Origin of the sequence: Paenibacillus sp. FSL E2-0190, assembly GCF_037992965.1 — a bacterium.
GTDB lineage: Bacteria > Bacillota > Bacilli > Paenibacillales > Paenibacillaceae > Paenibacillus_AQ > Paenibacillus_AQ odorifer.
In genome coordinates this window covers 749234-806904 of the sequence record NZ_CP150306.1, presented here as the reverse complement: position 1 = coordinate 806904, position 57671 = coordinate 749234, and the positions used below count along the sequence as shown (strand labels likewise).

The 57671-nt window shown below is 45.2% G+C and carries 47 protein-coding genes, 2 pseudogenes and 1 riboswitch (1 of these 50 cut by a window edge); of the genes and pseudogenes, 5 read left to right on the top strand and 44 right to left on the bottom strand.

From position 1 onward, the window contains the following. Positions 1 to 34 precede the first annotated feature (34 nt). The 11 genes and pseudogenes from NST25_RS03495 to NST25_RS03445 all read right to left on the bottom strand — a co-directional run bounded on the left by NST25_RS03495 (position 35) and on the right by NST25_RS03445 (position 14695). Positions 35 to 2011 carry an ATP-binding protein gene (locus tag NST25_RS03495; RefSeq protein ID WP_340393319.1) on the bottom strand — a complete coding sequence of 659 codons (1977 nt, stop codon included), beginning with the start codon at positions 2009 to 2011 and terminating at the stop codon, positions 35 to 37. A 17-nt stretch (positions 2012 to 2028) separates the two neighbouring features. Further along, on the bottom strand, positions 2029 to 3279 hold the full coding sequence (locus tag NST25_RS03490) for a DNA methyltransferase (protein ID WP_340393318.1): 1251 nt from the start codon (positions 3277 to 3279) through the stop codon (positions 2029 to 2031). Positions 3280 to 4401: 1122 nt separating this feature from the next. Further along, complete coding sequence (locus NST25_RS03485) at positions 4402 to 4590, bottom strand: hypothetical protein (RefSeq protein ID WP_340393317.1); 189 nt, start codon at positions 4588 to 4590, stop codon at positions 4402 to 4404. 559 nt (positions 4591 to 5149) lie between these two features. Further along, a complete protein-coding gene (locus NST25_RS03480; protein ID WP_340393316.1) occupies positions 5150 to 7042 on the bottom strand; it encodes a DUF2075 domain-containing protein in 1893 nt (630 codons plus the stop codon). Between the two features lie 19 nt (positions 7043 to 7061). Further along, entirely contained in the window at positions 7062 to 7391 is a 330-nt protein-coding gene (locus NST25_RS03475) for a MazG-like family protein (protein WP_340393315.1), read from the bottom strand. Between the two features lie 361 nt (positions 7392 to 7752). Further along, positions 7753 to 9318, bottom strand: coding sequence for a limonene hydroxylase (locus NST25_RS03470; protein ID WP_340393314.1), 1566 nt, complete (start codon positions 9316 to 9318; stop codon positions 7753 to 7755). Positions 9319 to 9865: 547 nt separating this feature from the next. Further along, on the bottom strand, positions 9866 to 11260 hold the full coding sequence (gene scfB, locus NST25_RS03465; RefSeq protein WP_340393313.1) for a thioether cross-link-forming SCIFF peptide maturase: 1395 nt from the start codon (positions 11258 to 11260) through the stop codon (positions 9866 to 9868). 122 nt (positions 11261 to 11382) lie between these two features. Beyond that, positions 11383 to 11532 (bottom strand): six-cysteine ranthipeptide SCIFF, encoded by a 150-nt coding sequence (gene scfA, locus NST25_RS03460; RefSeq protein ID WP_076098734.1) that lies wholly within the window; start codon positions 11530 to 11532, stop codon positions 11383 to 11385. A 390-nt stretch (positions 11533 to 11922) separates the two neighbouring features. Then, positions 11923 to 12299, bottom strand: a pseudogene (locus tag NST25_RS03455) (hypothetical protein); the annotation flags it as partial. 52 nt (positions 12300 to 12351) lie between these two features. Further along, positions 12352 to 13134, bottom strand: a complete 783-nt coding sequence (locus NST25_RS03450) for a response regulator (protein ID WP_339189511.1) — start codon at positions 13132 to 13134, stop codon at positions 12352 to 12354. Next, complete coding sequence (locus tag NST25_RS03445) at positions 13109 to 14695, bottom strand: histidine kinase (RefSeq protein ID WP_076190080.1); 1587 nt, start codon at positions 14693 to 14695, stop codon at positions 13109 to 13111. The genes NST25_RS03450 and NST25_RS03445 overlap by 26 nt, the downstream gene beginning before the upstream one ends. Before the next feature lie 272 nt (positions 14696 to 14967). Here NST25_RS03445 and NST25_RS03440 point away from each other — a divergent pair, with 272 nt between their 5' ends. Further along, positions 14968 to 16758 carry a flavocytochrome c gene (locus NST25_RS03440; protein ID WP_340393312.1) on the top strand — a complete coding sequence of 597 codons (1791 nt, stop codon included), beginning with the start codon at positions 14968 to 14970 and terminating at the stop codon, positions 16756 to 16758. Between the two features lie 172 nt (positions 16759 to 16930). Here NST25_RS03440 and NST25_RS03435 read toward each other — a convergent pair. Together NST25_RS03435 and NST25_RS03430 are read right to left on the bottom strand one after the other, a co-directional pair. Then, positions 16931 to 18287, bottom strand: a pseudogene (locus NST25_RS03435) (IS3 family transposase). Positions 18288 to 18430: 143 nt separating this feature from the next. Continuing rightward, a complete protein-coding gene (locus NST25_RS03430; RefSeq protein ID WP_339189507.1) occupies positions 18431 to 18991 on the bottom strand; it encodes a hypothetical protein in 561 nt (186 codons plus the stop codon). Between the two features lie 167 nt (positions 18992 to 19158). On the opposite strand from NST25_RS03430, the gene NST25_RS03425 reads away from it, so the two are divergent. After that, the gene (locus tag NST25_RS03425) at positions 19159 to 20277 is read left to right on the top strand and encodes a recombinase family protein (protein ID WP_339189505.1); all 1119 of its coding nucleotides are present in this window, start codon (positions 19159 to 19161) and stop codon (positions 20275 to 20277) included. Between the two features lie 8 nt (positions 20278 to 20285). Here NST25_RS03425 and rlmD read toward each other — a convergent pair whose 3' ends face one another. From rlmD to NST25_RS03405, 4 genes are all read right to left on the bottom strand, one after another. Further along, on the bottom strand, positions 20286 to 21845 hold the full coding sequence (gene rlmD / locus NST25_RS03420) for a 23S rRNA (uracil(1939)-C(5))-methyltransferase RlmD (protein ID WP_340393311.1): 1560 nt from the start codon (positions 21843 to 21845) through the stop codon (positions 20286 to 20288). A 64-nt stretch (positions 21846 to 21909) separates the two neighbouring features. After that, positions 21910 to 22800 carry a diacylglycerol kinase gene (locus NST25_RS03415; protein WP_036680719.1) on the bottom strand — a complete coding sequence of 297 codons (891 nt, stop codon included), beginning with the start codon at positions 22798 to 22800 and terminating at the stop codon, positions 21910 to 21912. A gap of 230 nt (positions 22801 to 23030) precedes the next feature. Then, positions 23031 to 23801: a CbiX/SirB N-terminal domain-containing protein gene (locus NST25_RS03410; protein WP_339189474.1), complete on the bottom strand. Its 771-nt coding sequence runs from the start codon at positions 23799 to 23801 to the stop codon at positions 23031 to 23033. Positions 23802 to 23804: 3 nt separating this feature from the next. Then, positions 23805 to 24095 carry a YerC/YecD family TrpR-related protein gene (locus tag NST25_RS03405; protein ID WP_019913624.1) on the bottom strand — a complete coding sequence of 97 codons (291 nt, stop codon included), beginning with the start codon at positions 24093 to 24095 and terminating at the stop codon, positions 23805 to 23807. A gap of 429 nt (positions 24096 to 24524) precedes the next feature. Between NST25_RS03405 and NST25_RS03400 the strand changes: the two genes are divergently transcribed. Then, positions 24525 to 25085, top strand: coding sequence for a hypothetical protein (locus NST25_RS03400; protein WP_038568686.1), 561 nt, complete (start codon positions 24525 to 24527; stop codon positions 25083 to 25085). Between the two features lie 82 nt (positions 25086 to 25167). Here NST25_RS03400 and corA read toward each other — a convergent pair whose 3' ends face one another. The 9 genes from corA to NST25_RS03355 all read right to left on the bottom strand — a co-directional run bounded on the left by corA (position 25168) and on the right by NST25_RS03355 (position 34295). After that, positions 25168 to 26127: a magnesium/cobalt transporter CorA gene (corA, locus tag NST25_RS03395; RefSeq protein ID WP_076136897.1), complete on the bottom strand. Its 960-nt coding sequence runs from the start codon at positions 26125 to 26127 to the stop codon at positions 25168 to 25170. 1078 nt (positions 26128 to 27205) lie between these two features. After that, complete coding sequence (locus tag NST25_RS03390) at positions 27206 to 27523, bottom strand: hypothetical protein (protein WP_340393309.1); 318 nt, start codon at positions 27521 to 27523, stop codon at positions 27206 to 27208. A gap of 81 nt (positions 27524 to 27604) precedes the next feature. Next, positions 27605 to 28597, bottom strand: a complete 993-nt coding sequence (locus tag NST25_RS03385) for an inorganic phosphate transporter (protein ID WP_036686873.1) — start codon at positions 28595 to 28597, stop codon at positions 27605 to 27607. A 13-nt stretch (positions 28598 to 28610) separates the two neighbouring features. Then, positions 28611 to 29228: a DUF47 family protein gene (locus NST25_RS03380; protein ID WP_036686871.1), complete on the bottom strand. Its 618-nt coding sequence runs from the start codon at positions 29226 to 29228 to the stop codon at positions 28611 to 28613. A 202-nt stretch (positions 29229 to 29430) separates the two neighbouring features. Continuing rightward, a complete protein-coding gene (locus NST25_RS03375) occupies positions 29431 to 30528 on the bottom strand; it encodes a DUF3048 domain-containing protein (protein ID WP_076104156.1) in 1098 nt (365 codons plus the stop codon). Between the two features lie 204 nt (positions 30529 to 30732). Further along, positions 30733 to 31509 (bottom strand): class III extradiol ring-cleavage dioxygenase, encoded by a 777-nt coding sequence (locus NST25_RS03370; protein ID WP_038568677.1) that lies wholly within the window; start codon positions 31507 to 31509, stop codon positions 30733 to 30735. An 85-nt stretch (positions 31510 to 31594) separates the two neighbouring features. Continuing rightward, entirely contained in the window at positions 31595 to 32425 is an 831-nt protein-coding gene (locus NST25_RS03365; protein ID WP_076195105.1) for an alpha/beta fold hydrolase, read from the bottom strand. A 114-nt stretch (positions 32426 to 32539) separates the two neighbouring features. Then, a complete protein-coding gene (locus tag NST25_RS03360) occupies positions 32540 to 33022 on the bottom strand; it encodes a hypothetical protein (protein WP_340393307.1) in 483 nt (160 codons plus the stop codon). A 1072-nt stretch (positions 33023 to 34094) separates the two neighbouring features. After that, positions 34095 to 34295, bottom strand: a complete 201-nt coding sequence (locus NST25_RS03355; RefSeq protein ID WP_036680885.1) for a hypothetical protein — start codon at positions 34293 to 34295, stop codon at positions 34095 to 34097. A 183-nt stretch (positions 34296 to 34478) separates the two neighbouring features. On the opposite strand from NST25_RS03355, the gene NST25_RS03350 reads away from it, so the two are divergent. Further along, positions 34479 to 35141: a DUF1129 family protein gene (locus tag NST25_RS03350; RefSeq protein WP_076128474.1), complete on the top strand. Its 663-nt coding sequence runs from the start codon at positions 34479 to 34481 to the stop codon at positions 35139 to 35141. Between the two features lie 50 nt (positions 35142 to 35191). After that, the gene (locus tag NST25_RS03345; RefSeq protein WP_340011895.1) at positions 35192 to 36130 is read left to right on the top strand and encodes a hypothetical protein; all 939 of its coding nucleotides are present in this window, start codon (positions 35192 to 35194) and stop codon (positions 36128 to 36130) included. Positions 36131 to 36217: 87 nt separating this feature from the next. Here NST25_RS03345 and ilvA read toward each other — a convergent pair whose 3' ends face one another. The 18 genes from ilvA to NST25_RS03255 form a co-directional block, all read right to left on the bottom strand. Further along, a complete protein-coding gene (ilvA, locus tag NST25_RS03340; protein ID WP_340393306.1) occupies positions 36218 to 37480 on the bottom strand; it encodes a threonine ammonia-lyase IlvA in 1263 nt (420 codons plus the stop codon). Between the two features lie 158 nt (positions 37481 to 37638). Continuing rightward, positions 37639 to 38934 (bottom strand): SEC-C metal-binding domain-containing protein, encoded by a 1296-nt coding sequence (locus NST25_RS03335; RefSeq protein WP_076128473.1) that lies wholly within the window; start codon positions 38932 to 38934, stop codon positions 37639 to 37641. Between the two features lie 287 nt (positions 38935 to 39221). Continuing rightward, complete coding sequence (purD, locus tag NST25_RS03330; protein ID WP_076142419.1) at positions 39222 to 40487, bottom strand: phosphoribosylamine--glycine ligase; 1266 nt, start codon at positions 40485 to 40487, stop codon at positions 39222 to 39224. Positions 40488 to 40510: 23 nt separating this feature from the next. Further along, complete coding sequence (gene purH, locus NST25_RS03325; RefSeq protein ID WP_076279485.1) at positions 40511 to 42058, bottom strand: bifunctional phosphoribosylaminoimidazolecarboxamide formyltransferase/IMP cyclohydrolase; 1548 nt, start codon at positions 42056 to 42058, stop codon at positions 40511 to 40513. A gap of 206 nt (positions 42059 to 42264) precedes the next feature. Continuing rightward, positions 42265 to 42882 (bottom strand): phosphoribosylglycinamide formyltransferase, encoded by a 618-nt coding sequence (purN, locus tag NST25_RS03320; protein ID WP_076128467.1) that lies wholly within the window; start codon positions 42880 to 42882, stop codon positions 42265 to 42267. Next, a complete protein-coding gene (purM, locus tag NST25_RS03315; RefSeq protein WP_076136912.1) occupies positions 42882 to 43922 on the bottom strand; it encodes a phosphoribosylformylglycinamidine cyclo-ligase in 1041 nt (346 codons plus the stop codon). The genes purN and purM overlap by 1 nt, the downstream gene beginning before the upstream one ends. Positions 43923 to 44484: 562 nt before the next feature. Continuing rightward, the gene (purF, locus tag NST25_RS03310; protein ID WP_036680905.1) at positions 44485 to 45981 is read right to left on the bottom strand and encodes an amidophosphoribosyltransferase; all 1497 of its coding nucleotides are present in this window, start codon (positions 45979 to 45981) and stop codon (positions 44485 to 44487) included. Next, the gene (purL, locus tag NST25_RS03305) at positions 45966 to 48212 is read right to left on the bottom strand and encodes a phosphoribosylformylglycinamidine synthase subunit PurL (protein ID WP_340393305.1); all 2247 of its coding nucleotides are present in this window, start codon (positions 48210 to 48212) and stop codon (positions 45966 to 45968) included. The genes purF and purL overlap by 16 nt, the downstream gene beginning before the upstream one ends. After that, positions 48190 to 48879: a phosphoribosylformylglycinamidine synthase subunit PurQ gene (purQ, locus tag NST25_RS03300; protein WP_036680909.1), complete on the bottom strand. Its 690-nt coding sequence runs from the start codon at positions 48877 to 48879 to the stop codon at positions 48190 to 48192. The genes purL and purQ overlap by 23 nt, the downstream gene beginning before the upstream one ends. 5 nt (positions 48880 to 48884) lie before the next feature. After that, positions 48885 to 49130: a phosphoribosylformylglycinamidine synthase subunit PurS gene (gene purS, locus NST25_RS03295; RefSeq protein WP_036680912.1), complete on the bottom strand. Its 246-nt coding sequence runs from the start codon at positions 49128 to 49130 to the stop codon at positions 48885 to 48887. 124 nt (positions 49131 to 49254) lie between these two features. After that, positions 49255 to 50145 (bottom strand): phosphoribosylaminoimidazolesuccinocarboxamide synthase, encoded by an 891-nt coding sequence (locus tag NST25_RS03290; RefSeq protein WP_076279486.1) that lies wholly within the window; start codon positions 50143 to 50145, stop codon positions 49255 to 49257. A gap of 690 nt (positions 50146 to 50835) precedes the next feature. Then, positions 50836 to 52131 (bottom strand): adenylosuccinate lyase, encoded by a 1296-nt coding sequence (purB, locus tag NST25_RS03285; RefSeq protein WP_036680917.1) that lies wholly within the window; start codon positions 52129 to 52131, stop codon positions 50836 to 50838. A gap of 5 nt (positions 52132 to 52136) precedes the next feature. Next, entirely contained in the window at positions 52137 to 53369 is a 1233-nt protein-coding gene (gene purK, locus NST25_RS03280) for a 5-(carboxyamino)imidazole ribonucleotide synthase (protein WP_340393303.1), read from the bottom strand. Continuing rightward, on the bottom strand, positions 53366 to 53851 hold the full coding sequence (gene purE / locus NST25_RS03275) for a 5-(carboxyamino)imidazole ribonucleotide mutase (RefSeq protein ID WP_036680920.1): 486 nt from the start codon (positions 53849 to 53851) through the stop codon (positions 53366 to 53368). The genes purK and purE overlap by 4 nt, the downstream gene beginning before the upstream one ends. A 305-nt stretch (positions 53852 to 54156) precedes the next feature. After that, a riboswitch (purine riboswitch) is annotated at positions 54157 to 54258 on the bottom strand. 233 nt (positions 54259 to 54491) lie between these two features. Beyond that, complete coding sequence (locus NST25_RS03270) at positions 54492 to 54926, bottom strand: universal stress protein (RefSeq protein WP_036680923.1); 435 nt, start codon at positions 54924 to 54926, stop codon at positions 54492 to 54494. Between the two features lie 40 nt (positions 54927 to 54966). Beyond that, complete coding sequence (locus tag NST25_RS03265) at positions 54967 to 55230, bottom strand: DUF1294 domain-containing protein (RefSeq protein WP_036680925.1); 264 nt, start codon at positions 55228 to 55230, stop codon at positions 54967 to 54969. A gap of 91 nt (positions 55231 to 55321) precedes the next feature. After that, positions 55322 to 56545: an MFS transporter gene (locus NST25_RS03260; RefSeq protein WP_052096757.1), complete on the bottom strand. Its 1224-nt coding sequence runs from the start codon at positions 56543 to 56545 to the stop codon at positions 55322 to 55324. A gap of 161 nt (positions 56546 to 56706) precedes the next feature. Beyond that, a protein-coding gene (locus tag NST25_RS03255; protein ID WP_340393301.1) for a DNA topoisomerase 3 crosses the window boundary here: on the bottom strand, positions 56707 to 57671 show its final stretch. 1171 nt of this gene lie beyond the right edge of the window; 965 of the gene's 2136 nt are visible here — the last part of the coding sequence; its start codon lies beyond the right edge, outside the window; its stop codon occupies positions 56707 to 56709.

Genomic DNA, 57671 nt, shown 5'->3' with positions numbered 1-57671 from the left:
ACTCCCTTTATCAGTTATTGCTCTAATATAGATTTTAACTCTTCACACATTCTCTAATATATCCTTTCATTGACTGCCAAGTATCAAGAATTAAATCGACATCTACCGGTGTCACATTATGAATATACAAGTTTAATTTATCAAGTAGATCCCTCTTATTAACTAAATCTCTCCATAAACCAATATTTGATTTAAACTCTTTTGAAGTTTTTGTTGAATTACTCCATGTGTTTAGAACATTTTTAATTGAAGCAGGCAATGCAGTCTCCTGATATTCGGCCCCACTTTTTTTGGATGCATATTGAGTTGCGGATTCAATTAGCGTTCTATAGAGACACACTGTTGCATATGGATACATTAGTACATTTAATTTGCTTAACTCAAAGACCGTTTGATAAATCTTATTCCCCAGATCATTTGAACTTTTTAAAGTTTCAAATAATTCTCCTTCAACTGAGGTAAATACTAAATTATTTCTCTTTTTATGTTGTGGTTTAAACATAGTCTCCGGCTCATAATCCGCTTCATTTTCATCTCCAGTCTTTTTGGTATCCTCTATATCTTTATTTTCGGAGCTAAAATTTCCTGATTTATCATCACCTTCACCTTTTATATCATCTACAATTTCATCTAAATCTTTATTTACATTTTCTTCTTTAATTTCTTCTTTCTTAGGACTTTCACTTCCATTCGAAGCAGTTTCCAGCGCTCCCCCCTCTTTATCTTCGTTATCAACAGTGCTCGATTCATTATTGTTGTTGAGGTTATTATCATGAAATTTGGTTTTTGAATTAATTCTTTTGTTTTTAGAGTATGTAACATCAATATTTATAATCATAAATGAAATGACACCTTTAAGAAGGTACATTAGTTTCACGAATATACTATCTTGAATGAAATCAGCTCTTTCATTAGATATTTTCAACTCTTCTATCGTTTCATCAAAATATGGCATATTGACAAATCCAAAAACATTGTGGGGTTTAAGACGTGTTGCTTTTTTCCTTTGTGAAAAATCAGCAAAACCCAACCAATCAAGTTCTTCAGATAAATAATTATATATAGCCAAGTCATTAGTATATATATTTACACCTGCTCCAAAATCTTTGAGCATACTACCAGCTGTTTGTTTTTCATAAACCACAAACCTTCCTTCAAAAGCCGGAACTCCTTGAACACCCTCAAGTTCCTTGAATTTAATATTGTCATTGGTACGTGTTTTTATAATTTGACTTATTCCATAATATTTTCCCAGTAAATGCTCAATTTCAGATGTTTCAAATGAATCAATTAAAATCTTCGAGCTGTTTATCTCAGGATTATCTGAAAAACATTGAAACATTAAGGTTTCTGTTTTGTTATCGTAACTAAAGTTCACATCAAAGAGCATCCCTTTAAGATCCATTTCGAATAGTAAAGAGTTAGATTGATTATGGTCAATCGAGAGAGTGACTTCAGGGAACGATAAGCTAGCATGTTTATATAGATATGTAGAAAGATGACGTAACTTCTTTATTTCAGAATCAGACGTCAGCAAAGTCATTTTTGCAGAAGAAATATTGTTTAAAGTAATTACTGAACCCTTTTGAATTGTAGACTCCTGAACTTGTTCATAATAATAACTACCTGTATCTTTAGACCAGTTAATTAAATATTCACCGTTACCACCTTTTGTTTGAATAGTCAAATGATTACACAAAGAAAAAACTGATAAAAGTCCCAATCCTTTACTTCCTGTATAAAAGGCTCCTTTGGCATTTGTTAAATTCCCTCGACTCTTTTTCCCTGAGAACCCCGGTTGCGAAAGCTGTCGAATATCGTCTAAAGAGAATCCAAGTCCATCATCAATAACAGTGATTGTTTGGTTTCCCCTATCATACAGAATATCTATTTTATCTGCTGATGCATCAATAGCATTTTTAATTAATTCTGAAACAACAATTAAAGGGCTCCCCACTGTCCCCAAAATATTTGCAATCGATGAAGAATCAAGATGTAAATTTTCCTGCATTGTAGTAATCCCCTTATTTAATATTTCCTATATATTTTTATATACTCTTTACTCATTGACTTAACTGAACCTAAATTGGCGATCTTAGATACTTTTGCAGGCATTCTCTTTCCTTGTATATTTCTAGTTAGAACAGCCTCTTCTTTTAAACCAAATTTTGCGGCAAGCCTATCATTAAAAACATCAAAAGGAAACTCTTGATTATCTACTCTACGGTTTCCCAATGTCAGAACTAATCTTTTTTCTTTTTTTAATATTCTTGTTAATTCAAAAAAGACTTTGTAATAATCATTAATAAAGTATCTAACCTTTTTTGCTTTTTCACTGCTAATATTTTGAATTAAGTCTTCGTACTCTATTTTCACTTCAAACTCTTCCATATTGTTGTGTCCACCTAAGCTCACTCTATCGATAGCAGTTAGATTATTCAGTAGACTTACTTCAAACTGATCTAAGTCATTTAAGTCAATCCAAAGTAAAGGGAGTATTGAATATTGTCCGTATGTAATAGTAGTATGATTATCACCGTAAGGTGGCGATGTACATATTAAATCAATACTTTCATCAGGAAATTTTTCTAATATATTAATTGAATTACCTGTAAACAGATTGGCTTTAGAAGAATTACTATCTTTCACATAATTCATATACAAAGACGATATTTTTGTAATGAAATACTGTATGCAATGGTTGTCCATCGACTTAATTTTCTCTTCTTCCTTTATATGGAGCTTAAACGTAGTTGAACGTGTATTACTAAACTTTCTAATAGTATCTGCAAAGCACACCCAAAAAAACCGACGTATTCTTATATTTCCTTCCCGTTCTATTGCTTTTCTTATAGTACTCAAATCAATTATTACATCTTCTCTAAACCATTTATTTATGTTTATGAACTCGAATGGCTCTGTGTTTCCCAGCAAAAGTGTAATATTAGTTCTTATCTCGGCAATACTCTCACGAATTTTAACTAATGGCACTCCTTCTAGTTTTACTCGAGAAATCAATACTGCAAGTGGATTAATATCAATACCATAGGTATTTAAATTTAGGGCAGCTCCTGCTGTTAATACTGTCCCCGACCCAACAAAAGGATCAAGGATACTTGTAATCCCTTGATCGTATTCTATGATATCCTTTAGAAGCTGTTCTTGCATGGGCGCTACCATCATACCAGGATACTTAATAAGCGCTTTCTTATCTCTATATTCAGTAAAATCCCAATAGTCATTTTCATAACTGTTAAGTTTCTCGACTAAGTTGTCCATTTTGTTTTAATCACCTCAGTAGTAAGCTTCCAAATTATTCGATTTTCCCCTTAGGAATCCAAGCTAAAAAACGACAAATTTTTAATTGTTATTTGCTTACTCATTCTCTAGCACTAATGGATATTCCTTCCTTGAAGTGAAAGCATTTAAAATAAAGTATATAATAACCGATCTAATTATATCAGCAGCAGGTATTTAGAACTATGAATAAGTTACTTTTGTATTCATTAATATAATATCTTATGTACGTGCGCCCCTTTATAGACATGCCTCTAAGATTTTTCTTTCATATTGTCTATTAGACCTTTTAAGGACTACATTTAATGCAAAAAGCTCAAGTCACAAAAACCTTGAGCTTCATATATAGACAATAAGGATTACTACAATATTTATTTGCAATATAATAAAACATTCCTAATACAGCATTTCGCTCCAATGTATCATCTATTTGAAAATTACTTCATCGTGTCTTTATGTTGATGCTCCTCAGTGACCGATTAAACGATTAAACTTCAAAGTTTATTAAAAAGTGAAATAAGTACTAAAAGCTAGATCATCTGTAATCTAGATTATCCATAGACAGGAATTAAACTTTCGCTTCCCATAGTCCCATAAGTGAATAACTTTGATCCTTCTATTCTATAATCAATAAATTTTGAATTGATCATATTTAATTCGACATACTCTCTTAAATTTCCAACCAGAACTCCATCACCATATATGCCATTTATTATTACGTAAACTCCCCCTACAGATAATATTGTATTATCAATTCCATCATTATTATGTTTAATTTTGTTGTATATGCTCCACCATCTTGGAAGAAATTTCGAATCTAACGGCGAAGATTTATCCCATTTATTTAACTCTTAAAGGGTATGATTTTATGCTTATGATTATTCATTGCTGGTATGTATGGAGATGATAAACATACAATACTAAAATTCATTATTTTATCTAATGATAAGTAGTTGAAAATATTTAATTGCTCCTCATCAGGTACCTCAAATAAGTTAAATACACTTCCTTAGATACAACTTCGAGTAAATTGCATGATTCTCTTATTATCGAGGCAAATCTTATTGAATTAGTTTAAGATTATCACTATTAGGTTCAACATACTCAAAAGTTTTTATCATCTCTTGTTCTATCAGTAAAAAATGATTTCGGATCCTCATTACATTCTGGCTTGTTTTTCTCTGAAAAAATTTTTTTCTTCCTCAATTGATCTACCACTCTATTTTGTGGGATGACTTCATGCATATTTATACCTTGTTTCATTTGCTGAAATACGAAATTTTTTCCTATCATATTATCGCCTCTTTTAGTATTTTATTTATATTTCCAGAAGTTCCTTTAACACTTTATAGTATTAATAAGAGATTACAACCGGATTCCACAATTAATTTAGGTATAAAGAATTTTTCTAAGCAGTTATAGTTATTCATAAATACCTGTAATTTGTTTTCCATAAAGCCCCTCTATTGTTTACTCTACATAAAAATCCCACTTAAAAATGAAAAAGTCTTCCAGTCATAGGAAGGGTCTAAACATCGATACATCTTATTATTAATCTTTTCTTATCAGCACCGTCACACTCTCCACCTATGTGGAGCATTCATTGGGTACAGCCTCGAACAATTTCCTACGAGTTGTACAGTTTGCATCAAGCCCTAGTCTTTGGGCGGTAACTTTTCGCATTAGGGATGATACGCTTTGCTTACCTTCTGCATTAGATAGACACATGTAATCCCCCTCCATAACAAAACAGAGGAAAGGCTGATTGGCTCCGGGTTTACCCCCTTTCCATTCATCCGATCCTCTGTCTTTTCAAATCAATGATATAACTCTTCATCGCCCTCAATTGGCCTTATCCCGAAATCACGACCGAACTTTGGATAGCCAATCGCCTTTGCAAGTACGCCTTCAGATGAGGATCCACACAGTAGATATAGCATCCTTTCGTTCCCCGGGTCATTAATGTCCTGTAGGTGTTTCGTATAATTTGATCGGCTATTCGGAGCGCTTCGTCCTTATCTTTCTTATACAAGGTCTTGAAGCCTGAAAGAGACTTATCGGTTTTCGCACGTTTGAACGGGTCGGTAATGATACGGTTATTTTCAAAACGCATATCTTCGCCAATGATAATTCCGACATATTCAAATTCAAGTCCCTGTGAGGTATGTATGCAGCCCACTTGTTCGATGGATTCAGGGTCGATCGCCCAGGTCGTCGTATTGTTAAGGTTCCAGCTCATGAAAAATTGATAGCGATCTAATTGAATGTCATGAACGCCAGGATTGTTCTTTCCATCCGTCTTCCAATCCCAGCAGTATCCGGCAAGCATTCTTGCCTTATTATTTATCTGATTTTTGCTGAAGATTTCATCGCGTAATTCATTCGGATCATCATAAAGTCGAATTTCATAATCGAAATCGAAACCATCTGCGTTTGCCGTTTCACGGATATCGAGTACATCGTCGAGCCATGCCAGATATCCATCGGATCCATTGCACCTGAATTGAGAAGCCAATGTCAACTCCGTGATATCAGCATCCATTTGTTCAGCATACCGTCTAATCTGCTCTTTGCTGCCAACGTCGTGCATCGCGATCTTCTGATATTCATCGATAAAAAATATAGAAAACCGGGCAGCGCGGATAATCTCCATGGTTTGATTAATTCCTTTGTTTTTGAACAAACCCGACTTTTCATTTAAGCGATGCGCCTCGTCAACAATCAAGCAACCGAATTCATCGGGCAATGCTTCATAGTAAACGCCTGATCCCTTAAACAAGTTATCAATGACTGATCTCTTCACGTTTTGCTGCAGCTTTTTCATGTATACGGCACGAGGCGCGCTATTCTTGGTTACATATTGGCAGACTAGTTCTCGTGCCGTAAGATCTACCAAAAGATTAATTCCGAGAACCGACTTACCTGTCCCTGGTCCGCCTTCGACAATCAAGACCTGCTTCTTTCCCGACTGGGCTTGCTGCGCCAATCTTAACGCTTCCTCATATACTACCTTCTGATCGTCAATCATGATGAATTCTTGATTCCCCTGCAGCATGCTGACGAGTGAATCCTGCAGCGATTTAGAGGGTTTAATTTTGCCATGTTCAATGAGGTAAAGCGATTTGCTTCTATCGGTTTTTTTAATGAAGGTCGAAATAAACCCTCTTAACTTTAGAGCATCTCCCTTCGAGAAGATAGGAGCTTCCTCAATGTATTGATTGTAGACAGGATGCAATAGAGGGTCGTTATCGGTCTGTACATAGTTATGTAAATAAGCACAAGGATAGAGTTGGACCGCTTCGTTCTGCACAGTCTCGTTATATTCACTAATCAGTTGAGCATAAGACCATGCCTGAAAAGAAGGATGCGGCGTTCTCGTCTTCGTTCGGTTAAAGTAGGTTTTAACAAGGCCATCCGCATCCTCAACCGTTTCAACTTCTGTCCATTGCTTAAGCTCAATGATAACGACGGAATATTGATCCTTTTCGTTCAAGCCTGTAATCATGAAGTCGACTCTTCTGGAAGACGCTGGAATTTTATACTCAATCGCGATTCCTGCGTCATCTGGAATAGTAGATGTGTTTAATACTTTATATAGGTAGTTCATCGAATTATTCCATGCATTGATTTCGCCCATGGAAACCCTACCGGCTTTTTGCACGAACTGGTTATGAATCTTTACCGCAATGCTGTCTTCGGTCACATCATTCATAAATTGTTGCTTGGTCGATTCATAAATAATCATGGAGCTCTCCCCTATTCGTTCACTGCCGCATACTTTTTTGCGAACTTCCCTTGAAACTGGATATCGGATATTTCTCCGCATTTTTGTTTATTTTTTGAAGGATGGCATCCTTTACGTCGATATTTAAATCATGAACGAGCGTTAGCGTGTAGATGAGAATATCAGCGATTTCGTCCTGCATGTCGGAATAATTTTGCTCTATGGCTTGCTGGCTGTTCTTCCATTGGAAGAGTTCCAGCAGTTCGCTCGACTCCAACGAGATAGAAAGAGCCAGATCTTTGGGATCGTGGAATTTCTTCCAGTCCCTTTCGTCGCGGAATTGGATAATTTTCTCGATTAGTTCGTCCATTTGTACCCCCGTCATGTTGTTCAAATTCAATCTTTAACACTTGCTCTGCACAAAACAATGATAGCCCAATCCCCAATGTAAATCTATGAAATTTCTACAAATCAAACAAAAAAAGACTCCTGTTAATCAGAAGTCCTTATTAAATCATCCAGCTAATTATGGATTTGAACCCTACAACGCCCCCCGCCGCAGTTTATAAAAATACCGCACATCGGATGCTTCAACACTATCTTCTCAGCCATGCTCAAAATCCGCCTCTCACCAACTCTTCTGTCCACCAAAGCCAGAATATTCAATACAATAGCACGTTCTTTTTATATAATACAACCATCAGCTCCTCCATCATGAATATTCCTCATACTTACAACCCCTTTGCCTCACGGAGTTGGTCTAGCCGTTCTTTTACCGAGTCGTTAGGCTCGACTACTGATAAATTAGAGACTGCGTCAACCAGCTTCTCCCCCCATGATGAAACGTCCCAGCTCTCCAATGTCTTAATCGCTATGTTCCGGTTGGAGGTCACTGGACTATTCAGGCCAGTGAGGATCAACTCTGCCCCTATCCCCTCGAACCGGTCCAGGCTCTGCAAGATAGCTCCCAATTTCCTATGTGCTGCATATTCTTCGCCGAATCCCATCTCATTCCCTGGTCCAGTTGCGATTTGTTGCAAAGGAAGGTGTTCGATGGCGAATTGAACGAACCTATGAATTCGGTTTGGATCATTCGATTTCATGAGCTGATAGTAATAGAAATCCTGTAGCGGGTTGGCTGCAAGCTGATTGTAGAGAGTGTCCCAAATATCAATGCCAAGCTTTTCAGCACAAGCTACGCCATAGTAACGGTCCGGCGAATCACCGCTGTTAACAGCATCCATAACGATACTCATCCACTTGATGTTAGCCATAATCGATTGGCAAGCATCGCTGATATCGCTTCTTAACTGCTCGCTCCAGCCCGCAGACATCCGTTCGGTCCATTTCTCCTCATCCTCAGCCAGGAAATCGTAAATGCTAAATATAGCTGACAGATGCTTTGCAGTTCCTCCTATCTTCCCAGTGAGCCTCACGTAATCAAATAACACCTGTGGAGCATGCTCATAATCATCCATGTCCTCAGCAGGCCCGCCATTCAATAGCGCTTCAATGATATCGACTGCCCCATCCAATAATGCACTATCTACCTGGTCAGCAGAAAGTGCCTCCCTCAAGCCACCATTTCTAGCACAAATACAGGCTAAATATTCGTTCATGACGTTGTTGTGGCATCCTTGCCGCAGCAGCCAATCTTTTATCTCCTGACTAGCAGGGTCAAGTCTCTCGACGATATGTATTTTCCCCCATCCATGAACCTGTTGAGCCAATTCAAATAGAACTTGATTGCTGTCTTCCATTCCATTATGAATCGCAACCACAGCATAAAGCGTAAATTCCTCATGTCTCCCCAACGTTAGAAGCAAATCCTTAACTTGCTCGTTTTGAAAAAGGCCCAGTAAGGCAATCCCGAATTTGACGACATTTCGGTGCGCCGCATTCTCCGCTAACCATTTCGCTTCATGGAATACGGAGTCCGGCTGTATCCCGGGCTGCTTGCGTACCTCATCCAGAACAACATCCATCATTCCCCCTATATCTGTCTTCACAAGCTTAGCATATAGGGCCTTTCTTGTTGAATTCTTAGGCTTTCTGGATTGCTTCGCCAGCAGGCGAACCAACTCTCTTGCCTCATCCGTCATCTTAGCAGGTCCGGCATGATGTCCAAAAGCTCCATCCAAACCGCCCGCTACCCATCTGATTTTATCACCGGACCAGAATTCTTCGTCATCCGGCAGCGATCCGTCCACGGATTCTCCTTGTACCTGAATATGGGAGTAAATGGAGGGCCTGCCCTCCCAAAGCGGCCGTTTAGCTCTATCGAAGAAAATAACCATCGTTCACAACACCTCTTCCTATAATTCCTTCAATAACAATCAGAACAGCTCGATGATTTTTTAAACGGCTGCATTATCGTATCAGCTTCTCTATCTATATTTGCTTATTTTGGGAGTAATGAACATGGCGAAAGTATTACAAATGGGTATATATTTTCACATTTTATCCAATTCCTCTAGCGTTGGACTGAGAAAGCCCTCCAGTTGTTGCTGCAATTTGCTCTAGAACATGTAATTCCGCCTTCAATAACAAAACAGAGGACAGGCTTGTTGGCTCCGTGTTTGCCCCTTCTCCATACATCCGATCCTCAATCTCTTCACTTCTTTAGCCCCGCCCTGCTCCTTGCTTCCAAATTTATCGAGCAACGCACAGAATTTATTCCATAGATTCAGATTAAAAGACGATCATTGATCTGCACTTTGCAGAAACTGATCGTCTTTCTTGTCTTACAGTCCTTCTTCTCCGAATTCATACAAAAAACCGAGAAAGAGCACTTCATTTAAAAGTGTCGATTTCTCGGTTACCGTTACCCACCCGTTATTTTAATTAGTTAGATTGCCCTTCCATCGCTCTAATGGATTCATCCACCTTCACCATCATAGAACATTCGACTCTTTTGCGGAAGACGTCACAGCTGAAGTCATAGGTTCCGACGAGGGAACCCGTCGCGTGCAGTGCATTGGCAGGACAACCACCGCTGCAGTAGAGTTTAGCCCAGCAGTCCTTGCATTCCGGCTTCGAGTAGCAGTTGCTCTCTTGGAATTGACATTGCAGCTCAGGTTTTGTGATGCCATCCCAGAGGTTTCCCATGCTGTATTCTTCATCCCCGACGAACTGGTGACAAGGAAAAAGCTCTCCCCAGGGGGTGACAGCAAGATATTCGGTTCCTGAACCACAGCCAGTAATTCTCTTCTGGATGCAAGGTCCTTCCGAGAGGTCAAGCATGTAGTGATAAAAGGTAAACCCCTTGCCCTGCTCATCACGTCCAATCATTTCCTTGGCGAGAATTTCGTACTGGTTGTAGATCTCCGGCAGGTCCTCCTCGGTAAGTGCATAAGGTTCCTTTGGATCACAGATGACTGGTTCCATCGAGATCTTGTCAAAACCAAGGTCTGCGATATGAAATATATCGTTGGTGAAATCGACATTGTTACGAGTGTAAGTTCCTCGAACATAGTACTCTTGGTCCCCGCGCTTACGAACGAATTCCTTGAACTTCGGAACAATATGATCGTAGCTGCCTTTTCCGTTAACCGTTTGGCGAAGTCGGTCATGAACCTCTTTTCTTCCATCTAGGCTTAATACGACATTGTACATTTCCTGATTTAAAAACTCGGTGACCTCATCGTTCAGCAGCATCCCGTTCGTCGTGAAGGTGAAGCGGAACTTCTTTTTGTATTCTTGTTCTTTGCTTCTTGCATAAGCTACGATCTGTTTAACCACTTTCCAAGCCAAGAGCGGTTCCCCGCCAAAAAAGTCGATGTCCAGGTTTCGATGATGACCCGAATTTTCAAGCAGGTAATCGATAGCTTTTTGTCCAACCTCATAGCTCATGATTGCTCGATCTCCGTTGTATTTCCCTTGGCTGGCGAAGCAATAGTCGCATGATAGATTACAGGTATGCGCAACATTGAGGCAGAGTGCCTTAACATAAGTTTTCCGTTTTTTTAAATCAAGCGAGAGGTTCTCATACTCATCTTTTGTAAAAAGCTGACCATCATTTATAAGCTCCTCGATATCCACGATGGTTTCTCGAATGTCACTCTCAGAAATGCTGGAATCATGCTTATATTTCTCTAACATCATTGTCACGATTTGGTCGACAGAAGTTTTCTCATAAAGCGCTATAATTTCATATGCTAGGTCATCAACAACATGTACTGAGCCACTGTAAGTGTCGAGCACGATATTGTATCCATTTAGTTTATATTGATGAATCATACTTACTAATCAAGCTCCTTTTGCACACAAGTAGAAACGGCTTTGCCATCCTGTAGCGGAAGCGTCCATTTCTTAAAAATAGCCGCCCATCAGCAGAGCAATGGGCGGTAAAATTCCGAATCTTATCTGTTCATTGCATTTTCACACTTCTGGTTTGCAACGCCGCAGGAAGTTTTACAAGCGGACTGGCAAGAGGTCTGGCATGCGCCGCATCCGCCGTGTTTTGCGGTATCCATCAGTTTGCGGGTGCTTAGGGTTACGATTCTTTTCACGATAAATAACTCCTTCTGTAATTTCTTGTGATCACTTTCGCTTAATTTCCATGGAACATCGTAGCAACATCACGCAGGTACGTCTATGATGCCTGTCACCTAGCAGAGCAGAGAGGGGTTAAACATAAGCATCAACACTAATTTTCGTGCAGTCTTTCATGCTTGTGATCGTAAGATGCGGTAGCGGGAACCAGAGTCAGCGCAATACTAAAAAAGTGAAACAAAAAAGAGACGGCAATGATGCCATCTCTTTAACAACATTTTTTCTCATACTTGTCCGTAAAGTCCAATAAATATAAGGATTTCATAGCACTGTATCCTTCCTTACCAGTAGAGCGACACTCTCCACATGCGTGGGTGGACAATGTGAACAAACTTATATGAGGAGCCCTAAGACACTTCCAGACAGTTTATCTGCTCTTGACGCCTTAGTTCATAAAAATATTGCACAATTGGATGCTTTAACTCATCTTCTCGCTCATGTTTAAAATCCGCTTTTTCCCAACTCGTCGGTCCAATAAGGCTAGAATATTCAATAAGATATCGTCGCTTTCTAAGCTCTCCTCTATGGAAATAGATAAATACTTAGTAGCTATAACAATAAAGTTCGATTTACTTAATAATGCCTGAGCTGACAAAAGTTCCTTTGCAAGTTCTGATATTTTTCTGCTTCTTGCAATGACTATTAGCCGATCCTCCGGGATGATCCCCTTACTATCTTTTCTAACCGCTTCAATTTCTTCATGGTTGATAGGAATTTGAAGATCTGAACCGAGCATAACATCTATGGCGTGCTGCAGAGGGACGAGAATGGCCCTCCTATCCATAACCGAACGGATGCTTTTTGTACTCTAAGGGGCTTAAGCCGACTCTATTTTTGAACACACGACTAAAATAGTACTGGCTCTTATACCCTACCTTCACGGCCAGATCCCCGATTTTGATATTCGGCATTACGTCATCCAGAATCTCCTTCGCCTTCGATATCCGAAGCTCGGTGACATAGTCAAGGAATGAAGCACCGATTTCTTGCTTCATACGCTTACTAAGATAGGTTTGATTGATATGAAATAGTGCTGCTACTCGAGTAATAGACAGCTCCGGATCCTGATAATGACTGTCAATATACTCGGTTACTTTTTGAATAAGCACTGTCCCATCCCCTGTATACCCGGGAAGCTCCCGCTCCTTATCCACCCTGCCTTCATGTGAATTCAAAGGATATTTTACCTGAAGATGCTCATCGATCCGATGAAGCAGCTTGTTCAGATCACTCTTCGGCACAGGTTTCAATACATAATCGAATGCTTGCAGTTGCACGGCTTGACGCGCATATTCAAAGTTATCGTACCCGCTGATGATGACAACCAGAACCGACGGGCAGCGTTCGCGCAATATGTTCATCAGATCGAGCCCATTCATATTCGGCATGTTGATGTCCACAAGACATACATGTGGTGGGGCTTCCTCCACCATATTCAATGCTTCGTTTGCACTTTTCGCTTCTCCTGCAACCTCAAAAAGATACGGACTCTCCTCAATGTATTGTCGCAAGCCTTTGCGAATGATCGTTTCATCATCGACGATGACAATCTTCCACATCTTCATTCCACTCCCCGTCCAAAGGTATTCGAATGACCATAACGGTAATGCCATCTTCGCTCTTCACTGCAAGGCCATATGGCACTCCGTAAGCTAGTCGAATGCGATGGTTTACACTGTATAGCCCAAAGCCTGTGGCAGAACGATCATATGTATCATCAAGAAGGGCTTGATTTATCTGCTCAAGCTTCTCTTCCGGAATCATAACCCCATTATTTTCAACCTTAATGACCAAATAATCGGCCTGTTTATATGCTGTAATCGAAATTTTGCACTTTTGATCCCCAAGTGGCTTAATCCCGTGATAAATCGCATTTTCCACCAAAGGCTGCAGCATGAAGCGAACGACTTGGCACTGATCAAGCTTTTCATCATATCGAAGCTCGTAGTCCAGAATCTCCTCATATCGCACACCTTGAATATGAAGATAACTCTCGACATGGTACAACTCCTGATCAAGCAGAATGTATGGACTGCCTGTGCCAAGCCCTAATCGGAAATACGCGCTAAGCGCTTCCACCATCTCCACCACATTGTCTGCTCCATGTTCCGTTGCCATCCACTGGATCGTATCCAATGTGTTGTATAAAAAGTGCGGCTTGATCTGCTCATGAATCAGTCTGAGTTCCATCTCCTTTCGGTCCTGCTCCACAGCGTATAATTGAACAAGCATGTCATTGAAGCTTCGTCCAAGATCGCCGATCTCATCCGAGCGCGTAACATCTGCTCGTATGGTTTGGTTGCCGTTCTGCACATTTTCCATTACCTGGCGAAGCGACTGAATTGGACGAATAATGGAAGAAGCAAGCAGCACCAGAAAGACGATAAACGCACTACCGATAAGAACGCCTACCAGCAATGCAGTCCGCTGGGTTTTGATCACCGCTAACGATAGACTTGAATTCGGTACTTTGAGTACTAACTTCCAGCCTTCCACATTTTGAATTGGAGCCTCAAATACACTCATGTTCTTCTTATCTGCTGTATCCTCCGCTCCATCTTCTTCACCCAGCTCTCTGCAATCGACGATAAGCTGGCCTGACTGGTCATATAGCATTACATCTTGAGCAATCTCCCTCATCTTCTTGACGGAGACGGCTGCGGCAATATAAGCTACCTCATCATTCACCGATGGATTCACGCGATAAAGAATGACGACGATTTCGGCTGCATTCGCTTTGGATACGATCGGATTGCTTACCACATAATTGGAATCTGAATTCAGCAGTTTTCGATAGTAGGGTCGGTTTAGTATCGAAAAAGGCTTGTCCCTTGCTGACCAGGAATTTCCGTGAATATCCACCACGCGTATGGATTCGTACTCTACTTTCTTCTTCGCCTCGAACTTATCGAACTCTTGCAGCAATTCATCTCGTGTCCACTGATGGTCCGAAGCTAGAGAAGCAAGCATGTCTATCTCTCCAATGCGCTGATTAAACCAATAATCAATCTGGTCGCTGCGTGCAGTAACCACTTGCTGCGTTAAGTTCTTATTCAAAGGGACAACCGTATGGTTCATCTCCAAATATATTGTTACAAGCAATGCAACGAACAGCAGCAAGAAGCAGCCTCCTGCGATTAACGTAATTTTTAAGTGAATTGATTTCATTGTAATCATAGCCCTTCACAATATCCGTTTCTTACATGCCCGAAAAAGACAAAAAAACACTAATCTGTGCAAATACATAATGCTGTACTAAATCTATAATAGGTCTTGTGCATATTTTCACATGAAATAACATTCATGTCTAGGCTAGAGATAAAGGATTTGCCTAGCAAATCTTCCTCTCCCTAGTGTATGTAACCAATTCACAACAGAATGAAGGAGATATTATGCGAACTCACACGAAAAAGCTGTTATCTATTCTACTAGTCCTCAGTCTTATGTTCACGCTTGCTGCTTGCGGCAGTAAAGATGCAGAACCCGCTGCAGATGCAAACGGAGTTCAAGTCTTTGAAGGAGTTGGGCAAGGTAAACATGGCGATATTAAAGTACAAGTCTCCTTATTAGATAACAAGATCACTGACATTAAAGTGACAGAGCATAAGGAAAATGAAGTACTTGCAGAACCTGTTTATACGCAGCTCAAGCAAGAGGCCATGGCAACTAACAGCGCAAAAGTTGATGCCATTAGCGGATCTACAGTTACAAGCAAAGGATATCTCGAAGCCATTCAAGATGCAATTACGAAGTCTGGACTTACCCTTGTCGCTGGCGCTGCAGTCAGTGGAAGCAAAGACAAAGAAGAAGTCGAGCAAACCTATGATGTTGTCGTCATCGGTGCCGGGGGTGCTGGCTTTAGTGCGGCTATCGAAGCGAAGAGCGCTGGAGCTAATGTAGTTCTGCTCGAGAAAATGCCAGCTGTTGGCGGCAACACATTGATTTCCGGTGGTGAGATGAATGCGCCTGACAACTGGGTTGAACGTGCTCTTGGCATCACAGATGACACGGCTGACTTGTTCTATAATGATACGATGAAAGGCGGAGACAACCTCGGGGATCCAAAGATGGTTCGTATTCTTGCCGACAATGCTCTAGCATCTGCCGAATGGCTGCGCGATGATATCAAGGTAGAGTTCTTACCTGATCATCTGTTCCAATTTGGTGGCCATTCCAGAAAACGTGCGTTGATTCCTGTAGGTCATACAGGTGTTGAATTGATTACTAAGTTAAAAGCCAAAACAGACGCTGATCAAATCACGATCAAAACGAATATGAAAGCCGAAACCTTGCTGAAGGACGAAAGCGGCAAAGTAACAGGTGTAACTGCGACTTCGGGTACTGGCGACAAGATCACATTCCATGCGAACAAAGGCGTCATCATCGCTACCGGTGGTTTTGGATCCAATGTAGAGATGCGTAAGAAGTATAACCCTACAATGGATGAAAAATATATGACTACCGATACACCAGGATCTACAGGTGACGGTATCGTTATGGCAGAAACGATTGGCGCCAAACTGACAAACATGGAGAGTATTCAAACGTATCCAATCTGTAATCCTGAGACAGGTGTTATTTCCCTGGTTGCAGACTCCCGCTTCGATGGTGCGATCCTGATTAACCAAGAAGGCAAGCGCTTCGTTGAGGAATTAGAACGTCGTGACGTTATTTCTAAAGCAATTCTTGCCCAAACGGGTGGATATACGTATCAATTATGGAATCAAGGCATTGAGGATATTGGTAAAACGATCGAAGTTCATCAAGACGAATACGATCAACTCGTTAAACAAGGCTTGCTCTTTAAAGCCGATACGATTGAAGAGGCGGCTGATTTCTTTAAAATTGACGTGAACACTTTGAAAGAAACGATTAATAAAGTAAATGATTATGCGAAAACAGGTAAAGACCTTGATTTCAAACATCGCGGTGGATTGAAATCTCTTGAAAAAGGCCCTTACTACATCGAAAAAGCTGTACCCTCCGTTCACCATACAATGGGCGGCTTGGTGATCGACGAGAAGACTCGCGTTTTGAATGAAAAAGGCGAAGTCATCCCTGGGTTGTTCGCTGCAGGTGAAGTAACAGGGGTCATTCATGGTACAAACCGTCTTGGCGGTAATGCCATCGCTGATATCTTCACATTCGGCCGGATTGCAGGCAAACAAGTTGTAGCAGAGTAATCTTATTTTTTGTGTAACTGCTCTATTAATAAGTTAGCCTTAAAAACGTGCAAGATAACTTGTAGAGTGCCGGTTGACTGCTAACTTTCAAGCTGCCCTCTATGACATAGCAAACCGCCCTGTTCGCAACATTGCGAATGAAGTGACCCCTTAAAGTTAGACAGGTATATAATTAAGCGACTTGTTGGGCCTGAGTTCGGTACTGTACCGGACTCAGGCCTTTTAGTTTTGCCTTAATTCGCTTGTTGTTGTAATAATCGATGTATTTTGATAGCTCTTGTTTGAAATGTGTGATACTTTCGAATTCCTTTAAATATAGAAATTCAGATTTCATGATACCAAAGAAGTTCTCAATGACGGCGTTGTCGTAGCAATTACCTTTACGGGACATACTTTGCTTGATATCTCGTTCTTCAAGGGCATGACGATACTGCTTCATCTGATAGTGCCAGCCTTGGTCAGAATGAATAAGGAGGTTATCTTCATCGGTTAATCGACGGAATGCTTGATCTAACATCGTTGAAACAAGCGAGTAGACAGGCCTTGAACCGATTGTATACGTAATAATCTCACCATTATATAGATCTAGAATTGGAGATAAGTACAGCTTTTCTCCAAATAATTTAAACTCTGTAATATCCGTAACCCACTTCTCATTTGGATTCTCAGCGTGGAAGTTACGTTCTAATATGTTCGGTGCGAGTTTGCCAATCGTCCCTTTATAGGAACGATATTTCTTCATACGTACCACACACTTTAAACCCAATACCTTCATCAAGCGTTGTACCTTTTTATGATTCACATGGTGTCCTCGATTCACTAACTCGTCACGAATACGACGATAACCATAACGACCCTCATGCTCCTCGTAAATCGCTTGAATAACGTCTTTTAGCTCCTTATCTCTATCGGGCATACCAAACGTTTTTACCACGAAATAATACGTACTACGAGGGATATCTGCTAGCTGCAGGAGGGCTTTCACCGAAAATTCGTTCCTTAGTTCATAGACTACTCGTGCTTTGTCTTGTTTGGTGATTTTTCCTTGTTTTGAATTAAGGCATTCAACTTTTTTAAATATGCATTTTCCATTCTCAAACGCTCTACCTCTGCTTGTAATGCCTCAACAGACCCTTCTTTTTACGTTTGAATCTTTCGTTTATTAGGTTCTTTTTTCATGGATGGACGCCCCTTCTTCTTTGGTTGTAGGGCGTCCATCCATGTAACTCTAAGCTTCTATGCCAGCTTAAAATGGTACTATGACTCGCAATATTAAATATCGCAGCCGTTTCTCTAACAGACGTCCCGAATTCGTTCATATAATTAAGTACGTCTAGTTTAATCTGTGCAGGATATGATGTATAGCCCTTTTTAAAAGCTTCTTCACCATGATGCTCATATTGACTAATCCAGTTTGAAAAGACAGAATTGTGAATCCCGATTGATTTTGCAATGGTTTTTAAGCTCTCGGATCCCTTTTTATAACGCATAATAGCTTGGATTTTTTCGTCTGTACTGTACCTGGTCATAAAAAAACTGCACCTCCAAATGTTAGTTATGTCTAACAATTGGGGTGCAGTTCATAATTAGGCGGTCAATTTTGAACTATCGTGTCCCATTAGCGTAATAGTTCTTTTTAATTTGTGATTGAGCTATAAATTCTTTTGCCTAATTACTTTAAACTTAACTTATTTAATATCTCTATAAATTGACTTTTAGTTTCAGGCTTCTTATCATTTTTTGTGAAGTTTAACATATAAATAGCCTTTCCTTTTATAGGTAGTGATGCATAATAAATATCATGTGTTCCTGTAATACCCGAGGCAGCAGAACCATTATCGGAATCTAATGTAATTAATCTAGATTTACCCAAAGGTAGATCAATATATTCATCATTAGTTACACTACTATGATTAGGCATTTGTGTTAGAAAATTAAAGTTATCCATGTAGTTAATTGCACTAACTGTTCCTCTATTCTCGTCGTTTTCATCTAAAAAATTATATACAACAGTTTCACTTTTATCGAGCTTCCAATCTTTAGGTAACACAATATTTAACAATGTTAAACTATCTTGATTGTTTACAATCTCGTTAGAAGACTCTCCATTATTTTGTTTTGCTTGGTTGGTTGAGGTTGATATTCCTTCCCGCTGCAGAGCTTCGATATTAGAACAAGCCGAACAGATCAGCATAAAAATTAAAAGGCATGAGCTAATAGCTTTGTTTCTCATAAATACCTCCTGTATTTGTTATTATTGCTTTAGACTATATATACGCTTATAAAGTTGTAAGTTTGTGGAAGTAATATGAAGAAGCTACCAACTTTATTCAACAATCCTGCCAGTTAGCTTAACGTGAACATCTATAGGAGAACGCTAAGTTATCCGAACGTATAAAGTTGGGACTACAATCTAGTGCAAGACAGGGTACACGTCGAGTTTCAATTCCGCCATACGGATACACGTTCAACGAGACGACAAACGCCCTTGAAATTGACGAGAATACCGCCCCAATCGTGCGAGAAATATTCGAGTTATACTTACACAAAGGTCGGAGAATGTTCACGATAAGCAATGTCCTAATGCGTAGGAGTATTCCGACACCAAGGGCTAGCGCGGGTGTTTCAAATGCAGGCACCAAATGGCAACAGAGCACGATTAAGGGCATTTTATCCAATCCCGTATATCTAGGTAATCTTGTTTATCGGCGTGAAGAAACGACAGGAACGCTTGCAGAATCGGAACTATATAAAATTCGCAGAAAAGTCGAAGCGGATAAGCAAATTATTACCGTAAACACTCATCCTGCATTAGTGTCTGACGAAGATTTCGAAGCGATTCAAGTACTCATGCGTAAGAAGGGTACGCATAAAAGCAACGGTAAAGAAAGCCTGTTTTCCTATATCGTTGTTTGTCCTGCTTGTGGTAGCGGAATGCACTTCAAGCCCGATAGACGTAAAGGGGCGTATGTTTGCGGCGGATACGTTAAATATACATCTAGTTACTGCTCGTCGCATATTATCGCAGAAAAAGAATTACTACAAGCAGTTAAGGACGACCTAGCGGCGTTGGTTAGGGATAACGTAAGTATGGATAGGCTATACGGTATTGCCGAGGAAAAAGCTAATTCGGTACACACTAATACCAAAAAGGAATTGGCGCGTATTGACAAAGAATTAGCCGAAATGGATAAACGCTTTGACAAGCTGTTAAGTCTACACGTTGATGATAAGATTACGTCAGAGCAATTCAAGCAACAAAACGAACGAATAGTAAAGCAACAACAAGAATTATCGAATAGAAAAGCTGAACTAATTGTATTGTTTGAAGCAAGGCAAGACCTCACCGAACAATTACAAGTTTTCAAAAAAGAAATAGAACGGTTCTCGACCCTCGACATTAGCGATGTACAGGTCGTGAAACACGTTCTAAAAAGGTTAATACAGAAAATTGAAGTATTCGAGGGCGAAAAGATTAAAATTCACTATAATCTCTCTAACCCTCTTCCACAGAACTAAGATACAGTTTAATCGGCTGTGTCTTTTCTTTCAAGTCTTACTGTACACTCCACATGCACCGTATGCGGGAACATGTCCACCGGAGTTACCTCCACTGTCTTGTATCCGCCATCTTCGAGCACCCGCAAGTCTCTTGCCAGTGTCGATGGATTACACGACACATACACCACACGCTCCGGCTTCATAGCCAGAATCGTCTCTAACAACCGCGGATCGCAACCCTTACGCGGTGGATCGACAACGATAACATCCGCCGTAATCCCTTGCTCTTTCCAATTCGGAATGACATCCTCAGAGGCACCAACCTCGAACACTACATTCTTCATCTCATTTAACTTCGCATTCGCCCGGGCATCCTCAATAGCTTCCGGTACAATTTCGACACCGTATACCTTAGCCGCATGCTGCGCCAGGAAAAGGGAGATCGTACCGATGCCGCAATAGGCATCGATAACCGTTTCATTGCCAGTCAGTCCGGCATATTCAACGGTTTTACCGTACAACACCTCAGTCTGTGCCGGGTTCACTTGATAGAACGAACGCGCTGAGATAGCGAACTGTACATCGCCGATGTAGTCATAGATGACGTCTCTGCCCCACAGGACGCGGGTTTCGCCACCGAAGATGACATTCGTACGCTGAGTGTTGACGTTCTGGCAGATGCTGACTACATCCCGCAGCTGTTCGCGGATGCTGCCGAGCCAGGCGTCCAGGTGTGGGATGTCGCGGCCGTTGGTTACGAGGACGACCATCATTTCACCGGTGCGGAAAGCTTTCTTCACGACGACATGGCGCAGCAGGCCACGACCGGTTTCTTCACTATAAGCAGAGATGCCAAGTTCTCTGCCGATGTCTTTCACCTTGCGCACAACGTCATCATTATCCTCATGCTGGATTAAGCACGTCTCCATATCGATGATACGGTGACTTCCCCGTGCGTAAAAACCGCCTACAAGGCCACCTTCGGTTACGCCAATTGGTACCTGAGCCTTGTTGCGGTAACGCCAAGGCTCGTCCATGCCGAGTGTAGGGCGAACAAGAATGCCATCTGTATGAGCTACTCCAGCGCCATCAGTCGCACCATCCACGATGCCACCATCGTTGGCACTGTCCGTCTGACTTCCACCAGCATTACTCTCTTTGCCCTTTCCGCTGTTCCCGCCACCATCCACCCGGAGCTTCCCAATCCGCTCCAGGTTGTCCACCACCAGCTGCCGTTTCCACGCCAGTTGTGCGGTGTAGTCCATATGCTGCAGCTGGCAGCCGCCGCATTGGTCATAGATCTCGCAAGGCGCTGCGATGCGGGCGCTGCTCGCTTCTACTATATTAAGCAGCTTGGCGTAGCCATACTGCTTTTTGGTCTTGAGCACCCTTGCCCGGACTTTCTCTCCGGGAAGGGCTCCCTGCACAAAAAGGGTAAAGCCTTCTACGCGGCCTACCCCTTCACCTTCATGGGTCATGCCGATAATATCGAGCATAACCTCATCATTTTTATTCACAGGCAGTCCGGCGACAGGCGCCTTGCCGGCTGGGCGGCTGGTGCTGCGTCCACTGCGGTGTTTACTCATTATTTATAGTTCACTTCTTTCATTATCATCGCTGTATAATCCCACACTCTTGCTTTCAATCAACCTAATTATTCTGAGCAAAAATCCGCAGATGCTGCGGCAAAATCCGAAAACGACCCGGCAGCTCTCCGCCAAGTTCTCCATCCAAGTTCAATTGGACATGCCCTGGAGAGATTACATCCATTGCATCCGTACGGAAATACACAACCTTTTTATCCTGCAAATGCTCGCCACGAAGGGCCAATCTAACCAAACGGACAAACTCTGCCAAGTTGCATTTTTTAACCGCAATAACATCTAACAGACCGTCATCGATTCGAGCGCCGGGAGCAAGCTTTTCAAAGCCGCCAACAGAATTCGTATTTGCAATCAGGAACAGCATAAACTCATCATGAATAACCTCCTGCCCATTGGCACGAATGATTAGTTCCTGAGGAGATAGGCTGACCATTTTTTCAATACCTTTTAAATAGTACGCAAGCTGCCCTATCATGGTCTTCAGCTTACTTGGAACTTCATAGGTCAGTTCGGTTAGACTGCCACCGCCTGCTATATTAATGAAATAACGATCATTGGCTTTACCGATATCAATCGGACGCGACTCTTGACGAAGGATCAAATCAACGGAATCTTCCCAATTCTTCGGGATCCCCATCGCACGTGCAAAATCATTGGTAGTCCCAAGTGGCAACACGCCAAGCGGGGGGAGATTAGGTTTCTCCGCCATACCATTGATAACCTCATTTAAAGTGCCATCCCCACCGGCTGCTATGATTAGATCATAACCGCGCTCTACTGCATCCGCAGCAGCTAACATAGCATCGCCTTCTCCGGTCGTTGCATGGCAGGAGGCTTCAATGCCACCCGTATCCAGCCGGTCCAAAATGTCGGCGAGCCGCTTCTTCATTTCTTCCCGTCCAGAAGTGGGATTATAAATCAATCTCGCAGTTTTCATTACCGGAACGCCACCTGTTTTTTATAATAGAATAACCTAATTGATTATACCTAATTCGGACCACTACAATCAATGTCAGAGGACATTTATCGTAAATATTCCATTATACAACAATTCACGACACCTTATTAGGCAAAAATAACTATATATATGTCTATGCAGCAAATCCCGTATTATCCACGGAAATGGGCACTATTTTTCATGATTAAGTGGGCTAAAAAGGAAACTTTTTAACTCTTTTTTCGAATCTGTTCGAGGAGTGTCTCTACCTGTCTCTCAATCCAATGCGCAAGTAGCGGGTGCGGCAAAAGCGTCTGGCCAGAATACTTATAGGTTAACCCTTTAAGTCTGTTCGGAACCACATGTTTAGTGAAATAACCTTCACTCAAAAAAAGCGGCGCCACCAATACCTCGTGACCCTGCTCCTGCCAATACTCCACTTTGCTTCTTACACTGTCCGGATTCAGCAGACCATAATCGGCCGCCGCTACGCCGCTCACCTCACGTACACGTCCTGCCAGTGAAGAGATGCCCTGCTGCCAACGCTGGCGGAAGCCATCATAAATGCTGCCGTGACCTACCAACAGAATCGTCTCACGTTCAGGTTCCGTAGACAGCTTACGGAGCTTGTCCCAGATCATCACAGCGATGTCCGGGTCATCGTCGACAGGATAACCATAGTGAACCTTAGCCTTCACGTGGAACGGCTCTAAGTCGGTCTCACGTTCAGGCTCAGGTTTAGCCCCTAGTGCATATTCTATTTCATCGACATGTGTGCTTCCCGAGGAAACGAACAATGGGATCACAATTATATCTGTGACCCCTGCATGTTCCAGTTCATTTATTCCATCTTGAATCAGACGGCCCTCTACCAGCTCTAAAAAAGAGACCACCACTGGCATCTCTTCATCTAGCGATAATTCGCTTACGGCCTCTTCCACAATCGACACCCAAACCTCGTCGCGGGAGCCGTGACTGATAATAAGTACGCCCGGTACCATAAATTAGCGTCCCAAACGTTCCAGCGTTAATTTATAACCATCATTTCCGTAGTTCAGGCAACGTTTTACACGGGAAATAGTAGCTGTACTTGCTCCTGTCTCTGCTTCGATCTGATTGTAGGTCGAGCCTTTGCCGAGCATACGTGCTACTTCCAGTCGTTGCGACAGCGATTGAATCTCGTTCACGGTGCACAAATCATCAAAGAAAACATAACATTCTTCCATATTCTTTAATGTTAAAATGGCTTCAAATAATTGGTCTATACTTTTATCATTTAACTTCTTAAGTTGCATCAATTTTTCATCCCCTAAAAGTTCTATCAGCATTAGTTTCTCTGATTAAGCTCCGTACAAAACTAGCTCCGGAAACATCAACCTAATGTCACTATCCTGCCTTTACTATATTGCACTGGAGCGCATTTTTCAAGCATTAACGATTTCACGCTGTAAAGAACGAAAATGATGGACAAACGTCCACCCCACGCGCACACCATTTATGTACCCCAATACAAGTATTTTTCTCTACATAAGAATTATCGCCTACACTATAGTACTACAAAAGCGCCGAAAATCAAGCTCGTACACGGTTTCTTCACTACTTTAACCTGTTTATAGGCATACGCCCTTTTCCGCTCCTATCCCTATTACCCGGGCATTCGTCTATACCGTATGTTCGCCCATGACATACAGTATAGCAGACCACTAACAAAGGAATGTGATATTATGCCTGATCATTACTATAATCATTCCCGCCGGAATCAGCGTTCACTGAGCGATTCGTATAATGCCTCTGCCTACCCCGGCCTCAGTTCATATGCGCCCTCAGCTCTCCCAGGTGAGACCGGAATCCTTCCTGCTTTAGGAGCAGAAGCTGCCACCGAAACTGCGCTAGCGCTCCCTGCAGCTGAAGCTGCAACAAAGGCAAGCGGCGGGCTTGCCGGACTGCTCAGCGGCTTAGGCGGCGGTGGCGGAATTGGTGGGAATATGGAGCAAATCAAAGGCATCATCGATCGTATGGGCGGCATTGACGGGATCGTAAACTCTATGGGTAAAGTACAAAAGGTGATGTCCGGCTTCCAGCAGATGGCTCCAATGGTTAAGCTGTTCATGGGTAGCTTCGGTAAAAACAAAGGCGCAGCAGGCGCACTAGCCGCCGAAGAGGATGCTGCCCTGTACAGTCCTAATCGCCGCAAAAAAAAGCGCTCCACCTCACCCCGTCGCAAATCTACTACAACTACTCGCCGGCGCTCTACTTCTTCCACCGGAAAACGTCGCCGCAAATAGCGGTGACGTTTTCTAGCTATGTATCAGAAAAACAGCAATTCTCGCAGGAAAGAGATTTGCTGTTAGCGCTTCTGCTCTATTTTTACTTAAACCAGCCACTCCGTCGAAACCACCGGAACATCCCAAAACCAACTACCAGCATAAACAGCAGCACACCAAAATAACCATACTTCCACTCTAGTTCAGGCATCTTCACAAAGTTCATCCCGTAGATCCCGGCGATAAGCGTCAGCGGCATGAATACGGTGGTGATTACCGTTAGTGTTTTCATAATCGAATTCATCCGGTTGGAATTGAGTGAAATGTAGCTGTCACGCAAATCCGCTGTCATTTCCCGATCAGCCTCAATCATATCGGAGAGTTTTAGCAGATGGTCATAAATATCGCCAAAATAAATCCGTTCCTCGCCATTGCTCTGGACATGCTGTGAATTCACGATCCGGTACATCAAGTCGCGCATCGGCACAATCGTCCGCCGCATTTTGAGCAGCCTTCCGCGCACGCCAAACACCTGGCTCATCAATTCCTCAACTGACTCACTGCTGCCGCTGCTCTCCAGATCCGCAAGCTCGTCCTCTAAACTGTAGAGACATGGAAAATACTTGTCCACCAGCTTGTCCATCACCGTATATGCAGCTGCCATCGGCCCACCCGACCAGCCTTTTCGACTATGTATTTCGCTCTTCACCTGTTCCCACGCTTCATTCATCTCTGCTTTTTCCTGATGGTGATAGGAGACAAGAAAGTTCGCGCTTAAAAATAGGTCAACCTCCTCAGCATCCAACGTCCGCTCATTCAGCGCATGCAGCACAAAAAACTGCACATTCTCATAATGATCCAGCTTCGGCCGCTGCAATACATGCATACAGTCCTCTATCGCCAAGGGGTGAAAATGAAAATATTGATCCAGCAAAAGCGTTTCTTCTGGCGTAGGCGTAGCAAAATCTGCCCATATCCAAGCATAATCCTCCAGCCGGATATTTTGCAGAGGGATCTCTGTCAGCACCTCACCTTTATGTGTGACAACAAGTGTACGTATCATAAATGTTCCTCCGCTTCATCTTCTTCCACGCCTCTATTGTACAGCAAGAAGACAAGTCTTCCAAAAAGCAAAAAACATAGCCAGCAGCACCGCTCTAGCTAGACTAAGAAACATTTGGTGCTTCGTCGTTCGTTAATGCTCGATTCATTTGTGTAAGGTTGGTTGCGCTGGGGGCGAGCTGTCCTTATTCTCTGCTATCGGTATCGGGTTTATGAGTGAGATGAATTCATAGCTGTGAATTACTATCGCTATTTTTACTAATTAGTTGGTGAAAAAGTGCTCATTAGGAATGGTAAACAACCCTTCGATCGTAAGCAGACTGACCTTGATTTCGCAAAAGATTAAGTTCATCGCCTCGCGTTCATTTAACGTAAGTAACATATGGTTTACTTTGGGCTGGTAGTGACCGTGGGATAGGGATGCAATTCTTGACTGTAAAGTTGAGTGCAAGTGGGAATTGTGAATATAGTGATGCTCATGGACGGCAGAAAAGCAGGGGGAAAGAGAATAGGGTTGGGTTGGGTTGGGTGCGCTGGTTTCCGTTAAAATGTATTACGTTAGGCTGTTGAGTTAATTTGTGTTAGGTTACTTTGTGCAGGGCTGGACTTCGATGTGCTCGATTCTGCTGAAATGAGGTAAGTTGGACTATGCTGAGTTAATTTGGGCTAGGTTACGTTACGATGGACTGGATTAAGGGTGCACTGGATTCCATTAAAATATGGTAAATTGGGCTAGGTTACTTTGTGCAGGGCTGGACTTCGGTGCGCTGGATTCTGCTGAAATGAGACAAGTTGGACAGTGCTGATTTAATTTGGGCTAGGTTACGTTACGATGGACTGGATTTAGGTGCGCTGGGTTCCCTTGAAATGTGTTAAGTTGGGCTGGTCCAACCTCATACAAGTCAGGTTCCGCCATTCTAAGGCATTTATGCCTTTCTTTTTGCTTCTTCGACGCTATTCCACTAATTCTAAGGCATTTATGCCTTTCTTTCTGCTTCTTCGACGCTAGTTCACCCATTCTAAGGCATTTATGCCTTTATTTCTGCTTCTTCGACGAAGTGTCCCTAATTCTAGGGCATTTATGCTCTTCTTTTTGTCACCACCCCGAATTTGGTAAATTCAGCGGGATTTATACCGTACATTCCCCCTCCAGCACCAAACTTCGTCATTTCTACGGGATTTATACCGTACATTTTCCCTCCATCACCAAACTCCGCCATTTCTACGGGATTTATACCGTACATTCCCCCTCTAGCGCCAAACTTCGTCATTTCTACGGGATTTATACCGTACATTTTCCCTCCATCGCCAAACTCCATCATTTCTACGGGATTTATACCGTACATTCCCCCTCTAGCGCCAAACTTCGTCATTTCTACGGGATTTATACCGTACATTCTTCACCCATCCTCATGTCCACACAACAAAAAAAGATGTCCGCAGCCCAATGGCTAACTGACATCTTTATTAAAGGGTGTTTAAAAAATGATTTTGAAAATCAGACCTGCTAATACCGCACTGATTGGAATCGTGATGAACCAAGTGACCACAATACGTCCGGCTACTCCCCATTTCACTGCAGAGAAACGTTTGGCAGAGCCTACCCCAAGGATCGCTGATGTGATCGCATGCGTTGAGCTTACTGGCAAATGCAGCAGCGTTGCTGAGAAAATAACAGATGCCGCGGAAATATCAGCCGCGAAACCGTTAATAGGTTCGATTTTAAAGATCTTCGTACCCATAGTCTTAATAATCTTCCAACCGCCAATGGAGGTACCGAGCGCCATAGCCGTAGCTGCAGCTATCTTAACCCACAAAGGGATAACATCCATAGTTTCTTGACGTCCTGAGGTAACGAGTGCAAAAGTAATGATCCCCATCGCTTTTTGCGCATCATTCGTACCATGTGTGAACGACTGTAACGCTGCCGTAAGGACCTGCATAGAGCGGAAGCCCTTGTTGACCGTATGTGGACTACGCTTAGCAAAGATCCATTTCAGGATGGTCATGATAATATAACCAATAACAAACGCAATGATTGGGGAGAAAATCAGTCCTTCGACAATTTCCACAAACCCGCCCCAATTGATGTGTGCTGAGCCTGCCCCCACGTATACTGCACCCGCTAAAGCGCCGATCAGTGCATGAGACGATGAGGATGGAATTCCGAGCCACCAAGTAATCAAATTCCAAATAATCGAAGCAATCAGCGTGGCTATTATGATATCCAACCCATTTTCAAGCAAGGTCGGGTCGGTGATACTTCCGCCAATTTTTTTGGCCACACCTGTAAACATCAAGGCCCCAACAAAGTTCATCAGTGCTGCCATAATAATTGCTGTTCGCGGTTTTAAGGCACGTGTTGAGACAGAGGTAGCAATTGCGTTGGCCGTATCATGGAATCCATTGATAAAGTCAAACGCAAGCGCGAGAAATATAACAATTCCAAGAATCCATATAGATGTTTCCATATTCTAGTACCCCTTATGAGTTGCGCATGATGATCGATTCCAACATGTTGGCTACATCTTCACATTTGTCTGTAGTGGTCTCGAGCCGCTCATACAGTTCCTTGCGTTTAATCAGCTCAATCGGGTCTTTTACAGTTTCGAACAGGACCTTAGTACAAATACGCAGCACTTCGTCCCCTTGATTCTCAAGGTCATTCAGACGGATTGTATATTCACGGATCGCCAACAATTTCTTCTGGGAGAGCAAATGAACCGCTTTTTGGATTTCATAAGCACACTGGCGAAGAATTTCGGCGAATTGCACAATGTATTCATCCGGGTCAAGAAGGTTGTACATATAGAAACGTGAGGCGGATGCCTCCAGACCATCGATGACATCATCCATGCTTGTGATCAAGTCCATAATGTCGTCACGTTCAAGCGGCGTAATAAACGTCTTGTTCAATTCTTTGATGACGGTGTGCGTGTAAGTATCACATTGGGATTCGTACTTTTTCATCTCTGCAGCGAAATTATCGACATTATTCCGGAGATCAGTGATATTCTGAGCAAAATAATCTGCAGCTTGGACAATAGTATCGGCCATATTTTCCAGCGTCTCAAAGAATATGTCCTTTTTTCTCAACTTCATTGTTTTAAACCCCTTTACATAAAATTACCGTGAATACAGAGCCATTCATATGTAAAAAGCATGAAAATGAATGACAACCCTTGTTATCTTATCATATCCGTACAAGGTATAGAAGCTATAGAAATGAACTTTTTTACACTCTATTAACACATACCCATTATTCCGAACACAAATCTGTATAACACTGGATATTCCGACTTTCTTATGTTGTACCATCCGCCCCGCCATATACCACATGACTGCTAAATGAAGGTGCATTAGGGACCACCAAAATATGGGTAATTCCTGGATACATCAGCTCTTCTTTTCCATCCCTCACAAAGCGGATCACATCCCCTGGTTCACGCGACCATCTGCCTTTGGTGACCTGTCCCCGCTGAAAAAGCAACGCTTCCCCGCCAAGCTCCACATCAATCTGAAGTCTTCCGACATCATCAAGCACTTTATGATCGGCTCCAATAACCATCACATTGGCCGCTTCCACCGGATTATCGTTATTTAGATCCAAATGAGGTTTGTCATTCACATAACGCTGATAGGTCTGACGTTTAGGATCATATTTATAGTCAACTTTATAACTTTTGAGCAGATAGTTTATGCTAAATTCAGCGGCTTTCTCTCCGTCCGCCGGTATGTAATCTGGATTGTTAAAAAGATACCCGGGTACCTTCACACTTTGCGCAAACCCAAGCTTCTCGGCACCTTCCCGCAGTTTGGCTGCGTTGCTGTACAGGTTATGAGGTGCTTTTCGCGCTTTATCCCGCCAAAAATAAGCTCCGGCACGGCCGATCTCGTCCATATCTTCTTTTTTCTCTTTTTGCAAAATGGCGTAAGCTGCCGGACTTCCTCCTGCATGCACCGTCACACCACCGTAGCTCTCGCCAATATCCAGCAGATAGGGGCGGATGCTGCGAATCGGTCCGATTTTCACCACACCTGTATGGCTCTGAAAAATACCAATCAAACGCGTAATGCCACCTTCGGCAAGAATCTCATACAAAATATCTGCTTCACTAACCCCCGATTGCGGCCGGGCGGCAGGAGCATTATTTATCATTACGGCCAAGGGACGTGGAAGACTGTCTTCAGAAACTGGAAGACCTGTTAATCCGGATACGAGCTCAGCAGCGGGATCAATAGTAGGTGAGGGTTGAATCGTTTCGATAGGCGTGGGCTCTGCGGTAGGCTGCTGTGTCGGGGTGATCTCATTATTTGCACTCTGTGTTCCGCAAGCGGAGAGCAATAGGGTGGTCAATACAATGGCAGATAACAGACGGGAAGAAGAGCAATTTACTTTCATAAGCTTGTAGTTCCTCCTAAACGTTTTATGAAACTCACTGATTCCTTCCATTTAATCACAGTCAGTCCCATTTGTCTTGATCACCTTCTCCCTTTTTTCATAGCGAGCATAAGGAAATTTTATAGCATGGAATAGATAAATTCTCATATTAAAAAAAGGGTACAGCCATTGGGGCTGCACCCTGCGGGTCTCTTATTCATTCAGTTAGTCTAGCTTCCAGCAATTAAGACTTAATGTCCCATACTGATAAGCCTGAAAAATCCGCTCTGCCTTCCTGCTGCCATCCGCTGTTCCCATCGCGTAAAAGAGAGGTGCAAAATGCTCTCTTCCATAAGAAGGAACCGCATCGCGTACATGTGGAGCTTTTTTCTCATACGCAAAAAGTGAAGGCAAATCCCAGGCTTCTAGTCCCTTGGCAATCCAGGCATCGAATTCAAGTGCCCAATCCTCAGGCTGCTCACTTTCACTTAGCATCCGCAAGTTGTGAACAAGTCCACCGCTTCCAATCAGCAGTATGCCTTCGTCACGAAGCGGTGCTAACATCCGCCCGATATTGTACTGCTCCTTGGGAGAGCGCAGGGAATCGACGGATAAAGCAACTACCGGAATGTCGGCGTTCGGGAACATTTTTTTCAGTATCACCCAGACTCCATGATCGAGTCCTCGCCCCAGAACGGGCTGATGTGATAGATTGTTATCCTTGAAGAGCTCAGAAATCCGTCTTGTTAGGGCCGGATCGCCCGGGGCCGGATAGGTCAGCGTGTAAACTTCTTCAGGGAATCCGTAGAAGTCATGCTGTGTCTCGTGCAGTTCATCAACGGTAAGTAGCTGTTCAGGGCTATCCCAATGCGCTGAGAAAACTACTATACCGCGTGGCGCTTCAAGTTCTTGACCAAGCCGCTCCAGAAAACGGGTATACTCGTTATCCTCCAGTGCGAGGAGCGGAGAACCGTGCGCAATAAAAAATGACGGTAATTTCATAGGATGCCAACCTCCATAACCCAGTATATGGTGTGCATCTTTATTTTACCGCTTATTGCAAGTTAATGCGAATAAAAACCTTCTCCTAAATCATCCAATTCTGCCACTCTGTCTGCAGATGCTCTTGTTCGTTCATCCATTCTATAGTCCGCTTAAGCAGCTGCTGCTGCGCCGGTCCAGAAGAAAAGGTGTGATCCCCTTGAAAAATGATCTCTTTATCGCAACGTCCTTCGGGACGTGTCCAGAACAGCTTCTGATAAAGAAAAGCGTAATCCACCGGAATGACATCATCAGAGGTGCCATGAATGACCAGTACATCGCCGCTAAATTTGCTCGCTTCTTGGAAGGGCTGAAAAGCCGCCAAAGAATTAAAATATACCGGCGTAAACGAGTAGCCCACATAATCGGCTGATCCATTCTTCACAGCACGATCATACGCCTCCCGCCCTACAATTTTCACAATATCATTGAAAGGATAACCAACAGAGGCCCATAACACGAGATTCTTCACGCGGCGATCGCGAATACTTGTCAGCAGCGCCACCGCGCCACCCAGGCTATGGCCAATCAGCGTCACGCGCTGTGGGTCCACATCAGCAGAGCTAATTCCGTAATCAAGCACCGCTCTAGTCTGAGCGATCATCGATTCCATATCTTCGCCGCCATAATTCCCGCTGCTCTCGCCGCAGCCCACATAATCAAAACGAATAACCATATATCCCTCTTGTGCCAGCTCACGAGCCGCCTTCACAAAAATCCGGTCTACGCCAATCCGATTCCCCACAAATCCGTGGCAGATCACGGCTAATGGCAGTCTATCCTTGCAACGCGAAGAGGTTCCCTTCTCTTTGTTCGGGTAATGTATGCTCGCCGTCAATTCTTCTCCGTTATGCCGGATTACAATATTCCGTTCCATTGCCGCATCCTCCTATAATTATATTTATATTTATATTTATAATTTAATTTATTTTAATTTATTAGAATTCCGATTAACTTAGTATGAATTATAATCTAATTATAAAGATTTCGTTCATATTGTCAACAGCAAGGGGACAATTCTTAATAAACGCACGGAGTATTTGGGCATTAGAGTCTGCGCGACAAACAGGGTGTCCTGTAAGTCATGAGGATGCTCTGGGGCACCCACGTCGAGTGGATTGGAACCGCCAATCCGGGATTCAGCAGCTCTATCGGATTCAGTAGCTCCAGCAGACTCGGCTGCTCTATCGGACTCAGTAGCTCCAGCGGACTCAGTAGCTCCAGCGGACTCAGTAGCTCCAGCGGACTCAGTAGCTTCTGCGGACTCAGTAGCTCCAGCGGACTCAGTAGCTCCAGCGGACTCAGTAGCTCCAGCGGACTCAGTAGCTCCAGCGGACTCAGTAGCTCCAGCGGACTCAGTAGCTCCTTCGGACTCAGTAGCTCCAGCGGACTCAGCAGCTCCTTCGGACTCAGTAGCTCCAGCGGACTCAGTAGCTTCAGCGGACTCAGAAGACCCTATTCGCAGATTTAGCACACTTTTTGAATTCTATCGGACCCCATAGTCGCTATCACCCTGTAAAACAGCAAATAAGAGCTACTTTTCGAGCAATAGCGTCACTGGGGTCCGAAACTGTGCTGAAAAGGCGATAATTTGGCTAATAACGTCATCTGAGTCCGAAAGATGGATGCTACGACAACCGGGGGTCTGGGGGTGCTTGAGGTTTGGGTTTGGGTTTGGGTTTGGGTTTGGGTTTGGGTTTGGGTTTGGGTTTGGGTTTGGGTTTGGGTTTGGGTTTGGGTTTGGGTTTGGGTTCGGGTTCGGGTTTGAGAACCCCACCAAAAAACACACAGCAGCGATCCCCAGTATCGGAGGATCGCTGCTCTATTGTTTTTTCGAGATGAATGACCAGGGTTGTTAATCAATCGTAGCTGTCGTTAAACATCTCATGGGTTTCATGGGTTTCATGGCTGCCTTGCCAATTCTTAAGCAGGCCCTCGGGGGGATCTTCCGCGGAAATCCCGCTGCTGAATCCATCGGATTCAGCAGGCTCTATAGGACTCAGAAGACCCTATTCGCAGATTTAGCACACTTTTTGAATTCTATCGGACCCCATAGTCGCTATCACCCTGTAAAACAGCAAATAAGAGCTACTTTTCGAGCAATAGCATCACTGGGGTCCGAAACTGTGCTGAAAAGGCGATAATTTGGCTAATAACGTCATCTGAGTCCGAAAGATGGTGGATGCTACGACAACCGGGGGTCTGGGAGCTCTGGAGTTCCCGGGGTTCTGGGGTTCCGGGGTTCCGGGGTTCTGGGGTTCCGGGGTTCCGGGGTTCCGGGGTTCCGGGGTTCCGGGGTTCCGGGGTTCCGGGGTTCCGGGGTTCCGGGGTTCCGGGGTTCCGGGGTTCCGGGGTTCCGGGGTTCCGGGGTTCCGGGGTTCCGGGGTTCCGGGGTCCCGGGGTTCCGGGGTTCCGGGGTCCCGGGGTTCCGGGGTTCCGGGGTTCCGGGGTTTCAGAACCCCACCAAAAAACAAAGAGCAGCGATCCCCAGTATCGGTGGATCGCTGCTCTGTTGTTTTTTCGAGATGAATGACCAGGGTTGTTAATCAATCGTAGCTGTCGTTAAACATCTCATGGGTTTCATGGCTGCCTTCCCAATCCTTAAGCAAGCCCTCGGGAGCATCTTCTGCGGAATCCCACATGCTGAATCCATCGGAGCCGCCCCAATCCCCCATTGAATTATTGGGCGTAGGCTCGAAACCGTTGCCCATGGATCTTCCCTGTTCTTTCTTGTTCTCATGTTCCATAAAGCTCCCAACCTTTCCCAATGCTATATTGATCAAGCAACAACATTATCAGTGTTCACTCTTCTAAAAGGATTATGCATATCGCCATAGAAATGGTTGTCCTTGCGTAGACCTGTCATGCAAACGTATACTCTAGGTTAAAGACTATACCGATTAACAACACTGGAGGTTTACATCCAAATTATGAAAGTGAAAGATATGATTAAGGAAAATAACGCCCTGCGTGAGCAGTTGACGCCCTTCAATCGCTCCTATTTAGAAGATATGATCCTTGCGGTGCGAGCCAGTCGAATTGACCCTCTGCGCGGAGAGGAACTTTTGCTGGATGCGGCCAAGCTGCTGTTGAAGGAACAACGTAAAGGGAAAAATGCCAAGCAAGTATTCGGCGAGAATCCGCACGATTATTTTAAAGAAATCATAGACAGTGTTCCCGGGCGCCCGGTGCGCAGTAAATGGAACTATTACTTGATGATTCCCTGCGCAGCTCTGACCTGTCTTTTTGGGATATTGGCAATCGGTGGACTCTTCTTCCAATGGACTGACGATTCACCTGGAATGTTCGGACAGATCAGCCTTTTCACCCTGCTCGCTGTGGGAGTAGGCTCCATTATCTTAATTGAACTCATTATGAAATGGATGTCTTCCTTGTCGGAAAGCGATGCACCCAGTGCCAAACCTTTTGATATAAAAAGCCTTGGCATCTATATTGGCATCGCAGTAGCTGCTGTATTTATCGGTATGTTCCTCGATAGGTTATTTCCGGTCATTACAATATCCCCGTGGGTAAGTTTAATTCTGTGCATCATTGGGGGGTTGGGACTGAAATTTATATTTTTCAAAAAATAAATACCTAGGCTGAAAACATTATTCCATCCGATAGATAGGGGGAAACTTCCATGATTAAGAAGCATCATATTCTCTACTCCGTTCTAGCTATAGCCTTAGGGCTAGGCATAGTGCCCAGTGCTATTCACGCCGAAGGTGCTACCAGCCCTCCTGGGGAAGGCGCTAAGGCAATTCCTCAAGCAGCTAGCAATAATCATGCAGAGGCTGTCTATAAAGCTGCATTACCGCTGTTATCTACCTCTGACAAGTTACCCGAAGCCATAAAATATTTGAACTCCAATATGTATGCGGTAGGGTCGTATCGTGCAACAATGCTGACCCTGAAGCTTGAGAATCTGCATAAAGCTGCGCTGCAAGCCTGGGAAAGTAAATTCAGTACCAATGCTGTCCAGCGGAAGCTCACCGCCATTTATAAAGCAGGCGCCAGCATGTCTTCTCTTGCTGCTATTACTGATGATCTCCAGCTGCGTACACTGCTGAAAAGTGCCAGCGAAAGCGGATATAAGCTGGAGACAGCTGAGGGTACTTTTTTCCCGGTGATCGATTATGGGGCTTACCGCAAGTACAAGCTATACGTCACCAATGATATCAGCGCTTATATTACCATTATGGCCACCGAATCGGATCTGCCCTCTTCCAAGGACAACGGGCTAGTTATCGCCTGGACTGAGGTAGCAGCCAGAGCTTTATCTCAAGAGCAATTCATTCAAAATCATCCAAAATCAAACCGAATTTCTGCTGTAAAAGCCTTGTACACTATGTATGTGAATAATACGTTTTACGGCCAGAATAACACTCCTCTCTTCCATTATGACAATCTGGAAATGGATTTGGAGGCGCAAAAGGCTTACTCCAGTATTCTGACCAAAAATAATGACAGCAGCCCATTTCTACAAAAGCTGGATAGCTTCATGAAATTAATGAAAGATAATAGCTATAAATTGACCGATGAGGTCGAGCAATATCGTAAGACTTCGTTACCTCTCTAATAAAGAAACCACAAAAGCCCGTCCCTGAAATGAATAGGGACGGGCTTGTTTATGTTCATTAACGTGATTATGAAGTGGATGCGAGCCTTAAATAAGGATGTTAAAGAGATTAGAATCCTTATTGATCTCTACATAATCGACGCCCTTCTGCTGCATCCGTTCGATGAGAGGTTCGTAGGCATCCGTTGACAATAATTCAATGCCCACAAGCGCGGGACCATTTTCTTTATCATGCTTCTTGATATACTCGAAACGGGTAATATCATCGTGAGGTCCAAGGATTTCGCCCAAGAACTCACGCAGCGCACCTGCACGTTGCGGGAAGTTCACCATGAAATAGTGTTTTAAGCCTTCGTAAATCAATGAACGCTCTTTGATCTCCTGCATCCGGTCAATATCGTTGTTGCCGCCGCTTATGATACAGACAACTGTTTTGCCGCGGATTTGATCACGATATTGATCAAGCGCTGCGATAGGCAGCGAACCTGCTGGCTCAACCACTATGGCATTCTCGTTATATAGTTCTAGAATCGTGGTACAAGCTTTACCTTCAGGCACCATCACGATGTCATCCAGATGACGGGAACAAATATCGTACGTCAATCCGCCAACACGTTTTACAGCCGCTCCGTCCACGAACTTATTAATTTCCTTTAGAGTCACCACTTCTCCAAGCTTAATCGCTTCCGTCATAGAAGCTGCTCCGAGTGGCTCCACACCAATCAACTTGGTAGAAGGACTAACTGTCTTCACATAGGTGGCTATACCCGCTGCCAGACCGCCTCCACCAATGGTTATGAACATAAAGTCTGCAGGGTTGTCCAGACTCTCCATCACTTCCATTGCAATGGTGCCGTTGCCCGCAATGATTCGTGGCTCATCAAAGGGATGGATCAACGTCATCCCATGATCTATACAAGCTTGCAGTGCTTCATCATAAGCGTCATCAAAGGTATCTCCCTTCAGAATGACCTCAACAAACTCACCGCCGAACCGCCGAACCTGCTTAACCTTCTGGTTAGGCGTAGTGCTTGGCATATAGACCTTGCCTTTAATTCCAAGCGCTTTACAGGAATAGGCTACGCCTTGTGCATGGTTGCCCGCACTCGCACAGACAATCCCTTTTGCTCTATCTTCTGCTGACAAACTACGAATCATATTATAAGCTCCGCGGATTTTGAAAGAACGTACAATCTGCAAATCCTCGCGCTTCAAATACACATCACAATCATACTTGGCTGACAGCACAGCATCACGTTGTAGGGGTGTCCGGATTATGACTTCACGCAGTACGTGATGAGCCCGCACAATATCTTCCATTCCTACGATTCGGTCTTCCTCTTCTCTCATAACCCTCTCGCCTCACTATCTATCTGTTATTCTACTTCTTGTAACATACTCTCCCGAGGACATTTTTTCAAGCATCCTAATCAGTGATAAAGAAAAAGAGACTAAAGGAACCCTATAGTCTCTTACTAGTATTTGCTATCCCTACGCTATGAAACCTACTAGTCCTGTTGCTTCAGCATCCACTTCACCAGGTCTGGTAAGCTTGTCCACAAACGTGAATGTACAATAACATATTCGATAGCCTCGTTAGCGTCACCCACGCCTACAAAATCAGGCAGGTTATGCGGCAATCTTTTGATACCTAACAGATAATCTGGCACATGCTTGTTCACATTCTTTGCCACGCGGTAGAGCATTTTGAGCTGGGAAGTAATCCCGTTCTTCTTATATTCTAAAACCATACGGTCATATGCTACTGTTGCTGCTGCATCCTTGCCGAACTTCTCCAGTACCTTCTCGGTCTTCTTAAGCTTATTAGTGTAAAGGTACGTTGCCGTTAGAAGGTAACGTGCACCTGTGTTATCTTCTGGGTTCAATTCTAGAATGTGCTCCAGCGTCTTTTGTGCTTCTTCTGCATTTCCGCTAAACCAGCAGGAGTCAGCGTAGCTTTTGCAGATTCGAATGTACGAACGTGTCTCGTAAAGACCCCAGAAATGTCCTTTGTTCTCAGTGAAAAAGGCTTCTCCAAGCTCACGCGCACCCGCTTCCATCCCTGCTTTCAGATAAGCACGGGCATCTGCTTCATTCTCGGCTTCCTCAGCCAAAATGAGATAGGCGTCCGGACTGTCCGGATAAACTTCCAATGCCGCTTCTGCTAGCTGTATCCGGCGATTGGATGCTTTAGTTTCCATTGCTTTTTGCAGCAAAGCCTGTTCCTGATCCTTCGGAGTACCTGAAACGTTGAGCAAAAGTAATTCTTCCTCTGCCCCGCCCATGCCGTACTGTTCGATATAATTAAGCATCTCTTTAACTTTTCTGGAGATGGTAGGTGCAGTAACCTCATGTTTGATCGCTAGATCAGCTTGAGTTTGAAGGAAACCATATTCCTCAGACAAGATAAATTCGATAGCCGCGCAGAAGGAGCCCATTTTCTTCACTGCAGGCTTGATGTGACGGGAATAACCATTCCATAGAACCAGACCTTCCCAGATTAGCTCCCGGTCATAGCTGTCTCTCATGGTCTCAATAAGATGCAGAGCCAATTGTTCATGCGCCGGATGCTCCCATTTCAGATCACGTGACACCTTTTTTTTGAGAGTAGTTAGGGTAAGCTTAGCTTCAGGAATTGCTGCCGCTTCTGGTTTCTCGGCCACAGCCACAGTAGCAGCGGATTCTTCCGTTGTTACCAGTCGCATGATGGATTCCACTGCAGAAGTTTCTTTCCCTAGGCAGCATTTCTTATATTTTTTCCCGCTTCCGCAAGGACACATATCATTTCTTCCAATCTTACTCAAAACGAATTCCCCCTTAAATCTGTGAGTAGCCATTCGCCATAAGCGTATCGCTAGTATGCACTATAAGTATCAACATTTTCAGGCACGAGGCATCCTTTATAAGGTTACTGCACAAAGTCTGAAGGACTCCGATTTAAAAGGGCCTTCCCATGATCGGAAAGGCCCTTATCTGTATATATCCGCACATTTTCCCCCGTACGTGTAGTATTATAGCACTTCTTCTATCACTTGTCAGTCCTTTTTTAGGACTTAAAGCGCAAAAAATTGCTAGATACAGTGCTTTATCCTTATACCAGAGCCTTCATAGCGATGTCGCTGCGATTCTGTTTCCCGGAAAAAGAGATTCCTTCAGCCCTAGCATAGGCTGCTGAACGAGCTTCGGCAATCGTAGCACCCAGGCCTACCACGCCTAAGACCCGTCCGCCGTTCGTTACCCAGCTGCCATCTGCCCCCCGTGCTGTACCGGCATGGAAGATCAGCCCTCCTTGGCTGTCCTCAAGCCCTTCGATCGGCACTCCCTTAGGATAAGAGCCTGGATATCCTCCAGAAGCGAGAACCACGCACACCGCTGCTTCGTCGCTCCATTCAATGTCGATATCCGCAAGTCTACCCTCGGTTACTGCCAAAAAGATTTCTAACAAGTCGCTCTTCAATCTAGGCAGCACGACCTGTGTCTCCGGATCCCCAAACCGGGCATTAAATTCGATGGTCTTTGGTTTACCTTCTGGAGAAATCATCAGCCCTGCGAACAAAACGCCGCTGAAAGAACGGCCTTCAGCTACCATAGCCTTGGCTGTTGGCTTAATGATGGTCTCAATCGCTTCTTGGATAATCGCCTCGTCGATATGCGGCAGAGGCGAATAGGTACCCATTCCACCGGTATTAGGGCCTTTATCTCCATCGTAAGCGGGCTTATGATCCTGAGCGGCAGCCATCGGACGAACTGTCTCTCCATCAACAAAAGCCAAAATCGACATTTCCTGACCCGCTAGGAACTCTTCAATGACAACCTGAGCGCCAGCTTCACCAAACACTTTGGTTACCATAATATCAGCTAGTGCCTGCTCTGCCTCTTCCCGTGAATAGGCAACGGTCACGCCTTTTCCTGCGGCAAGCCCATCTGCCTTGATTACGATCGGCAGCGGTTGCTCGCGTAAGTAAGCCAGTGCAGCTTCATAGCCATCAAATTTTTCATAGGCTGCTGTCGGAATATTATATTTGTGCAAAAGATCCTTCATAAAGGTTTTGCTGCCTTCGATCTCAGCTGCATTCTTGCGCGGACCAAACACAGGAATAGCCTGTGCTTCAAAAGCATCCACAATGCCCCCTGCTAACGGATCATCCGGTCCGATTACAACAAGACCTACTTCCTTCTCTTTGGCAAAAGCCGTCAGACGGTCGAACTCAAACACACCGATAGGCACACATTCTGCTAGCTGCGCGATCCCGGCGTTGCCGGGTGCGCAATAGATTTTACCAACCTTTGGGCTTTGGGACAGGCTCCAAATAATCGCATGCTCCCGGCCGCCGCCGCCAACCACTAAAATATCCATTAGAATAAAATCCTCCCAGCGTTCTAGTGTTTGAAATGACGGACGCCTGTGAAGACCATAGCAATTCCATACTCATTCGCGACCTTGATCGATTCTTCGTCTTTAATGGAGCCGCCTGGCTGAATAACTGCGGTAATGCCTGCTTTAGCTGCCATTTCAAGTGTATCTCCCATTGGGAAGAAGGCGTCAGAGGCAAGGACTGATCCTTTGGACTTCTCGCCAGCTTGTTCAATCGCAATTTTTGCCGCGCCAACGCGGTTCATTTGCCCTGCACCTACGCCAACTGTCATATCATCCGCCGCTAATACAATCGCATTAGATTTCACATGCTTAACTACCTTCCAGCCGAACAACAGCTGTTTCAATTCTTCTTCGGTTGGCTTACGGTCCGTAACAACTTGCAGATCATCCGGGTTCACAGAATGCACATCGCTCTCCTGTACAACCATTCCTCCATCAATAGAGGTAACTACGAAGCTGCTCTTACGCGCGCTAGCCGTGCTAAGATTGCCGATTTTGAGCAAACGCAGGTTCTTTTTCTTCGTAAGGATTTCCAGTGCTTCATCCGTAAACCCTGGCGCCAATACGATTTCGAGGAAAATCTCTTTCAGCAGATTAGCAGTGTCTGCATCGATAATCCGGTTAGCGGCTACAATTCCGCCAAAGATAGAGGTTGGGTCTGCGTTGTAAGCTTTTTGATAAGCTTCGTATACACTTTCACCGACACCTACACCACAAGGATTCATATGTTTAATGGCTACGACAGCAGGTTCTTCAAATTCTTTCACGATTTGCAGCGCTGCGTTAGCATCGTTGATATTGTTGTAGGATAATTCTTTGCCATGCAATTGCTCAGCTGCTGTAAGAGTATCCCCCGCAGCCAAAGGCTTGCGATAGAAAGCCGCTTTTTGATGCGGATTCTCGCCATAGCGCAGATCCTGAATTTTCTCATAAGTCACGGTGTAGCGCTCAGGAAGCGGTTCGCCAGTAACATTAGCCAAATAATCGGAAATTAAGGCATCGTAAGCCGCCGTATGACGGAACACTTTTGCCGCAAGACGTTTGCGTGTTTCCAGCGTTGTATCTCCACCTGCGCGAACCTCTTCAAGCACTGTAGCATAGTCGTTAGCATCTACCACTACACTTACAAAAGCATGGTTCTTCGCCGCAGAACGCAGCATCGTCGGTCCGCCGATATCGATATTCTCGATGGCTTCTTCATACGATACATCCGGTTTAGCAATGGTTTCCGCGAACGGATACAGATTTACTACTACCAGATCAATGTAGTCCAGACCAAGCTCTTTCATTTGACGCGTGTGTTCCTCATTGTCACGAACCGCTAGCAATCCGCTGTGTACAGCCGGGTGCAAGGTTTTGACACGTCCATCCATGATTTCCGGGAATCCTGTAACATCGGAAATACCGATGACTGGAACACCTTCCTTAGCCAAAAGCGTGCTTGTTCCACCTGTGGAAATAATCTCTACGCCTAATGCAGACAACTCGCGGCAAAAATCCACGATACCTTGTTTATCCGATACGCTAACTAGCGCTCTTTTGATACTCACTTTGAATAGTCCTCCTTCGGGTTGTACGTGCGATTTAATGTGATGACATCTAAAAGCTTGGGAAATTACTATAAGAAAGAATCTGACTCTATTACCTACTACACGACACATAATGCCGCTTATGCAATATTTCCCGAGAAATACCCTAAAATCTCTCCGCCTGTCACCAAATGTCGATCCAAAACTTCGAATGGCTACAGTGTGGCTTACTTTTCGCGGATAATCGTCTTTCTTCCACTTAGTTCCACTTTCCCGCTGGCAAAAGCGCCCACCACTTCAGGATACAACTCATATTCAACCTTATGAATCCGTTCCGCCAATGAATCCGCCGTGTCGTTATCCAACACAACTACGCTACGCTGAGCAATAACTGGCCCGGTATCCATACCTCCATCGACAAAATGCACAGTGACTCCCGTCAGCTTCACGCCATAATCCAGCGCTTGGCCGATCGCATCCTTTCCGGCAAAAGCAGGCAGCAGCGATGGGTGAATGTTAATAATCCGACCCGCATACGGCGTTAAAAGCACTGGTGTAATGAGGCGCATATACCCTGCCAGCACAACCAGCCCGATTTCCCGCCGCTGAAGCTCTGCTACAATCTCTGCTTCGTAGAGCTCACGGCTGGCGAAGTCTTTTGGCCGCAGCAGGAGGGCGGGAATTCCCGCATCCTCCGCACGTTGTGCTACAGGCGCTTCCGGCTTGTCCGAGACAAGCAATTCAATCCTGCCGTCTCCAAGCAAACCTGCTTTCTGTGCCTCGATCAGTGCTGCAAAATTGCTGCCCTGCCCCGAAGCAAAAACAGCGATTCGACTTGATTGCATCACACTTCAGCTCCAGTAAAGGTTACTTTGCGTTCCCCTTCTGTTACTTTACCAATGATATACGCCTCTTCTCCGCTAGCTTTAAGCAGTTCAAGAGCGCGTTCTCCATCAGCAGCGCTAACTACCAGAACAAGACCAATTCCCATATTAAAAGTAGTGAACATATCACGGTTGCTTACGTTTCCTTTGTCTTGCATCAATCCGAAGATTGGCAGAATCGGCCACGATCCGTAATTGATCTCCACGTCTACATTATCAGGCAATACGCGTGGGATATTCTCGATAAATCCGCCACCCGTAATATGAGCCATACCTTTTACCGGAAGCTGCTCCAGCAGTGCCAGCAAGGGCTTCACATAAATCTTAGTTGGTGCAAGGAGCACATCCGCGAGCGGAGCGCCAAGCTCAGGAAGCACGTCATTCAGACCATAACCCTCTTGCTCAAGCAAAAGCTTACGCACCAGCGAGAAGCCATTGCTGTGCACACCACTGGAAGCCAGACCAATCACTGTGTCGCCAGCAGCGATGTTAGCGCCTGTTACCAGCTTCGCTTTGTCAGCTACGCCCACTGTGAATCCAGCGATATCATATTCACCTGCTGAATACATACCCGGCATCTCAGCCGTTTCGCCGCCAATCAGTGCACAACCCGCTTGGTGACAGCCTTCAGCGATTCCAGCTACGATAGCTTCGATTTTCTCCGGCACCACTTTGTCGCAAGCCAGATAGTCGAGGAAAAAGAGTGGCTCTGCACCTTGCACTACAATGTCGTTCACGCACATAGCTACAGCGTCGATGCCAATCGTGTCATGGCGATCCGCCGCGAACGCGATTTTGAGCTTTGTGCCTACACCATCGGTTCCCGATACAAGCACTGGCTCTTCATATTTATCTTTATTGAGGCCAAACAGCGCTCCGAACCCACCAAGATCCGTCATTACTTCTGGACGGTAAGTACGTTTTACGTGCTTTTTCATGCGTTCTACCGCTTCATTACCAGCCGCAATATCCACTCCGGCGTTTTTATAAGCTTCCGACACTATTGGACACCTCATCTTTTAATAGTTTAGAGCGCGTTTGGGCGCATTCGGCTTTTGGGTGGTTGCAGGGGAGTTATTGCGAGGAATGTTTGGACTTCCGATCGCTGTTATGGTTGGATTTCCTGATTCGAACCGCTCTTCGCGGTAGAAATCCAACCATAAAGGCGAACGCTACGCTTCTACAGTTCCAAACTTCCTCTCCATAACTCCCTCCAACCACCGGTTTGTCCCTACTGCAAGCCGCAGTGCGCGCCTTGCACACGGACCTCAAGACCTCGGTGCATGAGCTGCGCCATGCACCTCCTTAAGTGAGACAAGCGGCCCTCGTATTTGCGAAGCAAACAGAGGGAAGCTTGGCGAGCCAGTCCCGGCGGCGGATGCAGCCGGGGGGCGGAGCGCCGTAAAGCGTGTCCCGTCCGTGCGCAGCACACAGGGACAAAGCGAGCACTCGTACCCAAGTCTTCTTAGCAAGTTATAACCTAACTCCTACCGCCGAGCTTTCGGGTGGCCGGAGGGCAGAGCCCTTCGGAATCCCCCTTTGAAAGGGGGACTTAGGGGGATGTCAACACGAGCAGCCATCTTTCTCTGCCCCGCCAAAATCCACCTGCGTCGGGTAATCATTATCAAAGCAAGAAAGGCAAAGTCCGCCTTTATAGTCATCTTTGTTGTGTCCACCAATGGAAGAGATTAAGCCTTCCGGCGACAAAAATGCCAAGGAATCGGCGTTGATCTCTTCGCACATTTCCTCAATGGTCTTGTAGGACGCGATGAGGTCGCGGCGGTCTGGTGTATCAATGCCGTAGAAGCAAGGATTCTTGAACGGCGGCGAAGTAATCCGCACATGCACTTCAACAGCTCCCGCTTCCCGAAGCAGATTGACGATTCGGCGTGAGGTCGTGCCACGAACGATAGAATCATCGATCATAACGACACGTTTGCCATCAACTACGCTGCGCACGGCGCTCAGCTTCATCTTCACACCTTGCTCACGCAGTTCTTGACTCGGCTGGATGAAGGTCCGTCCAGTGTACTTATTCTTAATGAGCCCAAGCTCATAAGGAATTCCCGTTTGCTCGGCATACCCGATGGCTGCTGAAATACTGGAATCCGGCACCCCGGTTACGAGATCAGCATCGACAAAAGCTTCCAGTGCCATGCGGCTACCCATCCGCTTACGGGCGGAGTGCAGGTTAGAGCCGTTCATATCACTGTCTGGGCGTGAGAAGTAAATATACTCCATCGCGCACAGCGCTTTACGTTTGGGTTCGGTAAAACGGTCCTCCAAGAGACCGTTTTTGTCGAGGACTAGCAGTTCGCCCGGCTCAATATCACGAACCAGCTGTGCCCCAATGACCTCTAATGCGCAGGACTCGGAAGCAAAAATATACGCTTCACCAATCCGTCCCATCACTAGCGGACGCAAGCCATGGGAATCTGAAGCGACAATTAACTTATCATTTGTCATAAGCAGAAAAGCAAACCCGCCAACGAGCTGCTGCAGCGCATCTTTTGCCGCCTCAACAAAATCCTTTGGCGAACGGGCAATCAGATGCGCCAGCACTTCTGTATCACTCGTAGTTTGAAAGATCGATCCGCTTTGCTCCAGCTGTTTGCGGATCAACGGTTCATTTACTATGTTGCCGTTCGTAGCAATCGCCAAATCGCCGTCACGATATTTAAATACCAGTGGCTGCGCATTGGTTAAGCGACTGTCTCCACTAGTGGAATAACGTACATGCCCAATGGACATGTCTCCAACCAATGAGGCAATTTTGTCCTTGTCGAATACTTCTTTTACTAACCCCATCCCGCGGTGATAGTTGAAATCGCGACCGTCTGCTACGCAGATTCCCGCACTTTCTTCTCCACGGTGTTGTAAGGCGTGTAAGCCGTAATAAGACATGGACGCCGCTTCCGGGTGTCCGAAGACCCCGAAAACGCCGCATTCTTCTTTTAATGTGTCAAAAATATCTCCCGAGCCCGTTCCTTCATTGTAAAAGTCACCAGTCCACAGGATAGGAGTCTCCTGCTCTTTCCCGGTCTTTATTTCATAAGACATGGAATAGCATCCTCCCAAACGAATTTCAATTCTGCTACAGCTTCATCTAGTGCGGACACACCGTCCAGATTTACGCGCAGTCTGTCTCCACCTACAGTTCCGATGATCTCCACGGGAACACCGCTGGCTGCAATCGCTGCTTTCAGCTCTTCCGCACGTTCAGGAGCGGCTGTCAGCACAATGCGTGATTGGCTTTCGCTAAACAATGCTACATCAGATCTAAGACCGTTAGCTGAAAGCTCAACGTTCGCTCCGATTCCACCGCTGATACAGCTCTCTGCAAGCGCTACAGCAAGTCCACCTTCGGACAAGTCATGCGCGGAACGCACCAGACCGCCACGAATTGAGGTAAGGACTACGTTCAGCAGTTTTTTCTCAGTAGCCAAATCCAAAGCCGGGGGACGACCTTCGGTCACACCATGAACAGCATATTGGAATTCACTGCCGCCCAGCTCAGCCTTGGTCACTCCCAGCAGAAGGATGGAATCGCCTTCTTGCTTGAACCCTTGAGTCGTAATATGATCCGTGTCCGCTACTAAACCAACCATGCCGACAACCGGCGTTGGATAGATGGAACCCGTAGTATTTTCGTTATAAAGACTGACATTACCACCGATAACCGGAGTATCCAGCACACGACATGCTTCAGCCATACCATCAACCGCACGCTCCATTTGCCAGAACACATCAGGCTTCTCAGGATTTCCAAAGTTCAGATTATCCGTAATAGCCAGCGGTTCAGCACCGGAACAAACGATGTTACGTGCCGCTTCGCTGACTGCAATACGTCCACCCACTTCAGGATCAAGATGAACATAACGGCCATTACAGTCTGTAGTCATCGCAAGTCCTTTACGAGTACCATGAATGGTAACTACAGCCGCGTCAGATCCAGGACGTACAGCTGTGCTCGTCCGCACCATGTAATCGTATTGATTGTATACCCATGCTTTACTTGCTACGGTTGGTGATCCAAGTACTGTACGCAATGCACCGCCCAGATCCGTAACTTCCTCATAACGAAGGGTATCTACCTTTTCATTCGCAATATAATAAGCAGGAACCTCAGAAGGTTTGTTATATACTGGACACTCATCCACGAGCGCCGTTACTGGCATGTCACCAACAACCTCGCCGTGATGATACAATTTCAAGCGACCATCATCCGTAACTTTACCGACTTTACAGCAGATAACACCCCAGCGGTCAAAAATCTCTTGTGCCTGGGCCTCATCCTTCGGCTCAACGACGAACAACATCCGTTCTTGTGATTCTGAAAGCATCATTTCGTAAGGCGTCATGCCCTCTTCACGTTGTGGCACATGATCAAGATACAGCTCCAGACCGTTGCCTGCTTTACTTGCCATCTCCGCACTAGAGCATGTAAGACCCGCTGCACCCATATCCTGAATCCCGATAACGATGCCGCTGTCGATCAGTTCTAGACAAGATTCCATAACGAGCTTTTCCATAAATGGATCGCCGACTTGTACAGCGGTACGTTTAGCTTCTGATTCCTCACTAAGCTCTACCGATGCAAAAGTAGCACCATGAATTCCATCACGTCCTGTAGGAGGGCCTACATAGAAGACAGGGTTGCCTACACCCTTAGCTACACCACGTTGGATTTTGTCATGATCAATTAGACCGACACACATTGCGTTAACAAGCGGGTTACCGTCATAGCTATCATCGAACATGATTTCGCCGCCAACCGTTGGAATCCCGATACAGTTACCATAACCGGCAATACCAGACACAACATGCTCGAACAAATACTTCACTCGATCACTTTCCAGCTTCCCGAAACGTAGTGAATTGAGGATTGCGATAGGTCTGGAGCCCATGGAGAAAATATCACGAATGATCCCGCCCACACCCGTTGCCGCACCTTGGAAAGGTTCTACCGCTGAAGGGTGGTTATGACTTTCGATTTTGAAAACAACCGCTTGGTTGTCACCGATATCTACAATCCCTGCGCCCTCGCCAGGTCCCATCAGGACACGTGGTCCGGAAATTGGGAAACGTTTCAGGAGGGGTTTGGAGTTCTTATAGGCACAGTGCTCCGACCACATTACGCTGAATACGCCGATTTCAGTATAGTTCGGCAAACGTCCCATAAAAGACTTGATCAGCTCATATTCGCTGTCCGACACACCGAACTGGCTGTAAATTTTCTGCTCCGCAATCTGTTCTGCGGTCGGTTCCTTAACGGATACTTGCTGCGTCATGACGATCCCTCCAAGTCTTCAGTATGGATGTAAACATTCTTTTGCCATCTTCTGAACCAAGTAAACTATTAGCCGCGCGCTCAGGGTGAGGCATCATGCCAACCACATTCCCTTGTACGTTACTAACACCCGCAATATCGGCTACGGAGCCGTTAGGGTTATCGCTATAGGTAAACACGATCTGATTGTTAGCTTTCAGCTCTGCTAAAGTCTCGTCATCACAGTAGTAGTTGCCTTCACCGTGTGCGATTGGGATAATGATTTCTTCATCTTTAGCATAGTCAATAGTAAATGGGGTTTCATTATTAACAACCTTAAGCACTGTATCGTGACAGCGGAACTTCATCGACATGTTGCGGCGAAGCGCACCTGGCAGCAAACCAGCCTCAGTAAGAATTTGGAACCCATTGCAAATGCCTAGCACGTATTTCCCTTGCTCTGCTGCTTTAGCAACTTCCGCCATAACAGGAGCAAATCTCGAAATCGCGCCACAGCGCAGGTAATCACCATATGAGAATCCGCCTGGAACCAAAATGCAATCATACGCCGACAAATCCGTCGCTGTATGCCACACATAATCGACTGGTTCGCCGAGACTGTCCTCTACCGCCTTGTAGCAATCAATATCACAGTTGGAGCCTGGGAAGACAAGTACAGCAAATTTCATGTCGTTTAGTCCTCCAATTCGTAGCGGTAATCCTCGATCACCGTGTTGGCAAGTAGCTTTTCGCACATTTCCTTGAGACGCACTTCCGCTTCAGCACGGTTATCCGTATCCAAAGTCAGCTCCATATATTTCCCGATACGCAAGCTTTCAACTTCTTGGAAGCCTACCGAATGAAGTGCTCCTTGTACTGCTACCCCTTGTGGATCAAGAACGCTTTTCTTTATGGTGACATATACCGTCGCTTTTAACATATGCTTGTAGTTCCTCCTAAATTTTAATGAGCATACCCTCTGAAACTGAAATTCTACAATGAGTACATTTAGCTTCAAAAATATATACTGAATTTATTCCCATGAGTGCACACACTATGTTGAACTATAAAGACTTGCCAGTAAGACGATGATAAATGTCCAGATAACGCCGTGTAGTTTCTTCTACTACTTCCAGTGGGAGCGGATCAGGTTTACTATTCTTGTCCCAGGAAGATGCAGATAGATACGTACGAACAGGCTCTTTATCCATACTATCAATTTCAATATCAAGCGCGTATTTATCCTTAGCCCAGAAGCGGGAAGCATCCGGTGTAAAAATCTCATCGATCAGAATCACCTTACCGTCCAACAAGCCGAATTCGAATTTGCAGTCCGCAAGAATGATCCCACGCTCAGCACAATACTCTCTAGCAAAAGCGAACAGCTTTAAGCTCTTTTCCTGCAGCTCAAGCGCCAGATCAGCTCCGATTAATTCCTGCATTTTCTCAAACGGAATATCCTCATCGTGACCTACATCATTTTTAGCCGCAGGAGTAAAAATCGGTTCTGCCAGCAGCGCGTTTTTCCGGAGGTTAGCAGGAAGTTCAATACCATTTACCTTGCCGGTTTCTTGATACTGTCTCCAGCCGCCGCCAGTGATGCATCCACGCACTACGCATTCGATATCAATACGCTCCGCTTTGCGTACCACCATGACACGGTTTCTGAGAGCCTCTTTGTCCTTAACTACGTCGCCGAGCAGATCCACATCGATATGAACGACATGATTCTCCATCAGCTCTTTAGTCTGTCCGAACCAGAACGCGCTCAGACGGTTAAGCACATTGCCCTTTTCAGGGACCGCCGGGTCCAGCACATAGTCAAAAGCAGATATCCGATCCGTAACTACGATCAGTACATTTTCCCCTAAATCGTATAGCTCACGAACCTTCCCTTTGTAGAGCAGCGGCGCATTGATGAGTTCCACGGCTGTGGATACGGCCGATGATGTCATGACCTTTCCTCCCTTGAACTAATGATCTTCCTAATAACTAATTGGTCTCAAAGGCGTAACTCCGAGGAATGTTTGGACTTCCGATCGCTGTTATCCTCAGATTTCCTGATTGAACCGCTGCTGCGGTAGAAATCCGAGGATAAAGGCGAACGCTAACGCTTCTACAGTTCCAAACTTCCTCTCCATTACTCCTTCGACCGATTTCTTTTATTCCTAGTTCCTTAGTTCACCACTAACTTATCTTTTTTAGAGTCTCAAAGGCGTAACTACAAGAAATGTTTGGACTTCCGATCGCTGTTATCCTCAGATTTCCTGATTGAACCGCTGCTGCGGTAGAAATCCGAGGATAAAGGCGAACGCTAACGCTTCTACAGTTCCAAACTTCCTCTCCATTACTCCTTCGACCGATTTCTTTTATTCCTAGTTCCTTAGTTCACCACTAACTTATCTTTTTTAGAGTCTCAAAGGCGTAACTACAAGAAATGTTTGGACTTCCGATCGCTGTTATCCTCAGATTTCCTGATTGAACCACTGCCAGTGGTAGAAATCCGAGAATAAAGGCGAACGCTAACGCTTCTACAGTTCCAAAATTTCTCTCCGTTCCTTATCGACCAGTTGCATTTCAATTCTGCACAACCTTAACCGCTCGTACTATTCCTAGCTCCTTAGTTCACCACTAACTTATCTTTCTTAGATAAGTTCTAGCTTGCGGAAGATGGTATCCACATGCTTAAGGTGCCAAGAAGGGTTAAATGCATCTTCAATCTCTTCTGGGGTGAGGACATTAGTGATTTCAGGTGTAGCTTCCACGATATCACGGAACTGCTTTTGCTCTTCCCAAGCTTGCATCGCACGTGGTTGAACAGTGTCGTATGCTTGCTCGCGGCTGAAGCCTTTATCAATCAGCTTGGTTAAGATCCGGCCAGAGAAAGGAACGCCGAAGGTACGGTTCATGTTACGCTTCATATTCTCTGGGAATACAGTCAGGTTCTTCACGATGTTTCCGAAACGGTTCAGCATGTAGTTCAATAGCATTGTTGCATCCGGAAGGATGATACGCTCCACTGAAGAGTGCGAGATATCGCGTTCATGCCAGAGCGGCACGTTCTCGTAAGCTGTAACCATATGTCCGCGAATCACGCGGGACAGACCGGAAATATTCTCGCAGCCAATAGGATTCCGTTTATGCGGCATAGCAGATGAACCCTTTTGACCTTTGGCAAAAGCTTCTTCTACTTCGCGAATCTCACTCTTTTGCAGAGCGCGGATTTCGGTAGCGAATTTGTCTAGCGAGGTTGCTACCAGAGCAAGAGCTGCCATATATTCAGCGTGACGGTCGCGCTGTAGAGTTTGTGTCGAGATCGGTGCAGGGCTTGTACCCAGCTTACGGCAGACAAATTCTTCTACGAATGGATCGATGTTGGCATACGTACCCACGGCTCCGGAGATTTTGCCAAATTGCACACCGTTCGCTGCATGGCGGAAACGCTCCAGGTTACGTTTCATTTCTTCGTACCACAATGCCATTTTCAGACCAAAAGTAGTTGGCTCAGCATGAACCCCATGTGTACGGCCCATCATCGGTGTATCTTTATAAGCAATAGCTTTATCTTTAAGGATCTCAATAAAGTTAATAATATCCTTCTCTAGAATCTCATTCGCTTGACGCAGCAAGTAACCCAGTGCTGTATCCACCACATCTGTGGAAGTAAGGCCGTAGTGTACCCATTTGCGTTCTGCGCCAAGGCTTTCGGAAACCGCACGAGTAAAGGCGATTACGTCATGACGTGTTTCCTGTTCGATTTCATCAATACGTGCGATGTCGAATTTAGCATCCTTACGCAGCTTAGCAGCGTCTTCATGTGGGATGACTCCCAGCTCCGCCCATGCTTCACAAGCGCATATTTCCACTTCCAGCCACGCTTTGAATTTATTCTCCTCAGTCCAAATGGCCCGCATCTCGGGTCTGCTGTAACGTTCGATCATATTCTTTAGTTCCTCCAAAGTTTAGATTGCTCCACCCAGGATAGGCCGTCTCCGGTATCCTTGCACAGCAGATTGATATGACCCATCTTACGACCAGTCTTACTCTCAGTCTTGCCATATATATGAAGCTTAGGTACAATACCCAGCTTATTATCTTTTTCCTCATGTGTACAGGTCGCTTTAATCGCACCATCCAAATGCTGACCTAATACATTTACCATAACTACAGGTGTCAAAAGCGTTGTATCGCCCAGCGGCAGATTACAAATCGCCCGGACATGCTGCTCGAACTGTGAGGTCACGCAAGCATCCATGGTGTAATGGCCGGAATTATGCGGTCTTGGTGCCAGCTCATTGACGAACAATTCACCGTCCGCTGTGACGAACATTTCCACGGCAAGCAGTCCAACCGCATTCAGGCCTGCGATTAAAGTCTCAGCCAGCTCGCAAGCTCTGCGCTGAATGTCCGCTGACACTCTTGCAGGCACAATGGACAGATGCAAAATATTGTTTACATGAATGTTCTCAGAAGGCGGGAAGCTTTTGACCTCCCCAGATGCACTACGTGCAGCAACAACGGATATTTCGCATTGAAAAGCTACAAACTTCTCAAGCACCAGCTCCGGAATCACCTCACCGGGTGCAACCTGCCGGAAGGCTTCTTCCAGCTCATCTTCCTGACGAATCACAGCTTGACCCTTGCCGTCATAACCGCCTGTGGCTGTCTTGAGCACGCAAGGTAGTCCAAGTTCAGCCGCCGCCTCTTTTAGCTCCGCAAGGCTGTCTACCTTCCGGTACGGGGCGACCGGAACGCCCGCCGCCTCGATGGCGGCTTTTTCGCGCAGCCGATGCTGCGTGGTATACAGCAGCGCGCTGCCCTGCGGCACGTACGATTCCTCCGCCAGCAGCGCGGCTACGCCCGCATCGACGTTCTCGAACTCGTACGTGATGACGTCCGCGCGGCGGGCCAGCTCCCGCGCCGCGTCCCGGTCGTTATACGCCGCCGTAATCTGCGGCGTAACTTGACCGCTAGGCGCATCCGGCGCAGGATCCAGCGCCACGAAGCGGTACCCCATGGCGCTGCCGGCCAGCGCCATCATGCGCCCGAGCTGCCCGCCGCCGAGCACGCCGACGGTCGAGCCGGGCAGCAGCGTCCGGACGGTGTCCGCACCGGACGCTTGTGCAGCTGGCGAAGCTGCGCCGCCAGCCTCCTGCAGCTTCAGCTCCTCCGGCCTCATAAGCTGTCGCTGCTTTCCAATACTTCATCGCGGATCGCATCCCGACGCAGCTGCACACGCTGCTGCACTTCGGGGTCGAACGCTCCGATGATCTGTGCGGCCAGCAGGCCTGCATTTACAGCGCCTGCCTTACCAATAGCTACCGTTGCTACCGGTATGCCTCCAGGCATCTGCACGATAGAGAGCAGCGAATCCAGCCCATTAAGTGCTTTCGACTGCACGGGCACTCCAATCACTGGCAGGATCGTCTTTGCAGCCACCATACCCGGCAAATGTGCGGCGCCGCCTGCTCCTGCAATAATCACACGAATACCGCGGCCAGCGGCTTCCTCCGCATAGCGGAACATCAAGTCCGGTGTACGGTGCGCGGATACTACCTTCTTCTCATAAGACAAACCCAGCTCTTCCAGCACCCCACAAGCGTGCTCCATCGTATCCCAATCCGACTTACTACCCATGATGACAGCTACCTGCACAGACATGATTCGACCTACCTTCCAATCACTAGTATGAGATATCTTTATCTTGTAAATCCGAACAAGCAGAGACTACATTCTCGTCCTTCAGGGATGACTATCGTTTTCCTTAAAAATATAAGGTTGATGTATCACGTGTAACTTATTCCTTATATTAAAAAAGCCCGATGTCCAGACGCATTTTGCTGCGGGAGGATCGGACTAGTAAAGGAATTAGGAAAAAACACTCCCGCTTGCCTCTCACCAAACTGGCATTAAGCGCGGAAAGCTGCACAATGCATCACTCCATTATCTGGACTGCATTATCGCATTCTAGCATCCTATTTCCTCGTAGTCCGGTAATTTACGGTTCCCGGGTAGAAACTTCCGGGCCATATTCCCGGTTTTATACGAGCTCTTCATGACATCAGTTTAACAATCCCCTACACATGATGTCAACTCAAACACGAACATTGGTAAAATCACCATAATAAATGTTCGCTTTTGGGCGAATTTAAATTCTCAATAACCTTATATTTTGTGAAGAAGTACTTCTTTCCGTACGCTCCTACCTCTAGCGCTCTATGGTGTTTAAGCTCCAGATTAAGACCTGTACAGCCTTAAATTGAAAAAAAGGAACGCTATCAGCGTCCCTTTGAACTCTATATTATTTTACAACCAGCACTGGAATACGAGCGCTTTGTACTACATTATGGCTGACACTGCCCAGAACAAATTCACGTATACCGCCAAGCCCGCGGCTGCCGATAACTATGATGTCTATAGCATTTTCCTTAGCATATTTCAAAATCACTTCCGCAGGAGATCCTTGTAAAAGCTCAACCTCAGCATTCAGGCCTTCAGCCTCAAGACGTCCCTTCACTTCTTCTGTAGTCTGCACTGCCAAATCATAATATTCTTTATTTACTGAAGCTGGTAGTGGTGCAAGAGCTTCTCCGATAAAAAATCTTGGGAATTCAAATGCGTGTACGACATGCAATATAGAACCTGGTGTGACTTTAGCGAGTTCAATTGCGCGCTCCAATGCTTGATTAGAAGCCTTTGAACCGTCATAGGCTAGCAAAATTTTAGAGAATAACATGTACGCCACCTCTTTTTCTAGTTTGTAATCCTAAAGACTATTATCTTAAAAAATAGCTGTACAAAAAGATATTCAGCAGCAGCAGAAGCGGAATTCCGATCCTGAAGGATGTATGACGCGTCTTGTGGCGCTTACGGTACATGGCAATCAGCACACCTAGTGCGCCGCCCATGGCTGCCAGCAGAAAAAGTGTTTTCTCAGGTACACGTTCTCGCCTTTTGCGGGCTTTGTTCTTGTCCTCGGACATCACTACATACCCGATTATATTAATTACCACAAACCACAACATTACAACCTTGACCATTCTCCCGGGCTCCTCCTCCTTGCTTCCTATCTCTATTATATTCCCCTTTTGCACAAAAAACCAATCATCCTTACACGCTCTGCCAAGTCTATTAAGTTTCTTTTAGCTGCTTCTGCTTCGTATCCTTCATCCATACCCAGGATAAAATTGTAGCCAACGCCGCCGCAATCCCACCTAACCAGAATCCTCCGGTCAAGCCATATACAGAGCTCATCCAACCTGCTACGAATGGCCCTGCTGACATCCCTATCGCATAAACGGCCTGATAGAAACCCATAGCTGTAGCCCGTTTAAAGGGATCTATTTCTGATACGGATTTACTCAACAGCAGCGGAAAAATAAGTCCCTGCATAAAACCATTCCCCACCTGAGTCAGACAAAGCGCCGCTAACGTCGGCATAGAAGGAATGAGCAGCGTAAACAGTGCGCTTCCCGCAAAGCCTAGCATAAGCTTCCCTCTATCACCCAGCAGCCCTCCAAACAGACGTGAGCCGTAGAGCGTTGCGATGGCATGCGGAATCATAAAAGCGAGTGTTAGCCAGCCCAAGCTTTCTTTGCTTGCTCCGATATTCAGCGCCTGGTTCGGAGTATATCCGAACATTGTTATAAATAGCACACAGTGTGCCAGCACAGACAACAGTGATACTTTTACCAGCAAAGGTTCCTTTACGACACCAGCCAGCTCCTTGATCTGTATGGCATTTTGCCGTTTTTCCTGCTTTTGTTCCGGTAACCGAAGCGCAAGTATTAGTGCCGCAATAGCTACAATTCCACCAATCAGGAAGGGGGCATTCCAGCCCCAATGCTCTACCATATAGCCGCTGATCATCATGCTGGTCAATTGGGCGATTACTGTAGTGAATTGCAGCATGCCCATCGCTTTTCCAGCTTCCTCTTTTGGAAAATATCCTGCGAACATCACAGAGTACACAACCCATGCCGATGCTGCTATCCCGGATACCGCACGTGCTGCCAACGCCCACCCCGGCTGTGCTCCCCACATAAAAAGAAAACAGCTGACTCCACTCGCAATCAATCCCAGATAGATAAACGGCCGCCGCCTATTTAAATAATCTGAACCGATGCCAATGGGTATACGGAATAGGATCTGCATTAACCCATATATCCCAAGCACCATGCCCACCATAAAATACGATGATCCCAAATGCTCAACATATGGTGAAAGCACCGGCACATAAATATAAGAAGAGAACCAAAACATAAATACAATAACCAAAAAGAAAAACCTGCTGCTTCCTTGCCCCTGTGGGCGATCTGCCGCTTTCAACGGATTCGCCTGCTGCTCAGCTGCCACCTAATCACCTGCTCCACTCATTTGCTTTCCATTCTAATTCAAAGCCTATCCGTAGACCACATAAACTTACTAGGATAGAAAAAAGACTACTGAGCACACTCAGCAGCCTTCATTATTCTAATCATTCATTTTAATTGAAGCTAACCATCCGATGATTCCTACTACTTATCCTTCTTTTGTCCTTCAAGCGCTGCTTTCAGCAGTTCCCCAAGGTTAGAACCAATGCTTTCCTGCTTGCTGTATTGCTGCACCAGCTTTTGCTGTTCACGTTTATTAACATGCTTGTGATCCTTATCTAAGGTCTCTGTGATTCCACAGCCTAGACATTGTACGAACATGCCTGCTTTACCCTCTTTAAGCTCCATTTTCTTATGGCACTGTGGGCAGCGGCGATTCGATAGTCTTTTCTCACCTGCACGGGTGTAACCACAGTTATCTGCAGGACACACCAGCAGCTTCCCTCGTTTGCTCTTCTTCTCGAGCAGTCTTGTACCGCATTCCGGACAATGACTGTTAGAGACATTATGCGGCTTATATTCTGCTCCGCTAGTTTTCACACCTGTTACCAATTCCTGTGCCATACTGCGGATACCTTGTAAAAAGAGCTCCGGTTTGCCTTGACCACGCGCTATTTTCTCCAGCTCAGCTTCCCAACGTGCGGTTAGATCCGGGGTTCGTAGCTGAGTGGATACCAGCTCGATTAACTGCTTACCTTTTCCTGTCGGATGCAGGAGATTACCTTGCCGCTCAATCGTATCGGAGCTTACCAGCTTCTCAATAATATCCGCGCGTGTAGCCGGGGTTCCGAGGCCGTGCTTCTCCATTTGCGTCAACAGCGAAGCTTCATTATAACGCTTCGGTGGCTGTGTTCGGCCAGCACGCACCATACAGCGGCCAATCGTGACAGTAGCCCCTTCGCGCAGCTCAGGCAGCTTTACACTGCCCGCTGCCAGCTCGTCCGCAGATTCCTCCTCGTCATCACTACTCATATCTCCGCCGTATACTTCGCGCCAGCCGGCATCTTTTACTGTCGTCCCTTTGACATGGAAGCTTTCGCCTTCCACATTGACGGTTACAGCTACCGCATCATAACGAGCTGGCGGATAGAACAAGCTTATAAAACGCC

Bases quoted from the DNA above. Each gene is read 5' to 3' on its own strand.
- NST25_RS03485 (WP_340393317.1), bottom strand. From the start codon at position 4,590: ATGATAGGAAAAAATTTCGTATTTCAGCAAATGAAACAAGGTATAAAT.
- NST25_RS03430 (WP_339189507.1), bottom strand. From the start codon at position 18,991: ATGAGAAACAAAGCTATTAGCTCATGCCTTTTAATTTTTATGCTGATC.
- corA (WP_076136897.1), bottom strand. From the start codon at position 26,127: ATGATACGTACACTTGTTGTCACACATAAAGGTGAGGTGCTGACAGAG.
- scfB (WP_340393313.1), bottom strand. From the start codon at position 11,260: ATGATTCATCAATATAAACTAAATGGATACAATATCGTGCTCGACACT.
- purB (WP_036680917.1), bottom strand. From the start codon at position 52,131: ATGATCGAACGTTACAGCAGACCCGAGATGCGGGCCATTTGGACTGAG.
- NST25_RS03380 (WP_036686871.1), bottom strand. From the start codon at position 29,228: ATGAAGTTGAGAAAAAAGGACATATTCTTTGAGACGCTGGAAAATATG.
- NST25_RS03480 (WP_340393316.1), bottom strand. From the start codon at position 7,042: ATGATTATTTATGAATCGACCAAGCAACAATTTATGAATGATGTGACC.
- NST25_RS03355 (WP_036680885.1), bottom strand. From the start codon at position 34,295: ATGGAACATGAGAACAAGAAAGAACAGGGAAGATCCATGGGCAACGGT.
- NST25_RS03405 (WP_019913624.1), bottom strand. From the start codon at position 24,095: ATGCAACTTAAGAAGTTAAATGATAAAAGTATAGACCAATTATTTGAA.
- NST25_RS03350 (WP_076128474.1), top strand. From the start codon at position 34,479: ATGAAAGTGAAAGATATGATTAAGGAAAATAACGCCCTGCGTGAGCAG.
- purF (WP_036680905.1), bottom strand. From the start codon at position 45,981: ATGTCTTATGAAATAAAGACCGGGAAAGAGCAGGAGACTCCTATCCTG.
- rlmD (WP_340393311.1), bottom strand. From the start codon at position 21,845: ATGAGTAAACACCGCAGTGGACGCAGCACCAGCCGCCCAGCCGGCAAG.
- NST25_RS03415 (WP_036680719.1), bottom strand. From the start codon at position 22,800: ATGAAAACTGCGAGATTGATTTATAATCCCACTTCTGGACGGGAAGAA.
- NST25_RS03440 (WP_340393312.1), top strand. From the start codon at position 14,968: ATGCGAACTCACACGAAAAAGCTGTTATCTATTCTACTAGTCCTCAGT.
- purD (WP_076142419.1), bottom strand. From the start codon at position 40,487: ATGGATATTTTAGTGGTTGGCGGCGGCGGCCGGGAGCATGCGATTATT.
- NST25_RS03270 (WP_036680923.1), bottom strand. From the start codon at position 54,926: ATGTTATTCTCTAAAATTTTGCTAGCCTATGACGGTTCAAAGGCTTCT.
- purS (WP_036680912.1), bottom strand. From the start codon at position 49,130: ATGTTAAAAGCGACGGTATATGTCACCATAAAGAAAAGCGTTCTTGAT.
- NST25_RS03265 (WP_036680925.1), bottom strand. From the start codon at position 55,230: ATGGTCAAGGTTGTAATGTTGTGGTTTGTGGTAATTAATATAATCGGG.
- purL (WP_340393305.1), bottom strand. From the start codon at position 48,212: ATGACGCAGCAAGTATCCGTTAAGGAACCGACCGCAGAACAGATTGCG.
- NST25_RS03385 (WP_036686873.1), bottom strand. From the start codon at position 28,597: ATGGAAACATCTATATGGATTCTTGGAATTGTTATATTTCTCGCGCTT.
- purK (WP_340393303.1), bottom strand. From the start codon at position 53,369: ATGAGGCCGGAGGAGCTGAAGCTGCAGGAGGCTGGCGGCGCAGCTTCG.
- NST25_RS03375 (WP_076104156.1), bottom strand. From the start codon at position 30,528: ATGAAAGTAAATTGCTCTTCTTCCCGTCTGTTATCTGCCATTGTATTG.
- NST25_RS03450 (WP_339189511.1), bottom strand. From the start codon at position 13,134: ATGTGGAAGATTGTCATCGTCGATGATGAAACGATCATTCGCAAAGGC.
- NST25_RS03475 (WP_340393315.1), bottom strand. From the start codon at position 7,391: ATGGACGAACTAATCGAGAAAATTATCCAATTCCGCGACGAAAGGGAC.
- NST25_RS03400 (WP_038568686.1), top strand. From the start codon at position 24,525: ATGCCTGATCATTACTATAATCATTCCCGCCGGAATCAGCGTTCACTG.
- purE (WP_036680920.1), bottom strand. From the start codon at position 53,851: ATGTCTGTGCAGGTAGCTGTCATCATGGGTAGTAAGTCGGATTGGGAT.
- NST25_RS03365 (WP_076195105.1), bottom strand. From the start codon at position 32,425: ATGGAACGGAATATTGTAATCCGGCATAACGGAGAAGAATTGACGGCG.
- purQ (WP_036680909.1), bottom strand. From the start codon at position 48,879: ATGAAATTTGCTGTACTTGTCTTCCCAGGCTCCAACTGTGATATTGAT.
- NST25_RS03345 (WP_340011895.1), top strand. From the start codon at position 35,192: ATGATTAAGAAGCATCATATTCTCTACTCCGTTCTAGCTATAGCCTTA.
- NST25_RS03470 (WP_340393314.1), bottom strand. From the start codon at position 9,318: ATGGTTATTTTCTTCGATAGAGCTAAACGGCCGCTTTGGGAGGGCAGG.
- NST25_RS03410 (WP_339189474.1), bottom strand. From the start codon at position 23,801: ATGGTACCGGGCGTACTTATTATCAGTCACGGCTCCCGCGACGAGGTT.
- NST25_RS03390 (WP_340393309.1), bottom strand. From the start codon at position 27,523: ATGTACGGTATAAATCCCGTAGAAATGACGAAGTTTGGCGCTAGAGGG.
- NST25_RS03290 (WP_076279486.1), bottom strand. From the start codon at position 50,145: ATGACATCATCGGCCGTATCCACAGCCGTGGAACTCATCAATGCGCCG.
- NST25_RS03495 (WP_340393319.1), bottom strand. From the start codon at position 2,011: ATGCAGGAAAATTTACATCTTGATTCTTCATCGATTGCAAATATTTTG.
- purN (WP_076128467.1), bottom strand. From the start codon at position 42,882: ATGCAATCAAGTCGAATCGCTGTTTTTGCTTCGGGGCAGGGCAGCAAT.
- NST25_RS03490 (WP_340393318.1), bottom strand. From the start codon at position 3,279: ATGGACAACTTAGTCGAGAAACTTAACAGTTATGAAAATGACTATTGG.
- NST25_RS03370 (WP_038568677.1), bottom strand. From the start codon at position 31,509: ATGAAATTACCGTCATTTTTTATTGCGCACGGTTCTCCGCTCCTCGCA.
- ilvA (WP_340393306.1), bottom strand. From the start codon at position 37,480: ATGAGAGAAGAGGAAGACCGAATCGTAGGAATGGAAGATATTGTGCGG.